The sequence below is a fragment of the Thalassotalea litorea genome, assembly GCF_043642205.1.
Taxonomy (GTDB): Bacteria; Pseudomonadota; Gammaproteobacteria; order Enterobacterales; family Alteromonadaceae; genus Thalassotalea_A; species Thalassotalea_A litorea.
This window is the reverse complement of sequence record NZ_JBHZSG010000011.1, coordinates 1-57,671: the sequence shown is the minus strand read 5'-3', so window position 1 is coordinate 57,671 and position 57,671 is coordinate 1. Positions and strand designations below refer to the sequence as shown.

General features: G+C 42.6%; 55 protein-coding genes and 3 tRNA genes (1 of these 58 running past the window's edge). 25 read left to right on the top strand and 33 right to left on the bottom strand.

Annotated elements, in window-relative coordinates; genetic code table 11:
• Together asnS and bioA are read right to left on the bottom strand one after the other, a co-directional pair.
• On the bottom strand, positions 1 to 1,189 hold the 5' portion of the coding sequence (gene asnS / locus ACHUFQ_RS07700; RefSeq protein WP_394174476.1) for an asparagine--tRNA ligase. 212 nt of this gene lie to the left of the window's left edge; only the first 1,189 of its 1,401 coding nucleotides appear in the window; it begins with the start codon at positions 1,187 to 1,189; its stop codon lies off the left edge, out of view.
• Positions 1,190 to 1,449: 260 nt separating this feature from the next.
• A complete protein-coding gene (gene bioA, locus ACHUFQ_RS07695) occupies positions 1,450 to 2,745 on the bottom strand; it encodes an adenosylmethionine--8-amino-7-oxononanoate transaminase (RefSeq protein ID WP_394174474.1) in 1,296 nt (431 codons plus the stop codon).
• A 126-nt stretch (positions 2,746 to 2,871) separates the two neighbouring features.
• Here bioA and bioB point away from each other — a divergent pair, with 126 nt between their 5' ends.
• The 6 genes from bioB to ACHUFQ_RS07665 all read left to right on the top strand — a co-directional run bounded on the left by bioB (position 2,872) and on the right by ACHUFQ_RS07665 (position 8,374).
• On the top strand, positions 2,872 to 3,978 hold the full coding sequence (gene bioB, locus ACHUFQ_RS07690; protein WP_394174473.1) for a biotin synthase BioB: 1,107 nt from the start codon (positions 2,872 to 2,874) through the stop codon (positions 3,976 to 3,978).
• Positions 3,979 to 4,001: 23 nt separating this feature from the next.
• On the top strand, positions 4,002 to 5,189 hold the full coding sequence (locus ACHUFQ_RS07685; RefSeq protein WP_394174471.1) for an aminotransferase class I/II-fold pyridoxal phosphate-dependent enzyme: 1,188 nt from the start codon (positions 4,002 to 4,004) through the stop codon (positions 5,187 to 5,189).
• On the top strand, positions 5,183 to 6,016 hold the full coding sequence (bioC, locus tag ACHUFQ_RS07680) for a malonyl-ACP O-methyltransferase BioC (protein ID WP_394174470.1): 834 nt from the start codon (positions 5,183 to 5,185) through the stop codon (positions 6,014 to 6,016). The genes ACHUFQ_RS07685 and bioC overlap by 7 nt, the downstream gene beginning before the upstream one ends.
• A 6-nt stretch (positions 6,017 to 6,022) precedes the next feature.
• Positions 6,023 to 6,730 carry a dethiobiotin synthase gene (bioD, locus tag ACHUFQ_RS07675; protein WP_394174469.1) on the top strand — a complete coding sequence of 236 codons (708 nt, stop codon included), beginning with the start codon at positions 6,023 to 6,025 and terminating at the stop codon, positions 6,728 to 6,730.
• A gap of 105 nt (positions 6,731 to 6,835) precedes the next feature.
• The gene (locus tag ACHUFQ_RS07670; RefSeq protein WP_394174467.1) at positions 6,836 to 7,312 is read left to right on the top strand and encodes a hypothetical protein; all 477 of its coding nucleotides are present in this window, start codon (positions 6,836 to 6,838) and stop codon (positions 7,310 to 7,312) included.
• A 306-nt stretch (positions 7,313 to 7,618) separates the two neighbouring features.
• Positions 7,619 to 8,374, top strand: a complete 756-nt coding sequence (locus ACHUFQ_RS07665; RefSeq protein ID WP_394174466.1) for a pectate lyase — start codon at positions 7,619 to 7,621, stop codon at positions 8,372 to 8,374.
• Between the two features lie 164 nt (positions 8,375 to 8,538).
• Here ACHUFQ_RS07665 and pepE read toward each other — a convergent pair whose 3' ends face one another.
• Positions 8,539 to 9,240: a dipeptidase PepE gene (gene pepE / locus ACHUFQ_RS07660; protein WP_394174464.1), complete on the bottom strand. Its 702-nt coding sequence runs from the start codon at positions 9,238 to 9,240 to the stop codon at positions 8,539 to 8,541.
• An 8-nt stretch (positions 9,241 to 9,248) separates the two neighbouring features.
• Positions 9,249 to 9,656, bottom strand: coding sequence for a type II toxin-antitoxin system HicB family antitoxin (locus tag ACHUFQ_RS07655; protein WP_394174462.1), 408 nt, complete (start codon positions 9,654 to 9,656; stop codon positions 9,249 to 9,251).
• A gap of 335 nt (positions 9,657 to 9,991) precedes the next feature.
• Here ACHUFQ_RS07655 and ACHUFQ_RS07650 point away from each other — a divergent pair, with 335 nt between their 5' ends.
• Together ACHUFQ_RS07650 and ACHUFQ_RS07645 are read left to right on the top strand one after the other, a co-directional pair.
• Positions 9,992 to 10,942 (top strand): alpha/beta fold hydrolase, encoded by a 951-nt coding sequence (locus ACHUFQ_RS07650; RefSeq protein ID WP_394174460.1) that lies wholly within the window; start codon positions 9,992 to 9,994, stop codon positions 10,940 to 10,942.
• On the top strand, positions 10,939 to 11,886 hold the full coding sequence (locus ACHUFQ_RS07645; protein ID WP_394174458.1) for an alpha/beta hydrolase: 948 nt from the start codon (positions 10,939 to 10,941) through the stop codon (positions 11,884 to 11,886). The genes ACHUFQ_RS07650 and ACHUFQ_RS07645 overlap by 4 nt, the downstream gene beginning before the upstream one ends.
• Before the next feature lie 68 nt (positions 11,887 to 11,954).
• On the opposite strand, the gene ACHUFQ_RS07640 is transcribed toward ACHUFQ_RS07645, so the two are convergent.
• The 3 genes from ACHUFQ_RS07640 to ACHUFQ_RS07630 form a co-directional block, all read right to left on the bottom strand.
• A tRNA-Pro gene (locus tag ACHUFQ_RS07640) sits at positions 11,955 to 12,031 on the bottom strand.
• Between the two features lie 114 nt (positions 12,032 to 12,145).
• Positions 12,146 to 13,825, bottom strand: a complete 1,680-nt coding sequence (locus tag ACHUFQ_RS07635) for a DUF3413 domain-containing protein (RefSeq protein WP_394174456.1) — start codon at positions 13,823 to 13,825, stop codon at positions 12,146 to 12,148.
• A 21-nt stretch (positions 13,826 to 13,846) separates the two neighbouring features.
• Entirely contained in the window at positions 13,847 to 14,068 is a 222-nt protein-coding gene (locus ACHUFQ_RS07630; protein ID WP_394174454.1) for a YejL family protein, read from the bottom strand.
• 76 nt (positions 14,069 to 14,144) lie between these two features.
• Between ACHUFQ_RS07630 and yejK the strand changes: the two genes are divergently transcribed.
• From yejK to ACHUFQ_RS07610, 4 genes are all read left to right on the top strand, one after another.
• Entirely contained in the window at positions 14,145 to 15,182 is a 1,038-nt protein-coding gene (yejK, locus tag ACHUFQ_RS07625; RefSeq protein WP_394174453.1) for a nucleoid-associated protein YejK, read from the top strand.
• Between the two features lie 146 nt (positions 15,183 to 15,328).
• Positions 15,329 to 16,360, top strand: coding sequence for a dihydroorotase (pyrC, locus tag ACHUFQ_RS07620; protein WP_394174452.1), 1,032 nt, complete (start codon positions 15,329 to 15,331; stop codon positions 16,358 to 16,360).
• 51 nt (positions 16,361 to 16,411) lie between these two features.
• On the top strand, positions 16,412 to 17,290 hold the full coding sequence (locus tag ACHUFQ_RS07615; protein WP_394174549.1) for a 6-pyruvoyl trahydropterin synthase family protein: 879 nt from the start codon (positions 16,412 to 16,414) through the stop codon (positions 17,288 to 17,290).
• Complete coding sequence (locus tag ACHUFQ_RS07610) at positions 17,283 to 18,203, top strand: M23 family metallopeptidase (protein WP_394174450.1); 921 nt, start codon at positions 17,283 to 17,285, stop codon at positions 18,201 to 18,203. The genes ACHUFQ_RS07615 and ACHUFQ_RS07610 overlap by 8 nt, the downstream gene beginning before the upstream one ends.
• A 190-nt stretch (positions 18,204 to 18,393) precedes the next feature.
• Here the strand turns inward: ACHUFQ_RS07610 and ACHUFQ_RS07605 are convergent, their stop codons facing one another.
• From ACHUFQ_RS07605 to ACHUFQ_RS07555, 11 genes are all read right to left on the bottom strand, one after another.
• The gene (locus tag ACHUFQ_RS07605; RefSeq protein ID WP_394174448.1) at positions 18,394 to 19,674 is read right to left on the bottom strand and encodes a tyrosine-type recombinase/integrase; all 1,281 of its coding nucleotides are present in this window, start codon (positions 19,672 to 19,674) and stop codon (positions 18,394 to 18,396) included.
• Positions 19,675 to 19,982: 308 nt separating this feature from the next.
• Positions 19,983 to 21,806, bottom strand: coding sequence for a putative 2OG-Fe(II) oxygenase (locus ACHUFQ_RS07600; protein WP_394174447.1), 1,824 nt, complete (start codon positions 21,804 to 21,806; stop codon positions 19,983 to 19,985).
• Positions 21,807 to 21,913: 107 nt separating this feature from the next.
• Positions 21,914 to 24,865 (bottom strand): PqiB family protein, encoded by a 2,952-nt coding sequence (locus ACHUFQ_RS07595; RefSeq protein ID WP_394174446.1) that lies wholly within the window; start codon positions 24,863 to 24,865, stop codon positions 21,914 to 21,916.
• Complete coding sequence (locus ACHUFQ_RS07590; RefSeq protein ID WP_394174444.1) at positions 24,855 to 25,499, bottom strand: paraquat-inducible protein A; 645 nt, start codon at positions 25,497 to 25,499, stop codon at positions 24,855 to 24,857. Before ACHUFQ_RS07590 ends, ACHUFQ_RS07595 begins: the two co-directional genes overlap by 11 nt.
• The gene (locus tag ACHUFQ_RS07585; protein ID WP_394174548.1) at positions 25,492 to 26,058 is read right to left on the bottom strand and encodes a paraquat-inducible protein A; all 567 of its coding nucleotides are present in this window, start codon (positions 26,056 to 26,058) and stop codon (positions 25,492 to 25,494) included. The genes ACHUFQ_RS07590 and ACHUFQ_RS07585 overlap by 8 nt, the downstream gene beginning before the upstream one ends.
• Positions 26,059 to 26,312: 254 nt before the next feature.
• Positions 26,313 to 26,963, bottom strand: coding sequence for a class I SAM-dependent methyltransferase (locus tag ACHUFQ_RS07580; protein WP_394174442.1), 651 nt, complete (start codon positions 26,961 to 26,963; stop codon positions 26,313 to 26,315).
• Positions 26,956 to 27,429, bottom strand: a complete 474-nt coding sequence (locus ACHUFQ_RS07575) for a hypothetical protein (RefSeq protein WP_394174440.1) — start codon at positions 27,427 to 27,429, stop codon at positions 26,956 to 26,958. The genes ACHUFQ_RS07580 and ACHUFQ_RS07575 overlap by 8 nt, the downstream gene beginning before the upstream one ends.
• Positions 27,430 to 27,478: 49 nt before the next feature.
• Positions 27,479 to 28,045, bottom strand: a complete 567-nt coding sequence (locus ACHUFQ_RS07570; protein WP_394174438.1) for a phosphoribosyltransferase — start codon at positions 28,043 to 28,045, stop codon at positions 27,479 to 27,481.
• Between the two features lie 262 nt (positions 28,046 to 28,307).
• The gene (locus ACHUFQ_RS07565; RefSeq protein ID WP_394174437.1) at positions 28,308 to 29,219 is read right to left on the bottom strand and encodes a M28 family peptidase; all 912 of its coding nucleotides are present in this window, start codon (positions 29,217 to 29,219) and stop codon (positions 28,308 to 28,310) included.
• Positions 29,220 to 29,223: 4 nt separating this feature from the next.
• Complete coding sequence (locus tag ACHUFQ_RS07560) at positions 29,224 to 30,408, bottom strand: tetratricopeptide repeat protein (protein ID WP_394174436.1); 1,185 nt, start codon at positions 30,406 to 30,408, stop codon at positions 29,224 to 29,226.
• Positions 30,409 to 30,897: 489 nt separating this feature from the next.
• Positions 30,898 to 31,335 (bottom strand): hypothetical protein, encoded by a 438-nt coding sequence (locus tag ACHUFQ_RS07555; RefSeq protein WP_394174435.1) that lies wholly within the window; start codon positions 31,333 to 31,335, stop codon positions 30,898 to 30,900.
• Between the two features lie 410 nt (positions 31,336 to 31,745).
• Here ACHUFQ_RS07555 and ACHUFQ_RS07550 point away from each other — a divergent pair, with 410 nt between their 5' ends.
• Complete coding sequence (locus tag ACHUFQ_RS07550) at positions 31,746 to 32,873, top strand: zinc-binding dehydrogenase (RefSeq protein WP_394174433.1); 1,128 nt, start codon at positions 31,746 to 31,748, stop codon at positions 32,871 to 32,873.
• Between the two features lie 405 nt (positions 32,874 to 33,278).
• Here ACHUFQ_RS07550 and ACHUFQ_RS07545 read toward each other — a convergent pair.
• Positions 33,279 to 33,369, bottom strand: a tRNA-Ser gene (locus tag ACHUFQ_RS07545).
• Between the two features lie 171 nt (positions 33,370 to 33,540).
• Between ACHUFQ_RS07545 and ACHUFQ_RS07540 the strand changes: the two genes are divergently transcribed.
• On the top strand, positions 33,541 to 34,278 hold the full coding sequence (locus tag ACHUFQ_RS07540) for a class I SAM-dependent methyltransferase (RefSeq protein ID WP_394174431.1): 738 nt from the start codon (positions 33,541 to 33,543) through the stop codon (positions 34,276 to 34,278).
• A 266-nt stretch (positions 34,279 to 34,544) separates the two neighbouring features.
• Here the strand turns inward: ACHUFQ_RS07540 and ACHUFQ_RS07535 are convergent.
• Positions 34,545 to 34,635 (bottom strand) — tRNA-Ser (locus ACHUFQ_RS07535).
• Positions 34,636 to 34,790: 155 nt separating this feature from the next.
• Here ACHUFQ_RS07535 and ACHUFQ_RS07530 point away from each other — a divergent pair.
• The 8 genes from ACHUFQ_RS07530 (at position 34,791) to ACHUFQ_RS07495 (ending at position 40,343) form a co-directional block, all read left to right on the top strand.
• Entirely contained in the window at positions 34,791 to 35,375 is a 585-nt protein-coding gene (locus tag ACHUFQ_RS07530) for a DNA-3-methyladenine glycosylase I (protein WP_394174429.1), read from the top strand.
• A gap of 149 nt (positions 35,376 to 35,524) precedes the next feature.
• The gene (locus ACHUFQ_RS07525) at positions 35,525 to 36,193 is read left to right on the top strand and encodes a Bax inhibitor-1/YccA family protein (protein ID WP_394174427.1); all 669 of its coding nucleotides are present in this window, start codon (positions 35,525 to 35,527) and stop codon (positions 36,191 to 36,193) included.
• A 66-nt stretch (positions 36,194 to 36,259) separates the two neighbouring features.
• Positions 36,260 to 36,634: a sulfurtransferase complex subunit TusD gene (gene tusD, locus ACHUFQ_RS07520; RefSeq protein WP_394174425.1), complete on the top strand. Its 375-nt coding sequence runs from the start codon at positions 36,260 to 36,262 to the stop codon at positions 36,632 to 36,634.
• On the top strand, positions 36,631 to 36,996 hold the full coding sequence (tusC, locus tag ACHUFQ_RS07515; protein WP_394174423.1) for a sulfurtransferase complex subunit TusC: 366 nt from the start codon (positions 36,631 to 36,633) through the stop codon (positions 36,994 to 36,996). Before tusD ends, tusC begins: the two co-directional genes overlap by 4 nt.
• A gap of 3 nt (positions 36,997 to 36,999) precedes the next feature.
• A complete protein-coding gene (gene tusB, locus ACHUFQ_RS07510) occupies positions 37,000 to 37,287 on the top strand; it encodes a sulfurtransferase complex subunit TusB (RefSeq protein WP_394174422.1) in 288 nt (95 codons plus the stop codon).
• Positions 37,278 to 37,610, top strand: a complete 333-nt coding sequence (locus tag ACHUFQ_RS07505; RefSeq protein WP_394174420.1) for a TusE/DsrC/DsvC family sulfur relay protein — start codon at positions 37,278 to 37,280, stop codon at positions 37,608 to 37,610. Before tusB ends, ACHUFQ_RS07505 begins: the two co-directional genes overlap by 10 nt.
• A gap of 89 nt (positions 37,611 to 37,699) precedes the next feature.
• Complete coding sequence (locus ACHUFQ_RS07500; protein ID WP_394174418.1) at positions 37,700 to 38,167, top strand: (2Fe-2S)-binding protein; 468 nt, start codon at positions 37,700 to 37,702, stop codon at positions 38,165 to 38,167.
• Position 38,168: 1 nt separating this feature from the next.
• Positions 38,169 to 40,343: a xanthine dehydrogenase family protein molybdopterin-binding subunit gene (locus ACHUFQ_RS07495; protein ID WP_394174417.1), complete on the top strand. Its 2,175-nt coding sequence runs from the start codon at positions 38,169 to 38,171 to the stop codon at positions 40,341 to 40,343.
• 66 nt (positions 40,344 to 40,409) lie between these two features.
• Here the strand turns inward: ACHUFQ_RS07495 and ACHUFQ_RS07490 are convergent, their stop codons facing one another.
• The 8 genes from ACHUFQ_RS07490 to zwf all read right to left on the bottom strand — a co-directional run bounded on the left by ACHUFQ_RS07490 (position 40,410) and on the right by zwf (position 50,066).
• Entirely contained in the window at positions 40,410 to 42,329 is a 1,920-nt protein-coding gene (locus ACHUFQ_RS07490; RefSeq protein WP_394174416.1) for a M48 family metallopeptidase, read from the bottom strand.
• Between the two features lie 15 nt (positions 42,330 to 42,344).
• Positions 42,345 to 42,941: a LemA family protein gene (locus ACHUFQ_RS07485; protein WP_394174414.1), complete on the bottom strand. Its 597-nt coding sequence runs from the start codon at positions 42,939 to 42,941 to the stop codon at positions 42,345 to 42,347.
• A 394-nt stretch (positions 42,942 to 43,335) separates the two neighbouring features.
• On the bottom strand, positions 43,336 to 43,995 hold the full coding sequence (locus ACHUFQ_RS07480; protein ID WP_394174412.1) for a hypothetical protein: 660 nt from the start codon (positions 43,993 to 43,995) through the stop codon (positions 43,336 to 43,338).
• A gap of 455 nt (positions 43,996 to 44,450) precedes the next feature.
• Positions 44,451 to 45,101 carry a bifunctional 4-hydroxy-2-oxoglutarate aldolase/2-dehydro-3-deoxy-phosphogluconate aldolase gene (locus ACHUFQ_RS07475; protein ID WP_455342387.1) on the bottom strand — a complete coding sequence of 217 codons (651 nt, stop codon included), beginning with the start codon at positions 45,099 to 45,101 and terminating at the stop codon, positions 44,451 to 44,453.
• On the bottom strand, positions 45,092 to 46,075 hold the full coding sequence (locus ACHUFQ_RS07470) for a glucokinase (protein WP_394174411.1): 984 nt from the start codon (positions 46,073 to 46,075) through the stop codon (positions 45,092 to 45,094). The genes ACHUFQ_RS07475 and ACHUFQ_RS07470 overlap by 10 nt, the downstream gene beginning before the upstream one ends.
• Before the next feature lie 3 nt (positions 46,076 to 46,078).
• Entirely contained in the window at positions 46,079 to 47,902 is a 1,824-nt protein-coding gene (edd, locus tag ACHUFQ_RS07465) for a phosphogluconate dehydratase (RefSeq protein ID WP_394174410.1), read from the bottom strand.
• A 2-nt stretch (positions 47,903 to 47,904) separates the two neighbouring features.
• On the bottom strand, positions 47,905 to 48,600 hold the full coding sequence (gene pgl / locus ACHUFQ_RS07460; protein WP_394174408.1) for a 6-phosphogluconolactonase: 696 nt from the start codon (positions 48,598 to 48,600) through the stop codon (positions 47,905 to 47,907).
• Complete coding sequence (zwf, locus tag ACHUFQ_RS07455) at positions 48,600 to 50,066, bottom strand: glucose-6-phosphate dehydrogenase (protein WP_394174406.1); 1,467 nt, start codon at positions 50,064 to 50,066, stop codon at positions 48,600 to 48,602. Before zwf ends, pgl begins: the two co-directional genes overlap by 1 nt.
• A 291-nt stretch (positions 50,067 to 50,357) precedes the next feature.
• On the opposite strand from zwf, the gene ACHUFQ_RS07450 reads away from it, so the two are divergent.
• From ACHUFQ_RS07450 to ACHUFQ_RS07440, 3 genes are all read left to right on the top strand, one after another.
• Positions 50,358 to 51,206 (top strand): MurR/RpiR family transcriptional regulator, encoded by an 849-nt coding sequence (locus ACHUFQ_RS07450; RefSeq protein ID WP_394174404.1) that lies wholly within the window; start codon positions 50,358 to 50,360, stop codon positions 51,204 to 51,206.
• 25 nt (positions 51,207 to 51,231) lie between these two features.
• The gene (pyk, locus tag ACHUFQ_RS07445) at positions 51,232 to 52,668 is read left to right on the top strand and encodes a pyruvate kinase (RefSeq protein WP_394174403.1); all 1,437 of its coding nucleotides are present in this window, start codon (positions 51,232 to 51,234) and stop codon (positions 52,666 to 52,668) included.
• Positions 52,669 to 52,922: 254 nt separating this feature from the next.
• Positions 52,923 to 53,897 (top strand): ATP-dependent 6-phosphofructokinase, encoded by a 975-nt coding sequence (locus ACHUFQ_RS07440; protein WP_394174401.1) that lies wholly within the window; start codon positions 52,923 to 52,925, stop codon positions 53,895 to 53,897.
• Positions 53,898 to 53,902: 5 nt separating this feature from the next.
• Here the strand turns inward: ACHUFQ_RS07440 and ACHUFQ_RS07435 are convergent, their stop codons facing one another.
• From ACHUFQ_RS07435 to ACHUFQ_RS07415, 5 genes are all read right to left on the bottom strand, one after another.
• Positions 53,903 to 54,724 carry a LytR/AlgR family response regulator transcription factor gene (locus ACHUFQ_RS07435; RefSeq protein WP_394174400.1) on the bottom strand — a complete coding sequence of 274 codons (822 nt, stop codon included), beginning with the start codon at positions 54,722 to 54,724 and terminating at the stop codon, positions 53,903 to 53,905.
• Positions 54,721 to 55,788 carry a sensor histidine kinase gene (locus tag ACHUFQ_RS07430; RefSeq protein ID WP_394174398.1) on the bottom strand — a complete coding sequence of 356 codons (1,068 nt, stop codon included), beginning with the start codon at positions 55,786 to 55,788 and terminating at the stop codon, positions 54,721 to 54,723. Before ACHUFQ_RS07430 ends, ACHUFQ_RS07435 begins: the two co-directional genes overlap by 4 nt.
• A 168-nt stretch (positions 55,789 to 55,956) precedes the next feature.
• On the bottom strand, positions 55,957 to 56,328 hold the full coding sequence (locus ACHUFQ_RS07425) for an acyl-CoA thioesterase (RefSeq protein WP_394174545.1): 372 nt from the start codon (positions 56,326 to 56,328) through the stop codon (positions 55,957 to 55,959).
• Between the two features lie 61 nt (positions 56,329 to 56,389).
• A complete protein-coding gene (gene hinT / locus ACHUFQ_RS07420; protein ID WP_394174397.1) occupies positions 56,390 to 56,740 on the bottom strand; it encodes a purine nucleoside phosphoramidase in 351 nt (116 codons plus the stop codon).
• A 115-nt stretch (positions 56,741 to 56,855) separates the two neighbouring features.
• Positions 56,856 to 57,443, bottom strand: a complete 588-nt coding sequence (locus tag ACHUFQ_RS07415) for a DUF4136 domain-containing protein (protein WP_394174395.1) — start codon at positions 57,441 to 57,443, stop codon at positions 56,856 to 56,858.
• Positions 57,444 to 57,671 lie beyond the last annotated feature (228 nt).

Here is a 57,671-nt window from a genome sequence, read left to right as displayed (position 1 = left end):
CACGTTGACTACCACCGACGATCTCACCGATACCAGGCGCTAAAATATCCATTGCGGCAACGGTTTTACCATCGTCATTCAGGCGCATATAAAAAGACTTAATATCTTTTGGATAGTTTTGTAACACTACCGGTCCGCCTACGTGTTCTTCAGCAAGATAACGTTCATGCTCAGAGTTTAAGTCAACCCCCCAGGACACCGGATTTTCAAATACCTTACCAGAGTTTTGTAGGATTTCGATGGCGTCGGTGTAATCCATACGAACGAATTCACTTTTAACCACTGACTCTAGACGTTCAATCACGGTTTTATCAACGCGTTGTTGGAAAAATGCCATATCATCGGCACGCTCTTCTAAAACGGCTTTGAAGACATAACGCAACATTTGTTCGGCTAACGTCGCGGCATCACTTAGATCCGCAAATGCGATTTCTGGCTCAACCATCCAAAATTCCGCCAGATGACGAGAGGTATTTGAGTTTTCTGCGCGGAACGTTGGACCAAAGGTATATACCTTAGATAGGGCACAGCAATAGGTTTCAACGTTAAGCTGGCCAGATACGGTCAGGAATGTCTCTTTGCCGAAAAAATCCTGGCTGTAATCGACGCTACCTTTATCATCACGAGGTAGATTTTCCATATCCAGTGTACTGACACGGAACATTTCGCCGGCACCTTCACAATCGCTGCCAGTAATAAGCGGCGTACTGATCCAATAATAACCCTTTTCATGCATAAAACGATGAATGGCTTGTGCCAGGGTATTACGAACACGAGTAACCGCACCACCAATATTGGTGCGCGGACGAAGGTGAGCTTGCTCGCGAAGAAATTCGATGCTGTGACGTTTCGCCGCCATCGGGTAGGTGTCTGGATCTTCAACCAGACCAAGAACTTCAACCTGTGTCGCCTGAATTTCAAAAGACTGACCTTTACCCTGGGACTCAACTAAGGTTCCGGTTACTTTAACAGAGCTGCCCGTTGTAAGTTTCAAAACGTCATTCTGGTAATTTTCTAGGTCATTAGGCACAACGGCCTGAATGGGATCGAAACAGGATCCATCATGAATAGCAAGAAATGAGATCCCGGCTTTGGAATCTCGACGAGTTCTGATCCAACCCTGAACAGTGATTGGTTCACCAACTGGGTGCTTACCCGTTAGTACATCAGTAATCGCAGGAACTGACATTATTAACCTCTTAATTAACACAAAATACGTTTTTATCTTTAGGACGCATAAGGGTTTTCAACCCTAGTATAACTGCGGACCTGATTATTTACCGATAAGGTCACAAATTGCCTAATCGTCCTTGGATTGGCTATGTTACCTGTGAGAAATCTAGACTCAAGTAAAACTTTGCTAAATTCTGGTAATTTTTAGCAAAATTCGCAAATTCCTGTGTATCAACCATCAACAGCAAGGTTTATCGATAAAGCTCAAATTCAATGTTAGCGCCAGATATCATCGCGTTGCAGTACCTGTTTAATGGCGTCGATTAACAACTGCAAATCTGCGTGGCTGATAATATAAGGCGGCATGATGTATACGAGCTTACCAAAAGGGCGGATCCAAACACCGAGTTTAACAAATTGAGCTTGAATTTTAGCGGTATCTACGGCCCGTTTGGTTTCAACCACACCAATAGCGCCCAAAACACGAACATCGGCAATGTTTTCATGGTTGGCGATAGATTTTAAATCCTGTAATGAATCTTCAATAGCGGCAATTTGAGTTTGCCAATGGTTATCCGCTAATAAAGACAGACTGGCATTTGCAGCGCTGCAAGCCAGAGGATTGCCCATAAACGTAGGTCCATGCATAAATACACCGGCTTCACCGTTACTAATGGTATCAGCGACATCTTTTGTACAAAGTGTCGCCGCCAAAGTGAGATAACCGCCGGTTAAAGCTTTACCCAAACATAGGATGTCGGGAGTGATGTGCGCATGCTCGCACGCAAACAGTTTACCGGTACGACCAAATCCTGTGGCGATTTCATCTGCGATCAACAACACATTGTATTTGTCACAAAGTAAGCGGCACTGTTTTAAATACTTAGGGTGATAGAAGTGCATGCCGCCTGCACCTTGAACAATGGGCTCAATTATAAATGCCGCTATATGCTGATGATTCTCGGCAAACACTTGCTCTAATGCGTCCGTTTGCGTTGCATCCCAGAGTTGGTCAAAACCGAGCGTCGGTTTAGGTGCAAATATGGCCTGTGCCATAAACCCTTGAAATAGCTGGTGCATGCCGTTTACCGGATCACACACCGACATCGCAGCAAACGTATCACCGTGGTAGCCGCCCTGTACCGTCATTAGTTTATTTTTCTTGGCGTTGCCTTTGCTGTGCCAGTATTGGATTGCCATTTTGATCGCGACTTCCACGGCAACCGAGCCACTATCGGCAAGAAACACTTTATCTAACCCAGCCGGCGTCATATCAATTAGACGACGACATAAATCAATCGCTGGTTGGTGGGTAAGGCCGCCGAACATAACATGGGATACCTGATCAATTTGTTGATGCATGGCATGATTAATCACCTCATGGTTGTAGCCATGAACAACAGACCACCATGATGCCATGCCATCGATCAGTTTCTCTCCAGATTCCAGCTCTATTCTGACACCTTCTGCGCTTACAACTTTGTATGCGGGTAAGGGCTGAGTCATCGATGTGTACGGATGCCAAATATGTAGCTGATCAAATCGAATATCATCTGTATGTTTTTTGTTCATTTGCAAACCAAAGGGATTTTGAAATGTTGACAGGAAAAGGCCGCTGGCTAGACTACCGATATTTATTGGACATTGCAATCTGCGCAATGTGTGCAATCCAGACATAATAAGGTGATCGAGAATTTCATGGAAGTACATACAACCCAAGACCATAGTGTCACTGAAGCCACTCAATCAGTAACAGGTGGCATTCGCAATAACTGGACCTTAGATGAGGTCAATCATCTGTTCAGTCTGCCATTTAATGATCTGTTGTTTCAGGCACAAACCGTGCACCGTCAGCACTTCGATCCCAATGAAGTTCAGGTTAGTACCTTATTATCTATTAAAACCGGGGCTTGTCCGGAAGATTGTAAATACTGTTCCCAGAGTGCTCGCTATTCAACCGACATTGAAAAAGAAAAATTGATGGAAGTAGACAAGGTTTTGGAGGCGGCACAAATTGCAAAATCTCAGGGGTCTACAAGATTTTGTATGGGGGCCGGCTGGCGAAACCCAAAAGACCGCGATATGCCTCATATTGTAAAGATGGTCAAAGGTGTTCGGGAAATGGGACTTGAAACCTGCATGACCTTGGGGATGCTAAATACCGAGCAGGCACAAACCTTAAAAGAAGCAGGGTTGGATTACTATAACCACAACCTTGATACGTCTAAAGAGCATTACAACCAAATTATTACCACCCGCACTTTTCAGGATCGATTAGATACTCTGACTAACGTTCGTGACGCGGGGATGAAAGTCTGCAGTGGCGGAATTGTCGGTTTGGGTGAACAGGCCAGTGATAGAGCCGGGCTGTTAATGCAACTGGCAAATTTACCGAAACAGCCGGATAGTGTGCCAATTAATATGTTGGTAAAAATTGAAGGTACGCCGCTTGGTGACGTTGATGATCTGGATCCTTTTGAATTTATTCGCTGTATCGCGGTTGCTCGTATCATGATGCCAAAATCCCATGTCCGTTTGTCGGCAGGAAGAGAAGCAATGAACGAGCAAATGCAGGCGCTTTGTTTTATGGCTGGCGCTAATTCCATTTTTTACGGTTGCAAACTCCTGACTACCTCTAACCCTGAAGCCGACGCCGATATGCAATTGTTTGCAAAACTTGGCATTAATACAGAACGAGGCCGGGCCGAAACAGAAGAAGAGCAGTATCAACAGCAGCAATCTCTGCAAACGGCGATCGTTAATCAAGAACATGCCGATTTGTTTTACGATGCATCTGACGCTTAAGTCACTATCAAAGCTGATCTGCAATGACGTTTGAATTTTTAGCTCAGGGTGTTCAGAGCAAACGCGAAAAAGGCCAATATCGTCAAGTAAAATTGTATGACGGTATTTCGGTCAGCGCGGTGAATGCAGGTCGACAATCGCTGATAAATTTCGCCAGCAATGACTATCTGGGACTAAATGGTCACCCACAGATCCTGGACGCGTATCAGCAAGGGTTGCAACAATATGGCTCGAGTAGCAGCTCTGCTGCGTTGATCACTGGTTACAGTAAGCCTCATCAGTATTTAGAGCGACAATTAAGTGAGTGGCTTGGAGCCGAGCGCAGCCTGTTGTACTCAAGCGGTTACAGTGCAAATTCTGGTTTGTTTCAGGCGTTACTGAAGAGTGGACAATTGAACGTTGTGTTTGATCGTCTTTGTCATGCTTCGATGTTAAACAATATGTTTCATTATCCGAAGTCTTGCCAACGCTTTGCCCATAATGAGCAAAGCGATCTCGACAGGCGCTTAAACCAATGTAAGGCAGACAATAAACTCGTTGCTATCGAAGGCGTTTACAGCATGGATGGCGACAAAGGCGATATAGCAACCGTCTTTGCTCAATGTCAGCGCCATAAAGCCGCGTTATATATTGATGATGCCCATGGCATTGGCGTGCTTGGCGAGCAAGGTCAAGGCAGCGCAAGGGTTGCGCTTGCCAACGTTTCTTGCCAGGTTCCCAGCAACGTTACGCAAATGGTGACATTTGGCAAAGCACTGGCTACCAGTGGTGCAGCCATCGCTGGTTCTCAAGAATTAATCGAGTACTTAACGAATTTCTGTGGCGAGTATATTTTTAGTACAAGCATGTCTGCGGCAAACGCTTTGGCGACATCCAAAAGTATCGATGTTTGCCAACGAGACAACTGGCGACGGCAAAAACTGGAAGAATTGCGCCAAACGTTGGTCGAGCAATTGTCATCGGATATTCACACCACGAATTCTGAGTCACCGATCATCGGAATATTAACCGGTAGTGAAGAAAATACCGTGCGCATCGCTGAAGCGATAACATCAAAAGGCTATCTGGTATCCGCGATACGGCCACCGACGGTAGAACCGGGCAAGTCAAGGTTACGCGTTACCTTGAGCGCAAAGCATAATGTAAATGATATCAATGGCTTGGCAAGTGCAATCAATCAAGCGATGGAAGAGGAATCGTTACCATGTTAACCCTGAACAACCGCGAAAAAATCGCTGATACCTTTGGTCAATCCTGCTTAAGCTACGATAAAAATGCTCGTTTGCAACGATATTCGGGAAACTTGCTATGTCAGTTTCTGAACCAGTTGCCGTCTTTACAATCACCAACCCAAAAAAGCCTTCTCGACCTTGGATGCGGCACGGGTTACTTTACGCAAAAGCTGGCGGCAAAAAATTTTAAAGACATTACCGCTTTGGATTTATCGTCACAAATGATCGCGTTCGCTAAGCAGCGAGATTATGCCGGTGATGTCCCTACCTGGGTCCGTGGCGATGCCCACGCGTTGCCATTGGCATCGAACACAAAAGACATCATTTTCTCAAATTTGGTTTTGCAATGGACTCAACCTTTAAGTGTTGCCTTGAGTGAAGCTTATCGAGTACTAAAGCCCGGCGGTTATCTGGTATTCTCAACACTGATCGATGGCACACTCGATGAACTCAAGCAGGCCTGGGCCAGAGTTGATAATGATAAGCATGTCATTGATTATTTAACCCACAACCAGGTAGAGCATGCATGGCAGAGCTCAGGTTTTACTGAGGTTTTTAGCCACTGTGAACGCGTAGAGTTGCCTTATCCGAACGTTAACCACTTAGCTCGAGAACTTAAACACCTGGGGGCGAGTCTAGTCAAAGACAAACGTCATAAGGGGTTAACCGGCAAGGATAAATGGCAAAAAATGTCCCACTATTATCGAGAAATTGACCGAGCTCAGGCGACAACGCCTTTATCAAATGGTCATATTCAAGCTTCTTACATGCTGTATACCGCCTGTTTAATGAAAAAAGAAAACTAGTCAGTTATGTCAAATCCTCAGTCCAAACCACAGTCAATATTTATAACCGCGACCGATACTGACGCAGGAAAAACCTATGTGAGCGACAAGCTCATCCGCTTGCTGGTTAAAAATAATAGAACCGTAGCGGCTTTTAAGCCGATCTCCGCGGGTTGTTGTTGGCGTGATGGCGAATGGCAAAATGAAGACGCACTGTGTTTAAAAGCGGCCGCAAATGCAGGACAGACATTATCGCAAATTAATCCTATCGCCTTTGAACCGCCGATAGCGCCGCACATTGCTGCGGCACAGCAGGGCGTTTGTTTAAGTGTCGCGACGGTCGCGAAAAATTTTCATGATTTAACCCCACACAATGCCGATATCTGCATCGTCGAAGGTGCTGGCGGCTGGAGACTTCCATTAAACGATTCTGAATTTTTATCAGAATTTGTCGTGCAAGAACGGATGCCCGTCATTCTTGTTGTCGGGATGAAACTCGGTTGTTTAAATCACGCCATCTTAACCTATCAAACGTTAATGAATGACGGCGTTAAAGTGATTGGCTGGGTCGCCAATCAGGCGCAACCCGAAAAAATGAGCAACCATGCAGAGAACGTGGCTTTCTTGAAAGCCGCGATTAACGCTCCTTGCCTCGGGGAATTGGCGTACTCAGACGATGAAAACGCGTTGCACCAGGCGTTAGTTTTTAACACGCTAAAAGCAAAAGATAATTGACATCAATATTGATTTTATTAGGATGGGTTTAAACAGGCGAGAAAAAGTCGCAATGAAGCGAGTTTTGCATCATTGTTATGGCCCGATAAAGGAATAAATCAGATATTGATTTTTAGTAGCCAACATAAAGCGAAAGGGATATTCATTTTATCCCTATGGATTACGACTTACATATTTTCGTTTGCCACTCGGGCAGATACGATCTCCCTTGCAACACTTGAAGCATTTAGTAGCCATCTGCACGAGTTATCTTATCAATCCCCTAATTATCTACAGGCATTTTTATCCGAAGATCTCATTGTCGAAGTAAACCTTGGCTCCAGTGCCCAAGGCGTTTCCATGGTTTACAATAAAAACGAGTATTTGCAGCTTCAGGAAAAAATAACGCCCAACCACAAGTACAAAGAATATCTGAAATATCTGGATGTTCAGATCTATAACCACATCGTGACATCGCCTACATCAGGTCAGTTTAATGTTGTTAGCTATTCAAGAGCAACTCGTAAAAAAGTCTGGGCCACGTACGAGGTGGAGCAGCTGGACAATAAACTCAAGATCGTAAAAATCATCGAAGAAATGTAGTCACATTTCACGTAAATTCACTCACCTAAGTCCTGTGTGATGTTTTAAGGTAACCAATTGTCTTATAATGGTTATTGCAATCTTAACCACTGTTGTATATTGACCTTGTGTGACCCTTTTGACAGTATTGGTTAGTGTTGTCACGTTAAGCATTTTGTGTAAATACGGATTCGCGCAAGGTATCTTCAAGTAATTGAAATCAAGCAATTAACATCAAGCGCAGAAACTTTGTTATCAAAGTGGTAATGGTACTACCTGTGTTATCACCTTTAATGGATAGAGCGCCAATTCATAAGGATTTTCTACATGGTTTTCAAGGCCCTTCAAATCTTATCGGTATCGATGTTACTGCCGTCATGGTTCGCATTGGCTGCTGGGCCGATCGATTATGCTAACTTTCCTGATTTCAAAGGTAACACCATCGAGGTTAGTGAAACCATCACCGTTAAGCCTGGTGAGGTTTTTGACGGTAATGGCAATTTATACAAATGGATTGGTGCAGGTGATTGTTCGCAGAAAGAGGGCATGCCTGCGATGTTTGAGGTTTTTGCCAGTGCAACACTCAAAAATGTATGGATGGAAAATGCGCCAGACGGTATCCACATTAAAGGGTCTGATGTCACCATCGATGGCATTGTGAACGTTGATGTCTGTGAGGATGCCATTTCAATCTCAAAAAGTAAAACGTCCCCACAGCGAGAAAATATTACAATTATTAATTCTAAGTTTTATGCGTGTGAAGACAAAGCCATTCAACTTACCCGAGGCAATGGCATTGTGATTAAAAATAATGAATTTTACTTCTGTGCCAAGGCTGTCAGGATAAAGGAAGATGCTAAAAACATCCTATTTGAAAACAACAAAGTGTTTAATTCCAAACATGCGATTAAAGTAACTGGCGGCAAAGGACTCGCTAAAGATAACTACTTTGAATTTTCGAAAACGGGTTTTTGGGTTGAAAAAGGTGGTGAATTGATTGATGGCGGTGGCAATGTATTTGTAGATGTAGAGGCGAAATACAAAGAAACGGAAAACGGAAAAATTAACCGTCAGTCAAACTAATTACCTAGCGACTTTTATTGAACATCGCCTGGTTTATAAAGCCAACAACTAATTCAACTAATTCCCAGCAAAACAAATCAAACAGGCATGGCGTTGTTGGCTCTTGTATACGCGAAACTCGTTAACGTGCTCTTAGCGCGTACGTCGCAAAATCTAAGCACGGTTCAATCGATATTGATTTCGTTACCCGCAAATAACGGTGTTTTGTTACCACTTTTAAAATGCCAACCGTTTTGGCTTCCGAGTAATGACAGCTTCGCCTTATCAAGATGCAATGCCGTTCCCTCAACAATCGCTAAGACGGAGGTGTCAGGTTCGACCACCATAAATTCCTGTAATCTTTGTTCTCGTGTTTCGCCATTATGTCCCGGTGCGATGTAATCAGTGTAATGCGGATTGATTTGCACCGGCAATAATTGCAATGCTTGAAAAGCAGGCGGTTCAATAATAGGCATATCGTTTGTGGTACGAATGCTAATTCCTGCCACATTCGAGCCCGCACTCCAACCAATATACGGAATCCCCTGGTTAACACGCTCGGAAATAATCGCCATTAAATCATGTTGGTATAACTGGTGTAATAGATGAAAGGTGTTACCACCACCGATAGCAATGGCTTTAGCATCTGCAACGGCCTGTCTGGCATCTTCAATTTGATGAATACCTGTCACTTTTACCCCTATCTCAGATAATGCAGTTTGCACCATGTCAGTATATTCATCATAACTGATCGCAACACCAGCGTACGGTACAAACAGTAACTCTCTGGTACCACTTAAATGCTCATCGATCCAAGCTAGAGCGTGTTCCAGGTATTTTGTCGAGCCAACTCTCGAACTACTGAGCAGTAAAAGACTTTTATTCATCGCGAACCTCACGCTTTTTGTAATTCATTGATGGCTGCCTTAGCGAGAAAGCCTGAGCGGGTTTTATATTCAGGATTCGATGCAACCAGATTATCGATTTTTTTAATCAATAACTCAGGCAGAGTCACATTGATTTTATGACTTTTACCTAAAAACGGGGTGATATCAATATCAACGATAGCCCAGATACCACCACGATAGTCATGTTTTCCTACATGAGTTTCAAATGATTGAGGGGTAGGGATCGACTGACCGTATTCAGCCATCAGGGTTAAATGATCTTCAATGGCAAAAAGTATCTCGTCGAGGCCTTTATCCATCGAAGAAGCATAGCATTGACACCCTGGAATATCCGGTACTTGTATTAAGTATTTTTGTTCTTGATTCAGATAAAGCAAAACAATGGGGTAGCGCATATTAAAGCCATTTTCAGTGAATTTGTGATAACCCTAACAACTCCAGCAAGCTTTCGCAAGATAACCCTTATAACTCCACAAGCTCGAGCAATATAACCCCGGCAACTCCATGTAAGTACCTACTATGTGTATAAGCTAGATTTGGTGGTTAATAAATAGACTGGAGGATCACATGGGATCATTTTAGCCAGTTGATAACCCCAGTGTGTTGAACGTGCGTTATATATCGCGAAAAGCCATATGCACCAACATCTTTGGAGAATAATTTGTTGTCCGATTTGCTATTTATTGCTGATTTGATAGATTAAATTTAATACAGGGAAAGAGAAAAGATCATGAAAAGAATTTTGTGGATAACTCTGGTAGTAGTTTTAATCGGTTTACTAGGTCTGCCTATTTGGTTAAATCAAGAACGTCATGCTCTTAAACCTTTTGAGATCACCTCCGGCGGTAAGATTGCCAAAACCGCGCTTGGTTTTACCCATTACCAAGTCTACGGCCGGGAAGAAGATCCTTTAGTCGTACTGGTCCACGGTTACAGTGTGCCATCTTATACCTGGGATAAGACCGTTCCCTATTTAATTGCACGAGGGTTTAGAGTCCTAACTTTTGATCTTTTCGGTCGTGGCTATTCATCCAGAGAACATAACCGCTACGATAGAGCATTGTTTGTCGGCCAACTTAATGACTTGCTTTTTGAATTGAATATTAACGAAAAAGTAAATCTTGTGGGGTTATCTATGGGTGGTGCCATTGTTAGCGCGTTTTCATCTGAATACCCCCATAAAGTTAATAAACTCGTGTTACTTGCACCGTTCCATCAGCCTATTGACATAGGCCCATTAAAATATCCGATATTAGGTGACTACCTGGCGTACAGTTTTGTGATCCCGTCAATGGCCGAGTCTCAGTCCGATGACTTTATAGAGCCGGACAGCTATCCTTTATGGAATGAAAAATACCAAAATCAAATGCAGTATACAGGGTTTCGCGCGGCTCTATTGGCAACCGCCAGAGACTATTTACAAACCGATCCTATGGCGGATTTTAGAGCCGTAGATCAGTTTCGTCTCGACAGCATGTTGATCTGGGGCAGCGAAGATAATGTGTTTCCGGTGAAAAACCAAGAAGTCGTTGCTAAGGCCTTAGGCAAATCCAATAAAAGTATTACCATTAATAATGCGGGACATGCATTACACTACGAAAGCGCAAATAAAGTGAACCCCCTCATTGCTGAATTTTTCCTGACCCCGGGTACAACAAATGGAGCAATAACCGATTTATGAGTAGATTACGTTGTTATTTGAGTACCCTTAGCTTTTTATGGATGCTATTGACGCTTTGCCTGGTTCATGGTGCAAACGCCCAGGATAATGTCTCGAGTGGTACGTTAGATACCATTGACATGTTTAAATCAGACTACGTCAATGCCAGACGGGTACAGATATGGAAACCCAATGGTTATAACAATGACACTGAGTATGCCGTTTTGTATATGCACGATGGCCAAATGTTATTTGATAGCAACAATAGTTGGAACAATCAGGAGTGGGGGGTCGATGAAACTGCCGCAAGATTAATGAAAGAAGGTAAGACCAGGCCTTTTATTGTGGTTGGTATCGATAATGGCGGTAAATGGCGCCATAGTGAATATTTTCCGCAAAAACCCTTCGCTAGTCTCACCGCGCAAGATAAAAAACGGATTTATCAAGCGGCTCGGGAAAACGGAAATCCAGTGTTTTCAGAACCAGTAATTTCCGATCAATACCTTAAGTTTTTAGTGTATGAGTTAAAGCCATATATTGACGCAAACTATAGCGTTGCCACTGATAAGGCTTCTACGTTTGTCATGGGGTCGAGTATGGGCGGGCTAATATCTGCCTATGCGATGCTGGAATATCCTTCAGTATTTTCGGGAGCAGCGTGTTTGTCTACCCATTGGCCCGGTATTTTCACCATGAACAACAATCCGATACCATTAGCATTTTACCAGTACCTGGATGGTTACCTGCCATCAGCAAAGACACATAAAATCTATTTTGATCACGGCGATCAAACTCTCGATACCATGTATCCAGAATTACAAAAAGAAGTTGATAAAATCATGGTCAAAAATGGCTATAGCGATCAGAATTGGCAGACCCATGTTTACCCGGGTGACGCACACAGCGAAGATGCCTGGCGCAAACGCTTAGAAGTGCCACTGGTTTTTTTACTCGGAATCGAGTAACTGCTATTGATATTTTTTAAAAGTGATAAACAACAAAGGCCCGCAATTGCGGGCCTTTGTCTAGAATATGGTCGGGATGGCAGGACTTGAACCTGCGACCTCACGTCCCCCAGACGCACGCGCTACCAGACTGCGCTACACCCCGATTCTATGGTGTTGTATGTTAATGATATTCCTGTTTAATGCAATCAATAAATGCATCATTTTGTGCAAATGGCTAATAATTATCCGCTTATACAAAAAAGCGACAGGGCAAACACTATTCCGGCTTATCGAGTTTGTTGGTCTCGCTAAATTGATTAATGAATTTTACCCCCTCAATCAAACGTGGAAAATCATCAGCCTCTGATAACACAGTATCTAGTTGGTTTGAAAAAGATTCAAAGTTGCCCTTGTCATCGACAAATACGGTTTTGTCTTTCTGGAAAATCACAATGCCATCTTCTAAGGTATTTGCTAACACCCGATCTGCGGGTAAATCAAATAAGTCTCGACCACTAGCATAAGACTTGCGATCGATATCGCACTGTATCCAGTGTTTCATTAAGGTTGGTTGGATATCCATGTGTGACGCAAGTTCGGTAATGGCGTTAGTGGAACTGTGCGGCCAGATGACGACACCAGGTTTTGATGTAAAACGAGACTCCTTAGATTTATTTCCTAAAGAACTGATGAGAACGATGTCTTGTTCCTGTTTTTGTTCCTGAGCAAGTAACAGTGCGTCACTGAACAGAGAAAACTGGTAATCCCCTGGCTCTGCAAAATAGAACACATACAGGCCGGGCGAAAGACTATTTAATTTCTTGGCGGTAACAAATGATGAAATGTCTGCAAAATAGCGAGTCTGGGTAAACAAGTCGGTTAGCCAGCTCGGCATGGTTTGGACGTCATTGCCAATAATCGCCAGCGACAGGCTTAACTCGTTTTGCTCTAACCACTGTAATAACAACGGGGATTGGTTTTGCGCAATAATACCGTCTTTGTATACGCTCGGAAGACTGTACAGCAGATTAAACCAGGCATCGTTTGTCGTCGATGCATCAACCTGGTTGGTAACCAGTTGTCCGCCTTCTGAAGACCGTCTTAACAGACGTTTGGATTGTTTGTCGGTTAATGGCGAATCATTCAGTAAAATGAATACCGAACGGTCTATGTCCTGTTGGTGAGTACATTGGTTAGCCAAAGCAGGGTATTGGGGGACTTTCACACTAAATGCCATTGGCTTAGTGCGTTGGTTAATATAACCCTCTTGATTGACCAAACCATATTTGGTTAACAAGGTCTTTGCTGTTGTCGGATACGACAACGGCAGCATATTGTCCTGGCGTAACACACTGTATTCTAAACGGGCGTCTGCCCAGATATGGGTTAAGTGACTAACAAAAAAGGATGTCACCCAGATCAGCGTAAAATAGCGGCCAAAACTTTTTAACTGTAATTGCTTGAGGTGTTTCCACGAATAATTACTGATCAACAGCTCAAACGCCAAAATGGCTAGCAGTGAAACACCGACTATCCAATAAAAAGGCACCTGATAATCTCTAAACTGCTCTTTTAACAGGCTTAAAATTTTACCGCTGGAGTCCAAATTAAGGTGATAGCCTAATTGACTGTAGCTAATACTGTCGATGACCAATACCGTCAGTACCAGAGTAAAAATCACTGACGCGGCGCCACGTATAAAACGAATTCGCGGGAAGAGCAGAGTCAGCGGAAAAACCAACAAGACAAACCCCAAAAATGTCAGGAATGCCATATGACTGATCCAGGTGGTCAACATATAAATCGTTGCCACGATGCCATCGGGTGATCCTTCCACCACCAGATAAGTAATGGATATTGCGATCGCCGCAATAATATTGAAAAACGTGAACCAGTGGCCCCAGCTAATCAGCTGCAACAGACGTTTACTGTAGGTGGTATTTTCGGTGCTAACCATATTGTTAGATTCTATTTATTATTATTTTTGTTGAGTTACAGACTGGGTTAAAGCCTGACAGAAATTTTCGACGATAGCTTGACGCTTATCCTCGGGTACTTGATTGTTGATGATCGTAGATAAGGTGTTTCCAAGACACATAAGCGCCAAATCGGTAGAAACTTCCTGATCAACGAGGTTATCCAATAAATTTTGGACAATTTTTTCTACACGTTCGTTCGAATACTTAGATACAATAGGCATTATTTTAAAATACTGATGAATTTGAAATTAATTTTAGTTTATCAAATGCTTCTTCAAGATAAAACTGGCCCGGACAATGAGTTTAATTATTAATAAAATTGATTTGCGCTTTGTCGCAAAGCCTGAGAACGACCCTCAGGTGACAATAACCGCAGGTGATGCTCCTGTTGCTATTACCCCAAAAATCAACGCCTTCATCGAAGATCTGCACACCATTTACAATGCCAAGGGCTCAAAAGCCTATGGTGGTTTTAAGCAAAATCAAGAACCTTCTGAGGCAATGCCATTTCATCACAGCCTGGATGATTATCTAAATGAACAGTTAGATTTTAACGAATTTAGCGATCGTGTGAGCAAAGGGCTGGCGGCTGAACTTGAAAAATACGACATGGCGGAAACCGGTTATTTACTAACTTGTCATTACGAAATGCTCTCCGGCCGTTATTTGTTGGTCGCCATGTTACCGGTAACTGAACACTTTTATGTCGATGGTGAGTTAAATATTTCGTCCGATCAACATATTGATAGCTCACGCTTACAATTAGCGGTACGCATCGATTTGTTTGAGTATGTCGATAATGCCGAAAAATCTCGCTATATATCCTTCATCAAAGGCCGTGCGGGTCGTAAAGTCTCAGATTTTTTCCTGGACTTTTTAGGTTGTGAAGAGGGCATTGACCCTAAACGACAAAGTCAGGTACTGATCAGTGCCGTAGAAGAGTTTGTGAATGTTCAGCAATTGAATGCTGAAGAAAAGCAGCAAACACGTAAAGAAATGCTGAGTTATTGTAAAGAACAACAAACCTTAGGTCAGGACGTAAAGTTGCAGGAATTATCTGAAGCTTTGCCAAATGAAGACAATGGCGACGCCTTCTACCAGTTTTGCCAGCAAAATGATTACCCATTGGAGGAATCGTTTCCTCATGATCAGGCGACCATCAATAAAGCCACAAAATATTCAGGTTATGGTGCCGGAATCAGCATTAGCTTCGAACGTAGTCACTTTGGCCAGGATGTAGTGTATAATCCTGCCAATGAAACGTTGACGATTCACCGGGTTCCACCAAACTTAAAAGAGCAATTGTTAAAGCTGTTATCCAGCGAAGAACAATAAAACGATTAAGTTGGCAGCGACGCTGCGGTATTTTTTTCAACGATAGTTAACCAAGGTTTGAAACCCAATCGTTTACCGCTAGATTGAACGATTTTGTTCGTTAAATGACACAAACTTTGGCCATTTACAGCAATACGGAATGATTAATGACGACTCTTACGATTACTCGCCCAGATGATTGGCATGTACACCTTCGCGATGGCAATGTGTTGCCTGACACCGTTAGAGATATTGGACGTTACTTTGGACGTGCAATCGTGATGCCAAACTTGGTACCACCGGTAATGACCACCGAACAGGCCATTGGCTATTATGAGCGCATTCAAAAGGTAAACGAATCGAAAATTTTTGAGCCTTTGATGGTCTTGTATCTTACGGATAACACTACCAGTGAAGATATTCGCGAAGCAAAAGCATCGGGTAAAGTCTTTGCCGCGAAGCTTTATCCTGCTGGTGCAACCACAAACTCAGCATCAGGTGTGACAGACATTAAGAATATTTATTCTGTACTTGAAACCATGCAGGAAGAAGATCTGCCACTGTTGTTGCACGGTGAAGTGACTGATAGTCATATTGATATTTTCGACCGCGAAAAAGAGTATATAGAGCGAATTTTAACACCTGTTGTTGCCAAATTCCCAACCCTACGCATCGTCCTGGAACATATTACCACCAAAGATGCGGTTGACTTTGTCAACCAGGCAGGTGCAAATGTCGCGGCAACGATCACCGCACATCACTTACTGTTTAACCGTAACCACATGTTAGTTGGTGGTATTCGTCCGCATTATTTTTGTTTGCCAGTGCTCAAACGTAATATCCATCAACAGGCGTTAATAGAGGCAGCGACGAGCGGCAGTTCTAAATTCTTTTTGGGTACAGATTCAGCTCCTCATACCAAAGAAGCGAAAGAAAGTGCCTGTGGTTGCGCCGGTTCTTACACAGCGCATGCTGCGATTGAGTTATATGCCGAAGTGTTTGAACAGGAAAATGCGCTGGATAAACTGGAAGGCTTTGCCAGCTTCCATGGTCCGGATTTTTATAAGTTACCGCGTCATACCGATACCATTACCTTAGTTAAAGCCTCCTGGTCTGTGCCTGAAACTATGCCGTTTGGCGACGACACGGTTGTGCCAATTCGAGCAGGTGAAGAAATTCAGTGGCAGGTAAAAGCTTAAACGTAGCGCTTACCAAGGCAAAGCGAAGGATTAATCATGAGTTTAAAAACCATGCAGTTATTCGTCAATGACTTAACCGTTATTGACTTCTCTTATCTATGTAAAGACAGGGGGGTTGTGGGCGAAAGTTGGATCGTTGACGTCGTGCTCTCCGGTGATTTGAATGCCGAAAGCATGGTATTGGATTTTGGTATTGTGAAAAAGCAAATCAAAGCCATCATTGATGATGCGGTAGACCATAAATTATTGCTACCCACAAACGATGAAAACCTGTTTATTGAGAACTCTGGTCGCGATAAACATGTATACGTAGACTTTTATCCGGTACAGCTGAGCAGCATCCATTTACAGTCTCCACAATGCGCCTTTGCACAAATCCCGGACGACAAAATCACTGAAGAAGCGGTTACGCGTTACTTGACAGGTGTAATAAAAGCGCAATTGCCCGAAAACGTAAAAGCCATTGAATTAACGCTTCGTCCAGAGGCCATTGATGGTTTTTACTATCACTACACCCATGGATTGAAAAAGCATGATGGAAACTGTCAGCGTATTGCACACGGCCACCGTTCGAAAATAAATCTATATGAAAATAGTATTCGCTCGTTAAGTCTGGAAAAGAAATGGTGCTCACGTTGGCAAGACATTTACCTTGCCACTGACTCCGATGCTATTAATCAGCAACAAGTTGAGTTATCAGAACGAGGTCGACAGGATTTGTCCTCAGATCACCAATGTTTTTCCTATTATGCGCCGCAAGGGCGATTTGATATCGCCATTAAGGATAATCTTGAAGTTGTCGATTGTGATTCGACCGTAGAACTTCTCGCCGATTATATTGCCAGGCAATTAAAGGCGGAACATCCCGATAACAGCTACAAAGTGGTCGCATTTGAAGGTGTCGGCAAGGGAGCCATCAGCCATGTTTAGTGTCAGAGCTCCATCATTTGCATACGGCTTGTTGATATGGGGGCAAAATAAGCTGGCAGTAAGAGTAGGCATTGCGTTTAGAACGTTAACCCTGCCATTATTGGCAGTGTTGTCTTTCACAGTTCAGCACGCTAATGCCAACGATGAGCTCCTGATAGATTTGCAAGGTGATGTGGTCCAGGGCAGCCTGATGGTCGGTAAAACCCAGCCTGGCAATCAGGTGTATTTAGATGATCGGGCATTAAAAGTATCACGGCATGGGCTTTTCACGTTTGGCTTTAGTCGGGATGACGAACATAGCTATCAGCTAAAAGTCGTCAACGGTGACAAGCAACAGATAAAAACATTGGCGCCTGGTAAGCGCGAATATAACATTCAGCGGGTCAATGGCATTGCCAAGAAAATTATGAATCCGGATCCAAAGGATGTTAAAAGAGCTCGCCAAGACAGTAAACAAATCGGTGAAGTACGCAGTATATCCGCCGACAACATCGATTTTGCACACGGTTTTATTGCGCCTAGTAAAGGCAAAATTACGGGTGTCTACGGCAGTCAGCGTGTCTACAATGGCAAGCCGGGCAATCCTCACTATGGTTTGGATTACGCCGGTAAAACTGGCACCTTGATCCAAGCACCAGCTGCCGGTGTTGTCACCTTATGGGTACCTGACATGTTTTATTCTGGTGGTACCTTAGTGATCGATCATGGCCATGGCGTCACGTCAACGTTTTTACATTTATCCGGTTCTTTAGTAAAACAAGGCGACAAGGTTTTACAAGGTCAAAACATTGCCAAAATTGGTTCGACAGGGCGCTCAACTGGCCCTCATCTGGACTGGCGAATCAACTGGTTTAATGTAAAACTGGACCCCGCGTTAGCGCTAAAGTTACCCAATATGCATACCTTCAATTAGCTTCTGCCTTTGGATAATAATTAAAACCATTGGTTTAGCGTATTGTCAGTGACGTATTGTTATAGTCGCGTAAAAAGGGTGCTTGTTACTCTTTGTGCGCGACAATAAGCCAGTATCAGCTGTTGGTATAACACCGACATACGCCACACTGCAAAGGACTTCCCGTGACACACGCGTGATTTAGCCAAACTCAATTACTTTCAATACTACGTTTTTTACCAGATTTCGCGCGTTCTAAATGATCCGATTGTACATAAACCCGATCCGTTGTGCCCATACTGGCATGTCCGAGTTCATCAGCCATATGCTTAAGCGGTCTGGATGAAATATCCATCGACGCACCTGTGTGTCTTAACCAATGGGTGGTAGCTTCTTTCAGGGTTTGAGCTTCGTGATCAAAACCTTCCTGAGTCATTTTTTCAAAAGCGTTATCAAAAGCCTGTTGAACAATACGACGCAGCTGGCGCGACGTCATCCCACCAAAACCTTTGAGTTTATTGATTAACGGATCGGTTTCTGAAGAAAGCGGATATCCACTTAACCCTCGGTACTGTCGATAACGATTCAGATAAGGCAAAAAGCTGTCAGGAACCGAAACATCGCGTTGTTTATTACCTTTACCAAAGACTTTAAACCAGTGGTTTTTATCTTTATCGGTCCAGAAGTTGCCCATAACAGGAGACCAGACAGGGCGCTCGGATAACTCAGATATGCGCAGATATAAGGTTTTTAAACAAGCAATGATAAACAATGTTCGTTCATGGTTTTCATCAGCATCCGCCAGGTTTTGCGTGGATTCGAGAATATAATCCCACTGTAATGAAGATAACCGCTTAACTTCAATAACCGATGCATCTTTGATCAGATATGGACTGTCTTTTTTCACCGATGCAATCGCATTGCCAAAGGCATAATCTTCGGTGACCAAATAGTCATAAAAGACGTTAAGGACAGAAAAAGTCGCTTTCATGGCGTCCTGTGAGCATTGGTAGTTACGTTTTTTACTATTAAAATCAATATCATCAAGCCGCTGAGATTTAGGGATTTTAATCGTAAATGGACGCCAGTCCGGATTAACTTGCCGATATCCATTAATGTCCTCAAATCGACGGTAAACATAGCTTGATATCCAGTTTAGAGGCGGCTTATGAACAAAATCGATGTAAGTTTCCAGATCACGGCGCTTTAACGTTACGATGGATTTTTCAGCGTATAGCCATGACCACAACAAAAACTTTTCTGTTTCCGAGCGAAATAAATTGTAGGTTGCTTCGTTACGGCGTCCTTTGGACTGCAGGAATTCTTTGGTGTAACGATAGTCTTCGAGTGCGCCGTTTACCGTTTGGTTGATGTTATCCACGAAGGTTTTCACGGACTGATTTTCATCACTAAATAATTGATTACGGTGCATTTGTTGAAAATGACGATGAGAATCAAACAAAGGTTCTGCGTTAAAAGCATCTGTAGTCATAGGCGTTTATTATATTAATTTTGAATATACCTGATAGACATTGAGCAACCAGTTAAGAACTGGATGTATCATGCATATAAGGTTAATTGGACGTAAAGCCTATGTTAAAGCCTCTTATACGATATGTCCACTAATTAACATTATCGGACATTTGGTAGGGGTTAAATATGGCACAGTGGCTCTTCTGCTTTCATTGTTTCTTATCTATGCGCTCCAATTTCGCGTGCGCTGTGTGAATTCTGTGAGCCAAGTTAGGCAAAACGGTTTTATTTTTCACGTAGCGCACGAATTGCTCTTTTGTTTTTAACTCAATTACAATAATTTAAATCGAATGCGACAACAATGCGATCGCCTTCTTCTGCAAAAGGCAAAGTTCCATGCCAAAAGAATGAAGGGAAAATGACCATTTCGCCTGCCGTAGGACGGATCTTAAAATCGTAGTTTTGATTAACCGGTAAATCGGGTTTACCAAAACCGATGCATCCTGAATCAGGCTGAACAACATTATTGTCACCTTGTGCTGGAACATCGACGTAATAAACACCGCTGAAAAGACCTTTACTATGTATGTGTGGCAAATGAAATCCGCCTGCTCTATTGGTTATCGACCAAGCTGTTTTCCATTCGAGTTCGCCCTTTAAGCCTTGATGTAAAGGATTGTCATTTGCGAGTTTTGAAAAATCTATATCCTTGATAAGTCTGGCCCATGTGGTTTCCAGTGTGCGTTTAAGTATGGCTAAAATATCAGAGTCATTGTTGAATAAGAAACCTGGTGTTTGAGTACCTCCGCCAGTCACTGACTGACTTAACGGACTCGCTTTCATAATATGTATCGACTGCAGACTCTGTTTAACTTTTTCATTAAATTCGCTAATGTTGGCAAAACCATTTGGAACTTCAATCGAAGACTTAGTAACCAGATTTTTATAGTCATAGAAGTCGTTATACAAAGGATGTTCATTGGCTCTTAAACACGTAGCATATAATGCCCTTAGGTACTGATCTTCCGGAAATTTGTTTAATATTTTAGTGCAAACATTTAATGCCTGTGAATTTTCATTCAAACCTAAATAAGATTTAATTATCAGTTCTTGAAAATTTTGGTTGCCTTGTATAGATGGTTTGTTTTGTGCAAGTTCTATCACCTTTTCATAGTTACCCAGAGTTGTATTTAGTTCAGCCCATAAATACCAAAATTCAGGCTCTGCAGAAAATTGACTAAGGTGTGATTCAAGTTTAGATAACGCCTGTTGGGGTTCACCAAGAAGTTTTAACTGTCTCGAAAAGCTTAAAACCAGCGGTAATGTCCACTGTCCACTGGTTAATTTATTCCAGTATTTTAGTGGGTCACTACTCTGAAGTTCATAGCTCAATGACGTATACAAATTCAATAGTTCTAGCGCGGTTGGATACAAGTTTAAACCCTTTTCTAACGATGAGAGTCCAAACATTCCCTGACAATTACACACAAAGTGCAAACAAATATCTTCGAAATCTTGAGCGCTGGCATTGCTGGCTGTTAGCGAAGCGATTTGCCTTTGGGCATGTTCGTAGTCTTGTTGCTCTATCTTTACTAAAATTAAATACTTTATGTACTGCGCGTTACCACATAAGTCAGGCGCTCGCTGTTTGATAAATTCTAAATGTTCGACAGCCTCATCGATACTTTTTAATTCAAACAGTACTTTGAGATACAGGAGAATACTTGCTTGATGGTCAGAATGACTGCCTATGTTTTCAAGTAGCAATGGTCTTGCCAGTGAAAACTTATGCTGTTGAAAGTAAAGCAACGCAAGGTTGTATTTAAACGCAGGAATATTTTTAGCTAGGGAAATTGCCAGTAAAAAGTGTTTTTCTGAGGTTTTAAAGTCATCAGTTCTTTTGGCTAAATCTGCATAAATATTATGAAGATCTGCGTCTTTTGGATTGAACTTAAGGTGGCCCGGCAAAAGATTTCTTGCTCCATCTTCATTGCCACTTTTTAAATAGGCAATGATCGCAGGCTTATACAACTGGGGATTATTCGTAAGGATAGGGTGCAACTTGTCAAAATGACTCGCGGCAAGCCTAAATTGATTTTGTTTTAATGCTGTCAAAGCATGGTGCAAGAGCGTCTGATAAGTGACTTGCATACAACTAGATTCTCATCAATGAATACTTTTCTGAATTCATCATAAGCATTTTGAAAGCTTAAGCAAGAGCTAAACAGTCACTTCGTTAAATACTAAAAAATATTGTTCTATCTCTCGTCTATCAGTGTAAAACTGTCACCGTTTTGTATCGATGTTGACTCCCTTTCAGTGACTTTCGGCGTATAAAATGCAATGCCTCCCGAAAGAACAGCTGATAAGGATTCTGTAGTAATGGAAACACCAGAAAATAGTCCGGCATCAATATCAATACCACTAACATTGTAAAACTCTGAGGAGGAATTTACCAAATACGCATATGGCACTTCGATATTTATATAGATCAGAACACCTGTACCTTGTTCATTTAGTTGGCTCCCCAATACTTTGCCAACGGGTATTTGCCGGTAATACACGTTCTGACCCGGTGCCACTGAACCTAATGTTTTCGCGGTGAGTTGTAAATTTAGACCACTGTTTAGCTGTTTGATAACCGGCGCTCTTACAGAACCGGTAAAACTCTTGATTTGTACACCATTGCCAGGGATAACGCCGAGTTGATTACCCGTAAATAATGAAGACGCGTTCTTGATTTGTGTTAAGCCAATGCTGGGCTGCATTAAATAATACTGGGCACCTTGTTGCGTTAAATTGGCATAGGCTTCACTGACTTTTACCTTCAACGTCGTGCTCGTTAAATCAGTATCTAACGTAACCTGAATGACCACGCCAACTTCATGTCCTTGATAGATTAGGCTAGCACCTACATCAATATCGACTACCTCGGTAAACTGAACGTCAACCACGGGGCCTTGATACTGGCTATGATCTATCGACTCTAATAATGGATAGGTGCTAAGTTCTTTCGTTTGTACGCCTTCAACAATAGCCGGGTTAACCAGGGAAATACCGCCGCTTAATACCCTTTGAAGATTAGGAGAAGAAACGGACACTCCAGATAAACTCGCTTCGATTTGAATGCCACTTGCAAGATAGAACTCACTATTGGTATAGACCAGAGAATGGTACTGAGGGTCGATGCTGATCAAAAATTCAAAGTGCTTGCCTTGGTTTTTTAAATTAACCGCTTCTACCTTGCCGATGTTTAAATCCTTGAAAAATACCGGTGAGCCGGCGGTGAGTCCATGGGAGTGGCTATTGGTTAATAGCAATTGTAGTCCTGAAAGACTGGGACTAAAGTGCCCTCCTTTGGCCAAAATATCATAGCTTGTTCTTGGTTCTCCTTCACCCGGGATCACTTCAAGATAGCTACCCGATACCATTGCAGAAAGTTGTTTTGAGCTTAAACCGCCGGTTACAAACCTGATTTGGCTTTGCTCGCGAAATAAGGTTTTAAAACGACCATCATAATTCAACCTGATCTGCATCTCGTTAACCGACTCATTTAATGAAACTTTTTCTACTTTTCCTATCTCAAGGTTGCCATACTTTAACACCGTAAAACCGGGATTTATGTCTAGAATGCCAGCAAAATTTAGTTCTAGAATTTGATCGAATCTAGATTCGGCTTCCGTACTGGCAAGTTTAAATTCAAAACCATCCATCAGCGGTTTTTCATTCAAAAACGTATCCGTTTCAAAGGCGATGCCACCGACAAACATATTGGTCAGGGTACTGGCTTGAACGTTAACCTGCGGGAATTTCGCCTGAATATCCAGTCCACCCAGTTTAAAGAAACGACTACCTTGATTAACCAGATGCTCATAGGCCGGTTGAATAAATATATGCACAGAAAAGCTTTGTTTATCGGCATTCAATTCATGATCCTGTACCGTGCCAACGCGCATATTGCGATAGAACACAGGCGTATCAAATGCAAGGGAATCGATATTTTCCGTTTGCAATTGTAAATGTAGTCCGGGCTCTTCATAACTTAATGGCGGTGGTTGAGACAACACATTAAATTCTCGAGTTGGCTCGCCATTACCAAGACGAAAAGACACATAAGGGCCACTTAACAATCTGTCCATATTGGAAATACCGGAAAAACTGATATTGGGTTTTACCAGCCAAAATTGCATTCCTGATAACAGGTAAGGTTCCAATCTTGGGTCAAAATTAACACTGGCAATTAAACCTCCCTGGGCCTGGTTGTAGGTAAAATCTTCTACCACCCCGAGTTCGACACCTTCAAAGATCACTTTGGTTTCACCGGCTTTAACGCCGCTATTTTGAGGGAAATTCATGGTAACTTTGATACCGGCCTGGGCAGCATCAAAATCATTATAAAGATTAAATTTGGTATAATTTTCGACATCAGGAAATTCTTTATCGGTTGTCGGCGTATGGAATGCAACACCGCCACTGATTATCGATGATAAGGACTCGGTCCGAACCTTGAAACCGGAAAGATCGCCACTGACCTCAAGCCCGCTGGCATTATAAAAACGGCTGTTAAACTTCACCAGATCCTGATAATTTTCTTCTATCAGAAGCTTAATTGCGACGTAGCCGTTTTGTTGATTTAATTGATAATCGTAAACTTCTCCTACCCGAATTTGTTTGTAATAAACGCCACTACCACGATTTAACGACCCTAAACTTTGCGCATGCAAAGTAAGATGTAAGCCTGGGGTATCCGCTGGAATAGCAGGTGGTCGTTTCAGGGCATGAAATTCTCTTAATCTATTGCCTTGGGACGCAGGTAGCATTTCAAAATAGTTGCCTGTGATCACCGTTTCCAGGCCCGAAACACCGGACAAGCTAATTTCCGGTTTCACTAACCAGAATTGTGAATTTTGATTCAGGTAGGGTTTTGTAGAACGGTCCATTTCAATATGAACGGTTATCACATCCAATCCGTCCTTAATCGATAATTCACGAACCAACCCCACCGGCAGTCCTTTAAATCTCACCTCGGTTTTCTGTTCGACAATACCATCTGCGTCTTTAACATAAATTTTAATATCTATCCCCGACTGATAATAGGCCTGGATGATTAGGTAGGCAGCGATGATTGCGGCCAGTATCGGTAATATCCAGATAAACGATATCTTGGGTCGGGGCTCAATAATGGCATGGTTAGTCGGTTTATCGCTCATCAGTGCCCTGCCCATCCCATAACATCTTAGAATCAAAACTGGCCGCTGCAAATATACTCAGGATCACCATGATCCCAAACGCTGTTGCACCGGGACCGGCAACCACTTCCAGGACATTACCAATCTCAACCAAGGACACAAGAACAGCCACCACAAATACATCTAACATTGACCATGGTCCAAACATTTCAATGTACCGATACATATGGGTGCGATGTTTGCGGGAAGTTCCAGAACGAAACTTTACCGAATACAGCAGGTAAACCAGGCCAATAATTTTTGCTAAGGGAAAAATGAAGCTTGCGATAAATACAATGGCAGCGATTGGTATCATGCCATTTTGAAACATATATAAAGTACCGGAAAGTATCGTATCCCCCTGGCCTTTACCAAATTGCAAAATAGTCATTATCGGGTATAGGTTGGCTGGAAAAAAAGCAATGATTGAACAAAGGGTTAGCGCCAGAGTTTTTTGAAAAGCAAAGGGCTTACGCTGTTGGAGCGCAGCGTTACACCGTTGACAGACATTCTCCTGTGCCTGCTTATATGGGTTGACCCAATGACAGGTGTCGCAGGTGGCAAGGTGATTTGATTTGCCACTTTGGGAAAAATCAATGGCATCAATATTAATCATCGACAACCACCTTGTTCCACAGTAATTCTTTATCAAAACTGAGTTTTAATGCAACGATACAAAGCATGAAAAGGATGTAACTAACCAGGCCTAAATCGAAAAACAAATCTGCATCGGCTCTGAGTTTAAAAATGGAAACGAGTATGCCAATCATAAACACTTCTAGCATTTCCCAACTGTCGATTCTTTGGTAAAACCTGATGAGCGGCATATAGCTTGGACGCTTGAACTGATTCGTTTTAACCTGAATACCCAGAGTCAACGCGATGATCAGCTTACCAATTGGTGCGAGTATGCAAAAAAAACAGGTAACCAGAGCGACAAAATATAATTCATTTAGCCAGAGCGAATATACCGCTGAAGATAAACTAACCGTACTACTTATGCTGAACATCTTCATCGACATTATTGGCAAATAAATTGCTGGGATCGCTAATATAAGGCCGGCAATTGAGATGGCGATGCTACGGTTTATTGGGTTGGGTTTTCGGTATAACAAAATATGATGGCATTGCTTGCAACGAGCCTGCTGCCCCTCAACCAAAGCAGGATAAGGCATCAGGTTGTCGCATTCTCGACAAGCAAGTATTTTAGGTGTTGTAGTGCTGGTTACCGTCATTATTATTGTAATTTGCTTTAAGGAATACAAAAATTACGGACAAGAATAATGTTTTAAGCCGTTCAAATTATTCTTACCCTATTACCTAACCATATAAGGAAACAGGATATTTTCAAATTTTATGAGCAGTTAATTGGTGATAAACAAGATATCAACTGAAATCTTTATAAGTAACCCGCAAACCAGTAAAACTATCAAAGCCGTTGGATAATCCACCAGTTAAAACTCTGAGGCGCTCCCCATGGTGTGGTGTGTTCTTGTTGCCAGTGGTCCAGGCATTTAAAAGCGCCAAATTCGGAAGTTTCCAAAAACTGTAACAGTTGTTCATGGCTGTAACGTTGCACCGGTAGATTCGAGCATTTTTCCGGCCCGTTCTCGGAAAATGTCGCCAGAACAACGGTGCCTTGTTTTTTTAAACATGACGAAAGCTTGTTGATGTAGTTCAGCTTTTCTGCGCGACTTGTCATAAAGTGAAATACCGCCCGGTCTATCCAGCAATCAACCGAATTCTGAAGGTCTGAAAGCTTATGTGAATCTGCCACGCTTAAATCCAGTTCAAGATACCGACAGGCTTGATTCTCAAGCTGTCGATTCTTATGCTCTTTCATCAGGTGCTCTAATGCTCGTTTGGAGATATCAATGAGGGTAAGATGCTGATACCCGTCATCTAACGCCTTAGCAGACCACTCAGAAATACCACAACCGGCTTCTACGATATGGGCCGACATAGGCAAACCAAGGCGCTTAAAGGCCAGGAATGTGGCATCGTCAGCCGACTGAGACCAGCTCATTTGTTGTGCTGATTTATTGGCAAACACCTGTTGCCAGTGTTCGTGATTATTCATCGATGACGTTTATGTATTGTTTGGGAAAGCTGACCTTTATGGTATCACGATAACAAACGTCAGGGATAAACTCACTAATCACCTCGACAATTGCAGGGTTATGGTGGTGACCTAATTTCGTTTCTGGTAGGGGGTAGTAAACAAACCCTTGATAATAATTGTCGCAAACGTCTAGTTTGCAAGGGCAAAACGCAAAAGATTCAGCTGCAAATTGTGGATGCCACTTTAATTGGTGAACACAATACCAATAGTCTATCCATTGGATTCGAAATGGGCTTATGTCCAAATTTAATGTACCTGGATAGATTCGCTTAAATGGCAGGCCTGCTTGGCAAAACAGCGGAAGCTGCAGGCATAGGCTGCCATCGCCAAAAGGATTATCTTTAGCGAGCCCCGATGCTATTTGGTAACCCGGAACAACAGTCGCTTGAAACCAGGTCAACGGTTTAAATTGATGATCGAGCATAAAAAAAGGAAACCTGAGTTTCCTTTTAGTTTAACTTAGTATGGTAACGTTATTTTTTTTCAACTAGCAGATCCATAATATTAACCAAATCTGACTTGCCGTTAATAATCTCGTCCGGGGTTAGTCCAGATAACTCATGAGGGAAAACAAGCCACTCATCAGAATCATGTACATAATAATTCGGTTTTATATCTACTTTCGAGTTTTGAGGCTTATACCATGGACAAGCAATACGAATATCCTTTGGCGTATTTAATCTCATAAGTTCTTGAATTTGTTTGATTAGTGCGTCGATGCTTCGACCTGAATCAAATACATCATCTACAATCAGTAAACCATCATCAGCATTGGCATTTTCGATCAAATAATGCAAACCATGCACTTTGATCTCTTTAGATTGTTTATTTATGCCGTAGTAGGACGATGTACGCACGGCAATATGGTCCGTTTCTACCTGTTTGAAATCAAAATACTCTTGAACGGCGATCCCAATTGGGGCGCCGCCGCGCCAAATCCCGACAATAAACTGTGGACGGAAACCGTCTTCAAAAACTTGTGCGGCAACGCGGAAAGAATCTTCGAGAAGTTCTTGAGCACTTATAAATTTTTTATCCATTCTACGCCTCTTGGATAACAACCGACATACAATCGGTATAAAGATTGAAAAAACTCAAAACCAGAAAGACTAGGTTTTACTTATGTACAACACAACAGCAAAAAATAGCCCCTAACGAGTTGACTAACTATTATAACGGATTTTAGTTTCAAAGGTAGTTGCGCCATAAGTGTTTATTAATAAAAGTAGTATAAAGTCGAAGGCTTATATTCTTTATACACACTTACTTAGTGTTGATTGTTTTTCGGATGTCATATCAGAGTTATAAATCGGTATCTAAATAATTAATAAGTGTGGCAATTGATTTGACGCCGGAGCGATAAAAATTTTGGTCAATCGTTGATATTGTATCTGCAGGCGTATGATAATGCATATGGTTATCACCGGTAATGAAAAGGTATGGCACCCCGGCCTTATAAAACTCATAATGGTCGCTGGCTTTATGCAGGTCTATTCTGGTGTTTAACATCGAATCTGACCTTAAGGATAGATGTCGACGAGGCTTGAATGGGATGTCCACATCTCTATTAGTATTTTCAACAACTTCTTGAAATTGCTGCCACCTTTTAGTCCCGGTTAACCAATAGTGAGAATTCCGTGCCCCATGGGCTATCATGTCCAAGTTAACCATAATGCGCGTATTTTTAATAATATGCGGATAATTTCTTACAAAAGCACTAGCGCCTTTTAATCCTTGTTCTTCTCGATCAAAAGCAATGTAAACTAAGTTGTGATAAAACTCGTGTTCAGAAAAACATTCCGACAGAGCTAATAAAGCGGCGGTGCCTGATGCATTATCATCCGCACCAAAATATACGTTAGTTCCCTTTTTGCCCAAATGATCGTAATGTGCTGCGATAATCATGTAACTATTGGTAGTCACCTGCGCGGGGACAAATAACAGCCAATTAGTTCCAGTCTTGCTCACCAAGCCGCTAGTATAGTGAAAATCATGCCGAACTAGTTGCGAGTTTCCCAGCCTCTCCCAGGTTTGAGATATATACGCTTGCGCCAAAATATGTCCCGCCTGTCCTGGACCTCGTCCAGCCATGTCACTACTGCCTAATATCTGCAGATGCTGCCAGGCGACTTCACCAGAATCGTTGCAGGAATAACTACTTCTGCTAGCCAGTAAAACGACAACCATAAACCATTGAATTCGAGAAAACACCATGAATTTACAATGTACTAAGTAGCTTCAGCTTCTGTGCATACTTACGCTCTATATCAGGGAAATTAGCCTGCCCTTTCGCCATACTCATATATTTTTCACTTCGATCATAATCTCCTAATTTGAAGTAGCTTTTAGCTAAACCAAAATAGAACTCGTGTTCCCTTGGTTGCATGTCACTTGCTTTTTCAAAATGTTTGATTGCTTGTTGATAGTGACCATTGTGATAGGCCTCATCCCCTAAAACAGCATGATAATAGGGGTTTTTAACTCTTACCCTTTCTATAAATTGCGCAATCTGTTCAGCCTCTTTTGTTTGCCCTTGTTCTTTAAGAAGAATCCCTAAATTTGTCCAAGCGTTATAGTTATCAGAATCTTGTTCAATGGCTTTCAAATAACTCCCTTTTGCTAAACTAATTAATCCATGGGCTTTGTACAGATAGCCCAGATTGCCCCAAACAGCGCTAAATCCTTTATCAACTTCGATAGATTTTTTGAAATTTGCATAGGCCTCATCATAATTGCCTGATGTTAGCGCATTCGCCCCGATATTATTGTAAAACATCGCCGTTACTCTTCGCTTTGAAATCACCTCTTTGTCAAAATGTTTTTTCACTACAAGTGGATCAAAATCTATTGTCGTAAGTTGTCCACCCCAAAGACGCTGATATTGGGTTTTCCTATCACCAGTAACCACTAAATTTACATGCCGGCTTAACAAGTTATAATCACCATCCCTGACCCAATATTCGGGGATTTTAACTTCTTGAAAATTCACCGAAAGATTAACTTCGTGGGCAAGTGCATAGGCAAGTATTGTCAGTGATAAGCAATTTGCTGATTGCTCAGAGAAAGTTTGCTGGGCGGTTAAATTTGCCCCTTGAGCGTATACCAGCCCGGAGGGCGTTCGATTAAAAAGCTTTCGCAGTAAGGCTTCGGCTCTTATTTTAGGCTCTTCTATCCATAACAGGTGCCCATGGGCGAACGCTTTCATATCGTCACTAAGGGCAAATATTTCGCTTTCATCGATAAGTTTAACGTGTTTGTGCCCAGGAAAAGTATCGCTGTGCAGCAAGATTGATAATGGCGTTGGTTGTGAATCAATGTTGGGAGCAGAACTGCAACCTCCCAGGATGAGAAAAAACACCGCTAAGGTCATAAGGTTGAATTGGTATCTAATGATTTTCGGCACTCGAATCCCTCCCTTGCATTACTTAAAGCATATGCAACTTTTAGACGATTTACCTCCAGTTAGGGTAAGTATTAATAATTTTTTACACTTAGATTACCGCTATTTACTAGCGTTTTAGCAAAATTAAATAAACGAATTTCACGGCCTTAGGTGTCACTGATACGGTTCAGCCTTAACAAATACAACGATTAATTAACCGCAGACAGAATTTTAACTGTTTAGCTGGCATATCAGAAGATTTATCCTGTTTACGCGATATCATCTAAATCAACTCGCTCAACATAGCAACGCGTTACGGCTGAGGTCAGGGGAGCCCCTTTAAATCCCTGCTATTAGTGGCATTCGTGGTTCCAGAAAACTCCTTAAAGAGTTCTGACGCAAGCAATAATGAGAGTCAGAAATTCAAGCCAAGAGCGCATCAAGCCCTAAGTATAATATCCTCAAAATACTTCAGTAAAATGCAAAGATGCTAAATCTTGTTAAATCAGATCAGTGAGCGTCACTTTCACATAGGTCATTTGTATAGTAAGCCCCGTATGCAATAAATGACAGGGAAAAATATAATGCCAGCACCACGGACACTACTTTAAAAACAAGGTGAGCATCACCGGTTACTGTTTGGTACGCAAGGGTTGCAAATACCAGTGTAAGAAGACAATGAATCAGACATTTTGCAAGGTTTTGATTATTAAAAAAGGGTTTAGCGTCACCCTGATATCGCTCATTGGTATAATAAGACGCATATGCAAGCGAACTGAGAGTGAAATAGATAGCCAATAACACAAATATAATCTGGAAAATGATCATACCTGATGTCATTACTGAATTGGCCGCAAGTAAAACAAACCAAACAGCAACAGGTGCACAGACGAGAGATCGGAATAGGTTTTCGTTTTCTATCAGGAGTTCATTATTACTATTCGCCATCGGACTTCCCCTTTTCAATTGAGTATTTTCTTATTATTAATAGACGGTTAAAAACATCCTGCTCATTATTTAAACACTTGTTGGCGATTTTTAAAACTAAAAAAAAGAATTTTTACCTTAGTATCGATTGTTCCCTGAACAAAGAGCGAAAAGCTTCACAAGTTTTTAAGGTTAGGTTCAGATGTTTGAATATATCCATTGAACGTTCTATACCTTGAGCAACCCTGCTCCAAAAACCATTAGCCAGTTTAAGCTCGCCTAAACATTGTGACGTTTTTACAGAGCGATAATAAACGGTTTGTTGATGGATGCTTGCGAATAAAAACTACCGCCATTTATAGTTTGCAACTATAGGTTGCTGTGTTTCAAAACACCTAATTTGGTCAATATATTTTATGGAGCAAAACCCTATGCCAGATACGAATTTACAACTGACTTCCACCATTAGTGAAGACAATACACTGCAACTCGCACTTAAAAATATCGAGATCCCGCAACCCGGTGCCGATGAAGTGGTAATTCGGATTGAAGCGGCGCCAATTAATCCCTCGGATCTAGCCGTTATGTTTGCAGCAGCTGACATGACAACGGCTCGCCAGACAGGTAACGAACATAACCCGGTGATCAGCGCCAAAGTACCTGCTCAAAATATGTTGTCTGTAAAAGCTCGTGTTGGTAAATCTATACCTGTTGGTAACGAGGGCGCAGGGACTGTTGTTGCTGCTGGTTCCTCAGTTGATGCTCAAGCTTTGATGGGGAAAACGGTTGCGGTAATCGGTGGTGGTACATTTCGTCAGTACCTGTGCGCTAACGTAGAAAATTGTTTAGAACTTCAGTCAGGTACCAGCGCAATAGAAGGTGCTTCATCTTTTGTGAATCCGCTTACCGCTTTAGCAATGGTGGAAACCATGCGTACTGAAGGCCATTCGGCGATTGTTCATGCTGCTGCCGCTTCAAACCTTGGCCAAATGCTAAACCGCATTTGTATCGCTGATGGCATTGACTTAGTCAACATTGTACGTAAGCCAGAACAAGAAACATTACTACGCAATATGGGGGCTAAATACGTGGTTAATTCGAGTAGCGACAGCTTTTATGCTGAATTAACCGCTGCACTAATCGAAACTGGAGCCACTATCGCCTTTGATCCAATCGGTGGTGGTAAGTTAGCAAGCGACATCCTGACGTGTATGGAAGCGGCAGCATCTCGCAATTTGACCGAGCACAGCGTCTATGGCTCTGATACCTATAAACAAGTGTATATTTATGGTGCTCTAGACCGAGGCCCGATTACCCTTAATCGTAACTTCGGTTTTGCCTGGGGGGTTAACGGTTTCTTGTTATTTAACGTATTAGGCAAACTAGGAACGGAAACCACGATAGCCATGCGTAAACGGGTTGCCGCTGAAATTACAACGACATTTGCTAGTCACTACACACACCAGGTGTCACTAGCGCAAGTATTACAACTGGAATCGTTAGGCGCCTATGCCAAACAAGCTACGAGTGAGAAGTATTTAGTTCTACCACAAGCCTAAACTCAGGATGTTATAAACATGGATGTTTTGTATGTCATCATTCCAAGGATGGTTTAAATGATGACGATAAAAGCAGGATGTTTTGTATGCCGCCACGCCATGGACGACGTTAAAGCAAGAAAGCCCGCTATATTAGCGGGCTTTCAAATGTGGCGGTGAGATAGGGATTTGATAAAATACCTCCATGTATTTTACCCTTCGGGCATACAAAGTATGAGCAAAAATGATCCTGTCATTTTTGTGAACCCCTTTACGGGTTCAACATCTATCTCACCAAACGAAAAAGGGCCCCTTACGGAGCCCTTCATCTTATATGGCGGTTATAAACATGGATGTTTTTTATGCCGCTACGCCAAGGATGGCGTATAAAGCAAAAAACCCGCTATTAAGCGGGTTTTTTTAATGTGGCGGTGAGATAGGGATTTGAACCCTAGATACGCTACAAACGTATGCCGGTTTTCAAGACCGGTGCTTTCGACCACTCAGCCATCTCACCTGAAGTGGTGCGAATATTAATGGCTGAGTTGGGCAATGTAAAGGGATTCGGTTAAAAATATTTAAAAAAAAACGAATTTTCAGCGCGTTTGTTCATTCGTTATACAAAGTTTACTGAAAGCTAAGTAAAATCATCAGTAAAGCACATCCGAAAATGCGGTTGAGGTAACAAATGAATCAAGACGAATCTTATATGAAAGACTTCATGACAGTATTTCAGGAGCTCGAACGCTGGGGCCCAGGGAATAAGCAAGAATCTTTGCATGCATTTTCATTGGTACCGATTACTCCACAGCATATTCTTGAAATAGGCTGTGGTAAAGGCCTGACAACACTGGCGTTAGCAAAAGCGAGTCATTCTCAAATAACCGCCGTAGATAATGAGCCTGATGCGTTACAGTCGCTTAACGCGGCGCTCATCAGTAAAGGACTGACCAAGCAAGTTAATACGGTATGTGCGAGTATGACCGACTTACCGTTTCCTCAAGAGAGTTTCGATGTAATCTGGGCTGAAGGATGTGCTTATATCATGGGAGTCCAAAATGCCATTAAAGAATGGCGTGCTCTATTACAACCCGGTGGAGTAATGGTGCTGAGCGATTTGGTATGGCTAAGCTCTACCCCTGACCAGCAAAGCAAAGATTTTTTCTCTAGCGAATACCCAGATATGCAATCAGTCGCCACCAGAATTGACCAGTTTAACCGAGAAAATTTTGACGTACTCCATCACTTTTCATTAAGTGAGCAGGCATGGGAAAACTATTATCAGCCTTTGAAGCAACGCGCTGTTGCACTGACCGCGGTTATGCCCTGCTCTCAAGCCTTGAAGGATATCCTTAGCGAAGTTGAACTTTATGAGCAACACTTAGGCGAATTTGGTTACCAAATGTTTATCGTACAAAAACGCTAAACCACTTCCTAACACAGCGGTTATAAACATGGATGTTTTGTATGTCATCATTCCATGGATGGATTAATGATGACGATAAACATGGATGTTTTGTATGTCTTCATTCCATGGATGGATTAATGATGACGATAAACATGGATGTTTTGTATGTCATCATTCCAAGGATGGTTTAAATGAAGACGATATAATCAGGATGTTTTGTATGCCGCCACGCCATGGACGACGTAAAAGCAAGAAAGCCCGCTAATATAGCGGGCTTTCAAATGTGGCGGTGAGATAGGGATTTGAACCCTAGATACGCTACAAACGTATGCCGGTTTTCAAGACCGGTGCTTTCGACCACTCAGCCATCTCACCTGAAGTGGTGCGAATATTATAGCCTCAATTTGGCCTTGTAAAGCCTTAATTCAAATAAACATTCTGACCGCTGAAAAAACCAACAAAATGGTATTTTTTTGCTCGCAAGTGTTGTTAGAGTTAGACTAACTAGTATGCATTCAATGAGAATCGTTATGGCAAAAGAACAATTAACTCGATGTCCCTGGCTTGATTTAAGTAAACAAGATTACGTCAACTACCACGACAAAGAATGGGGAGTCCCGGTACATGATGATCAAAAAATGTTTGAGTATTTGACTTTAGAATCTGCGCAAGCTGGTCTGAGTTGGTACACCGTTTTGAAAAAGCGCGACAATTATCGAAAACTATTTGATAATTTTGATGTGAATAAAGTCGCACGGTATAACGAAGATAAAATCCAGGCATTACTTAGCAACCCTGGCATTATTCGTAATCAATTGAAGATACGGGCAGCAGTAAATAATGCACAGCGTTTTATTGAAGTGCAGCGAGAATTTGGCAGTTTCTGTCAATACATGTGGGCATTTGTCGACCACAAACCTATCGTCAATCATTTAAAAACTCTGGAAGACTACCCGGCGACAACCGATATTTCAGATCAGATAAGCAAAGATTTGAAGAAACGCGGATTTAAATTTGTGGGTTCCACTATTATTTACGCGCATATGCAGGCATGTGGTATGGTAAATGATCACAGCGCGGATTGTTTTCGTAAGAATGAGCTCAATAGCAATTAAGCATGTTGTTTAAACGAATAAATTAGTTTGTTTCGCAAATTTTCTATAATAATATTCCGTTTAGCGTTAAAATTTGATAAAAAACGACTTGGAACTATTGGGGGTTGCCCCCATCTAATAGTTAACTTTGGTTTAAAAAGGAAATACAGATGCAATCACCTGTAGGGTTTAATACCGCTTCACAATTATCAACTGTAGAGATTAACAAGGTTTTACGTAACACGTATAGCTTGTTGGCAATGACTCTAATTTTCAGTGCTATTGTTGCAACCGCAGCTATCGCATTGAACTTACCTTACCCAGGAATTTGGGTTAGCTTAATCGGTATTTACGGATTAATGTTCTTGGTTTACAAAACCGCTAATTCAGCGATGGGTCTGGTTTCCGTATTCGCATTTACAGGATTTTTAGGATATACCATCGCGCCCATGGTTGGTTACGCTCTGGGTTCAGGTGCTGCCGATTTAGTGGTACTTTCATTAGGTGGTACCGGTCTGATTTTCTTTGGTTTGTCTGCGTATGCGTTAACAACCAAAAGAGACATGTCTTTCTTAAACGGTATGTTAGTAGCCGGTTTCTGGGTTCTAATTATTGCAATGATCGGTAACCTATTCTTGCAGATCCCTGCATTATCATTAGCGATCAGTGCGTTGTTTATCTTGTTTTCTTCAGCAATCATCCTGAAGCAAACCAGTGACATCGTTCACGGTGGCGAAACCAACTACATCTTGGCAACCGTTACCTTGTTTGTTTCCCTATACAACATCTTTTCCAGCCTGTTACATCTTTTGATGGCATTCACAGGTAGTGACGATTAAACTATCGTTTAGGTAAATGAACAACAAAGCCTCGGAAACGGGGCTTTTTTATTTCAGGAAATTAACGTGACTACCTTTGCGATCATAGTCAGCACCGCACCGACCGATAACAGAACCCTGACAGCTTTAAAGTTTGCAGAAGCTCTTCTCGATCAAGGACATGCTATTGAAGGTGTGTTCTTCTATCAGCATGGCGTAATAAACGCCAATGTCTATTTGCAAACCCCTTCTGATGAGATCAATCATTTAAGTGCCTGGCGTGCGTTTCATCAACAAACCAATACCCCGATGTATTTATGTATTACCGCTGCAGAGCGACGCGGACTCTCCGACTCAAACGCACCAGGGTTTTCCCATAATATTGCTGAACACTTTACGATTTCTGGTCTTGGCGAACTTGTTGTGTTAACCAATAATGCCGAAAAGGTCATTCAATTATGATCAGTAATAATCGAATAGCCATCGTCAATACCGCAACAACATTTGATGATTTTAAAGCCAAAGAAGCTCTGGACTTGGCCCTTATCTTTGCCAGTTACGAAATGCCAGTGGCATTGTTTTTTATGGCCGACGGTGTGTTTCAGACCAAGGCGAATCAAAATCCAGAACTGATTGGCAACAAAGATTTTATCGCAACCTTCAAAGCATTAGGTTTTTACGATATCGACGACATATATATTTGCCAGGACGATATGGTTGAGAGAATGGTCGAAGGAGAACTGTCTATCGATGGTGCTGAAATTCTACCGCGCACACAGTTCAAACAAACGTTGAACACTTATGATTTGGTTCTAACTTTTTAAAATATGGCTAATTTACACATAGTAAGAAGCTCTGGCTTCACTCACAACAAGTTGCGTCAATGCGTGCAAACCTTAATGGCTGACGACTCGATAATTCTCATTGATGATGGCGTTTATAACATACACCACCCTGACATGATGCCATTCCTCCAAAAGCAAAAGGTCTATGCTTTGCAAGAGCATATCCAAGCGCGCGGATTAACGCCTGTGTCAGATAGCATCAAACTGTGTCAATATGACGATTTTGTTGCACTTACTATCGACTCAGACAAGGTAATAACATGGCAATAGAGTTTAACGGTCAGTCAATCACCACCGATAAAGAAGGTTACTTAACCCGTGTTGACGACTGGCAACCGGAACTGGCAAAGATCATTGCAGAAAACGAAAATATCCATTTAACCGATGACCATTGGGAAGTGGTTAACTTTGTCCGAAATTTTTATTTGCAATATAAGACATCGCCCGCCATCCGCGCGCTTATCAAGGCTCTTAAAACTGAATTTCCCGAAGAGAAAGCTAACAGCCGATATCTTTACCGTTTATTTCCCAAAGGCCCGGCCAAACAAGCCACAAAAATCGCCGGACTTCCTAAACCAGCTCGTTGCATTTAAAAGTCAGGAAATCGATTTTTTAAGATTTGTTAATCGTTTGTGAAGTGGTTAGAATCAGAACAATAGCATAAACCTATCAGGTAACACTTATGAATAAAACCTTAAAAATAAATGGTGATGTCATTGAAATTGATGTCGATGAAAGCATGCCTTTACTCTGGTTTTTGCGTGACCGGCTAGAAATCACAGGTACGAAATTTGGCTGTGGCAGTGGCTTATGCGGCGCTTGTACCGTGCACCTCAATGGTCAGGCAATCCGTTCTTGCGTAACACCCGTAGGCTCTTTAGCCAATCAGTCTATCACCACCATTGAAGGTTTATCTGATAATGGCGACCACCCATTACAAAAGGCCTGGTTAGAAAATAGCGTACCACAATGTGGTTATTGCCAAGCTGGACAAATCATGAATGCTGCCGGTCTGTTAAATCAGAATGTAACGCCAAGTGATCAAGACATTGATATGGCCATGCAAGGTAATATTTGTCGTTGCGGCACCTATCAGAGAATCAAAAAAGCCATTCGTGATGCTGCCGATGAACTGGCAAGGGAGGCTTAACATGAACAATCTTACCAGAAGAAGCTTTTTAAAGACTGCAACGGCCGGTACTTCCGGTTTAATGTTAGGTATCACCATTCCTGCCAGTGCGCTCGCAAAAGACAAGCCATTTAAGCAGGACGAGTTTAACCCCAATGCGTTTATCCATTTAACCGAAGATGGCAAAACAACGATTTATTGTGGTCGTTGTGAAATGGGACAAGGGATCAGTACTGCCCTACCCGCAGCGGTAGCCGATGAAATGGAAGCGGATTGGGAACACGTTACCGTATTACAGGCAGAGGGTAACGAAGATAAGTACGGCCCACAAGCAACAGGTGGCAGTGCCAGTATCCGGGTGATGTATATTCCAATGCGAGAAGCTGGAGCCAAGGCGAAATTCATGCTCGAAGCAGCAGCCGCAAAGACCTGGAATACCGATATCAGCAACTGCTACGCTAAAAAGCATTTCGTCTATCAGAAAAACAGTGACAAAAAACTTAGCTTTGGTGAACTTGCCTCGCTCGCTTCAACCATGCCTGCACCGGAGAAACCTCAGTTAAAAGACAAATCGGAATATGCCTATATCGGCACAGATTTAAAACGCCATGATCAAGATGACGTTGTTGTCGGTAAACGCACCTATGGCGTAGATACGAAATTACCCGGATTAAAATATGCGGCCATTGTCCACTGCCCGGTTCTTGACGGCAAACTAAAATCCGTAGATAAATCTGCGGCGCTTGCTATTCAAGGTGTCTCAGATGTTGTCGAGATCGAAAGGCTCGATATCCCTTATGGATCTTTAGGCGGTGTTGCCGTCGTTGCCGATAATAGTTGGACTGCGCAACAAGGGGTAAAAGCGCTGAAAGTAGAATGGGACGCCGGAAAAAACGGTATCTATGATACCAAAACATACAAGCAACAACTGATTGCAAATGTTGAAAAACCTGCAGAAGTCATGGACGCTAGAGGTGATGCAACAGTCGGCCTTAAAAACGCCAAAAACACCCATAGTGCAACCTATACCGGTGGCCATTTGAGCCACTCGCCTATGGAGCCAAACGCCAGTGTTGTATGGGTTCAGGATGACAGCTGTGAGGTTTGGGCATCAACGCAAAGCCCTGCAGATATCCAAAAGGTTTTAGGACAGTTTCTAAACAGAGAACCCAAAGACATCAAAGTTAATGTGATGATGTCTGGCGGCGCTTTCGGTCGTAAATTTATGTGTGATTATGTCCATGAAGCGGCGGCGATATCACAACAGGTCAAAGCACCGATACAATTAATTTGGTCACGTGAAGAAGACATGCGAACCGGATATTACCATTCTACCAGTGCCCAGCATTTACAAGCGGGCTTTGACGATGAAGGTAATGTCGATAGCTGGTTACAACGCGTCGCGTTTCCGTCCATCAATTCTCTGTTTGACAAATCCGTTCAACGAGCACCAAAGGGAGCGACTAAAGATGTCTTTAACCACCCTTTCGGCATTAAAAATATGCAGGTAGAAAGTGGCGAAGCGCCGGCTCATACCCGAATTGGTTGGTATCGCGCCGTATATGCCATCTTCTATGGTTTTGCTTTTGCAAGCTTTGCCGATGAACTCGCACATAAAGCCGACATGGATCCGTTTGACTTTCTCAACAAGCTGTATGACAACAATAAAAATCCCAAGCAAGCAGAGCAAATAGAGCGCTCCAAGGCCGTACTAGCTTTAGCGGCGGAAAAAAGTGGCTATCATCAACGGGACAAACTACCTAAAGGACAAGGTATTGGTCTGGCGGTACACTACAGCTTTAATAGTTATGTGGCTATGGCCGTACACGTTGATGTAGACGGTGATAACATCAAAGTCCTTAACGTAGATTGTGCGGTTGATTGCGGTCAGGTATTAAATACCGATGGTGCAACGGCACAAATGGAAGGTGCCGTGGTCATGGGCATGTCATTATCGCTTTACACGGAAATTGTGTTTCGCGATGGGCAGGTAGTTAATGGCAACTTCCACAACTATCCGGTTCTTCGCATTAATGAAATGCCTAATGTCCGCGTACATTTAGTGGATTCGGATAAAGATTCGACAGGTTTAGGTGAGCCCGGTGTCTCACCGTTCCCTCCGGCGTTAACCAATGCGATTTTCGCCGCTTCGGGTAAACGATATCGGGATCTGCCGATCAAGCCAATGTCGATTTGACCGTTTAATTCAAGCAAAACAAAGGCGCCAAGTGGCGCCTTTTTTAATGACATACAGCTTGTCATACTAATCAACGGGGCCAATGTTAAGGTCTGGCGGTAGCGGTACGCTTAATACATCAGCTATGGCTCTTACCAGTTCATACTCACGGATATTAACAATACCATCAATACCAATAATCAGCAGGCAACCTCGGATCACCTTTTCCTTGTCGCCAAAACCGAGACGATTCAACTGTTCAAGGTATTTACTAGCCGCTTCAAAATCGGTCTGATTGGGCTGCAGTTCAGCAAGATCGGGTAAATCGATATGCTGGGTTAATCTATCATGATTCGCAGCGGTCAATTGGTGTTCGCTTGCCGATAATACCAAAGACAATATCCCGTTAACCGCAGTGGATACCTTGGAAATGGCCAAATATTTTTTTACACCAGTCGTTTCTGTGTTGTTTTTCAGGTGACTAAAGACAACTTGCTTCAAAATCCACTCAAATCGGTCCAGCTGTTTGTCCGCGTATATTAGTCCATCTACCAGAGATTCAAAATCTCTCACCTCGGTGGCACTCAACTGCTTTAAAGCTGGGTTTAAAAGATCGACGAGCGGCAGACGATATGCTGAAGGTAAATCGGTAATACTTTGTCGTAATTCAAATACCGAATCAATCAGTTGCGTATCGTCAGATTGTTGAATAAGAGCAAATTGTTCATTTAAAACGTCTGGATCATTGGCAAGAACCAAACAGCAAACAATTGCCCTGGCCCCTATCGGATTATGACATTTAGCATAGAGATTATCCTCAATGCTATTAATCAACGTATGTGCATAGTTCAATTGCTGTTGGTCAATATTGCCGGCTTGGGACAATACCGACAAAATCGCGACTTGCTCTGGACCTACCCCCTTGGTGCCGCCTCTGCTGGAGTCAGGAGTGGATTCGCTGTTTTTTGCTTTGTTTACCTTACGCATTGGCTTGCTATCAGCATTCGCCGCGTTCAACAAAAAATGAGGGGATATTTTGGTAATTCGGTCTTCAATCGGTGGATGTGTCGCAAAAAGATTTGATGCAAACGATTTAACGCCCTTTGAAAAAAATCCATGGGTGTATTCAATAGCATCAGGTTGATCAATATAGGAGCCAAATGAAGATTGCTTTATTTTATATAAAGCCTGAGTGATCCCTTGATTGTTACGGGTAAATTGCACGGCCGATGCGTCTGCAAGGTATTCCCGCTGGCGACTTATTGACGCTTTAATGATATTGCCAAAGAAATGGCCACCATATCCTATAAGCAGCAAGCCAAATCCCAGGCCAAACACCGCCGCGCCATTTTTACTAGAGCCTCTTCCCGCGTGTAACAGGTAGTAGCCAATGAATCCGATAACCAAAATGCCATGCAGTAATGCCACCAATTGCAAATTTAAGCGCATATCGCCATTAAGGATATGGCTAAACTCATGGGCGATTACGCCTTGCAATTCATCCCGGTCTAGTTTTTCCAATGCGCCTTGCGTAATTCCGATGACGGCATCGGACGTAGAAAACCCCGCAGCAAAAGCATTAATCGCCGACTCATCCTTTAATACATAGACTCTGGGAACAGGTGTTCCTGCCGCTATTGCCATCTCTTCAACAACATTGAGCAGTCGTTTTTCCAGACGATTCGCCAACAGAGGATTAATCACCACGCCTCCTAAGGCTTCAGCAATCACCTTACCACCATGGCGCAACGACATTTGTTTATAGGCACTGCCGCTAAAGATCACAAATCCAACTAAGGCGGTAATGAACGCAAACATCCGCCAATCGAACTGTTCACTCAGGTATTGAAGATTTACTTCGGTGTCTGGTTCAAAATTAATATACCCGAGTGCGGCCATGGCGATGATATTTGTAAACATCACAAGCGTTATCACTGCGCCAGTAAATAAAAGCACCAGCAAACCTGTAGAACGCTTAGCTTGTTCCTGAGCTTGAAAAAAATCCATAAACGTAATTACCGGTTAGAAACTAACCTTGGGTGCTGCCTGAATATCAGCACTATCTGCAAACTTGAGTAAAGATGCATCTTTACCGTGACCGAAGGGACCAGCAAAGAAATTTTGTGGGAATTGTTGTTTATAAGTGTTGTAACTCATGACCTGATCATTGAATGCCTGACGGGCAAAACTTATACGGTTTTCAGTACTTACCAGCTCTTCATTAACCTGCATCATGTTTTCGTTGGCTTTGAGATCCGGATAGGCTTCCATAACGACGTTTAATTTATCAAGTGCTGACGTTAGCATACCTTCTGCACCAGCCAGAGACTGCATTGCCGAGGCATCACCTGGTGCCTTCATCGCCGCTTCCAAACCTTTGGCTGCCACATTTCTTGCGGATATTACCGCTTCGAGCGTTTCCCTCTCATGCTTCATATAACTTTTAGCGGTTTCAACCAAATTAGGGATTAGATCGTAACGACGTTTTAATTGCACTTCGATTTGCGCAAACGCATTCTGATAGCGGTTCTTTAACGCCACCAATTGATTAAAAATGGAAATGACAAAAAACACAAGGGCAGCGAGCACTACCCAAAAGATGATGCTAGATAATTCCATTAGAGTTCCTCTATAACGTGATGTTCGGATGCATAATAAATGCGTTATCGATAGAAGTTACTCTAACCCATTGAAAAACAATCAGCAATAAAGGCATTGAAGCACCGATAGCATAGCTAAATTATGCCTTATACCAATCACATTAAATTATTGCTCACTCAGTGAGAATTTAAAGGCTTTTAGACAAGGCTTTGATTGCAGAGAATGGTTATTCCATTGTCAAAATCAGTAACGCAGGATAAATGCCTTTAAAACTCACCCGTAGGGAGTTTACCAGAGGCCCATTTACTGCCCTATATTTCATTAATATAGAATGACTATATCGATGAAACCTATGTTGTAACTGAACCTCTGCCCTAACTCTGAGTTGTGCACAAACTTAATGTGATTGGTATTACTCGGTCAATGCCTGTTTAATTTGTGTGAACTCATCAGCCTGATGACTATTGGGAAATGCATCAACAAACAAATCAATTTGATCTTTGGCTTTTTGTGCATCTTGTTTAAATAAATACAGAAACACATAACCGCTCTCCACTTCATGATTTAGTGCTGGTAGGTAATGTTCTCGCAATCGTTGCAGACTCTTTTCTGCATCACCTAAGTAATAACGGCCAGCGGTGAGGTAGAAATAGGTTGCTGAAAAATTGCAGGCCACCGAGGTTGGGTAGATTTCAAGGCACTCTGTTAAATGTTGAAGCGCATTATCACCGCTTCCTGGAACCTGCATGTTATAGCCCATGCGATACAGTTCCGTTAACATATAAAAGGTTTTTTCTTCCTGACGTTGGCCATGAAAACGTTGCGCATCATCAACCAATTCCATCCAGGCAACAAACACTTGTTCACGGTGCTTTTCACTATTGAATCTTGGCGGATACATGCCAATTACCGGGTTCAATAAATTCACTTCTTCGTCCAGCTCCTCAAACGTCAGAGGTTTCTGGTAGTATTCAGGTACATCGCTGGGTACGTCTGTAACGGACGAGTACCCGGGTACAACAGAGCAGGATGTGATAAAAAATATCAGGCTCAACAAACCAACAATCTTCATTCGACGCTCCTATCGACGACATTTACTTTTTGCCGCCAACGAAAAATTTCACAAGAGTATGCAATTTCCTGAAATTATTGAGCTAAAAGTCGCTACCTACGACCTTTGATATTTAAAACGAAAAAATCTGACTGCAGTTTCGTCAACATTGAAATTATCTCATGAAATCTCGAACTATCACCGCTATAGATAATTTAAGAACTACTATCACGTAATGAAAATTCAAAGCATCAAAGATAAAAAACTGAACACGACCGTTATCTTTATAAAGTTCCATCAAAACATTAAGCAAGGTGCTTAATTACACTATAGACAAGGATTTATATGGTTGAAAATTTTTCATATTAAATATCGAATCTTTTTGTTAAACCCAGAAAACGGAACGATTAAGTTGAGCAAAAAAGGGAGCCTTAGCCCCCTTTTATTATCTCTTAACCTGAAACGCGCTTACGATATTATCGTTTAACCGCCGCTACGGCATTTTTGGTAATATCCGTAATGCGATCCCAGTCTTTGTTCGCCACCGCGTCTTCTGGTACTAACCAGGAACCACCGATACAACTGACATTTTTCAATGCGTGGTAGCTCCCCATATTGTCCTGATTGATTCCACCCGTTGGACAAAAGCGAATGTCAGGAAACGGTCCAGCGATAGATTTAATCGCTTTCGCACCACCAATCGCTTCTGCAGGGAAAAATTTAAAATGATCTAAGCCTGCATCAATACCGGTCATTAACTCTGAAATAGATGCAATACCCGGGATCAGTGGGATACTTGAATCACCGGAAGCCTGCAATAATTCGCGGGTCATGCCCGGGCTAATCGCAAATTTAGCGCCCGCTTCTTCGGCTTGACGTAACGTTTCAGGGTTCGTCACAGTTCCAGCTCCGACCATGGCTTCCGGTAATTCGTCAGCAATTTTGCGAATAACCTGAAGAGCATTTTCCGTTCTCAGGGTAACTTCTAACACGTTAATACCACCCGCCATCAGGGCTTTTGCGATAGGCACCGCATCTTCCACATTTTCGATGACCAAAACTGGCACTATGGGGCCCATGGCAAAAATTTGTTGTGGCTTAATTTGCCAGTTTGTTGTTATAGACATACGACCTCATTATTGATTTGTTGTGTTAAAAAAGCACTGGCGCCTGAAATTCCGGGCTGGGGCTCTGTAATTACATAAGTTGGTATTGCTTGGTTAAACCCTTCAAAACGCCCTTTCGCCTCAAATCGTGTACGAAAATCGCTGTTTGCAAAGAATTCCAAAAATCTTGGAACGATACCGCCGGCGATATAGACCCCACCAAAAGCGCCCGTTGTCAGAGCGAGGTTTCCGGCAAAACTACCAAGGGTTTTACAAAACTGTTGCATTGCCTGATGACAAATATCACAGTCTTTCGTAATCCCTTTCGCGGAAATATCTTTCGCTTTATAAGGTTGTGGTTCTACGTTGTGTAATTCACATAACGCCTGATAAATCTGCTCGATCCCTAAGCCTGATAACAATTGCTCTGCCGATACTCGCGAATATTTTTTCTTAAGAAAATTCAGGATAGCGACTTCGGTATCGTCCGTCGGTGCAAAATCAACATGACCGCCTTCTCCACCAACACTTATCCATTGCCCCTGATATTCAAACAGGTTGGCAACCCCAAGTCCGGTACCGGGACCACAGATCGCAATCGGTTTATGAGCAACAGGCTCTCCCTTCCCTATTTTAACTTTCTGACTATCATCCAGACTGTTAATAGACATCGCAATCGCCGTGTAATCATTAATCATGTATAGACTACGCAATTTAAGGGATGCTTTAAGCTCGGATTGTTTAAATTCCCATGGCAAATTGGTCATACTTATCAGATCTTTATCTACAGGACATGCGATTGCTAAACAGGCATTTACCTGACTTGAGTCAATCTGATGTTGGACAAAATAATCTTCTAAAACGGTCTGCAAACCGGAAAATTCCGCACATTGATACAAATGTAGGTTTTTTATCGAGCCAGTTTGATCGAGCATGCCAATGCGTAGGTTGGTCCCGCCAATATCGGCTACGATATTTACAGCATCTGACGCCATATCCTAATCATCCTCTTTAAACAATGAACAAGCACCCAACTCCGCGCCACTTAGACTGCTGCGCATAAATCCAAAGAGCTCACGCCCCATGCCCTGATGCTGCATGTGCCCAGAAAACTGTGCGGTTTCACGCTTCGCTAATTCGTCATCGCTAACCAAAACGTTAATTCGACCACTGTAACCATCAACCTGGATCATATCGCCAGTTTGAACTTTGGCGATCAACCCACCATCGAGTGCTTCTGGGACCAGATGAATTGCCGCAGGTACCTTTCCGGAAGCACCAGACATGCGGCCGTCAGTAACTAAGGCAACTTTAAAGCCTTTATCCTGCAAAACTCCAAGTGGTGGTGTGAGTTTATGAAGCTCTGGCATGCCACGACTTTTCGGCCCCTGGAATCGAACCACAGCGATGAAGTCTTTTTCTAACTCGCCATTTTGAAATGCTTTTTCCAGATCGTTTTGATCTTCAAACACAACTGCTGGTGCTTTTATCACTTCTGCGCCAGGTCTTAACGCCGAGGTTTTCAATACCGCGCGGCCTAGGTTGCCATCAAGTACCTTTAAACCACCATCACTTTTAAACGGCTTATCGACATTGGCGATAACTTCAAGATCGCCAGATTCCGTTGGCCCATCAATCCATTTCAACTCACCATTTTCGAGAATTGGTTGCTGTGTATATTTTTGCAGACCTTCACCACAAATGGTGTGAACGTCTTCATGCAATAAACCTTGTTCCAATAGACGACGGAACAACAGAGCCATACCACCCGCCTCTTGGAACTGGTTTATATCAGCAAAACCATTTGGATAGATGCGTGTCATAAGAGGAGTTGCATCACTTAAATCTGAGAAATCATCCCAGTTAATGATCACACCACCGGCTCGCGCTGCCGCGATTAAATGCATGGTTAAATTGGTTGAACCACCTGTGGCTAACAACGCGACAATGGCATTGACCCAACTTTTTTCGTCAATCATTTTGCCGATTGGCTGAAAGTTACCAGACTGTTGCGTCAAACGTGTCACTTGGCGAGCCGCGGCTTTCGTTAATTCTTCACGCAATTCGGTATTTGGCGCGATAAACGATGCACCTGGCAGGTGCAATCCCATCACCTCGACAACCAGTTGATTCGAATTTGCGGTACCAAAGAAGGTACAGGTTCCCGGTGAATGGTACGAATTCGATTCTGCTTCCAGTAATTCATCCTTACCCACTTCGCCTTTCGCAAATTGTTGGCGTACACGAGCTTTTTCTTTGTTGGGAATACCAGATGGCATAGGCCCTGCTGGCACAAATACCGTGGGTAAATGGCCAAACGTCATCGCCGCAATCAATAAGCCGGGAACGATTTTATCGCAGATCCCTAACATCAGCGTGCCGTCAAACATGTTGTGCGATAGCGCAACGGCAGAGGACATAGCGATCACATCACGACTCATTAAGCTCAGATCCATCCCAGGTTGGCCCTGAGTTACACCATCACACATGGCTGGAACACCACCGGCAAACTGAGCGACACCGCCCGTTTCTCGTATGGTTTTCTTAATGATCGCGGGATAGGTTTCATAAGGTTGATGCGCACTCAGCATATCGTTATACGCGGATACGATAGCAATATCACTATGATTAAGCTGCTTTAACACATCTTTTTCGCTCTTACCGCAAGCGGCAAATCCATGAGCCAGGTTACCGCAGGATAGCGCCCCGCGGTGAACCGTCTGCGAAGATTCACGATCAATTTTTTCCAGATATGCTTTTCTGGAAGCTCGGCTTCGTTCAATAATACGGTCGGTAACCGCTGCAATTTTAGGGTTAATCATAACTACTCCGCCCAAAAAACATCGATGGTTTTAGACTTGTGGTGTAAGAACGCACGGATTGGCATTTCCATGCTGTTGTCATCAGAAATAGCCTGATCCAAAACCTGCATCTTGCTTTCACCGACGATGTGTAAATATAAGTGTGAGGCCTGTATTAGCGCGTTAAAATTAAAGCTGATGCGGTCAAAAGGTGCACTTCCAGGTACGACTTTTAGTAAACCAGGCGCGGCCTTTTCATCTAACCCCTGGCTTATTTCTTTACTGCAAGGAAATAAAGAAGCCGTATGACCATCTTCACCCATACCAAGGATAACAATATCTAAGGGTAATAAATGCTCGTTCGCTGAGTCGTTAAGCGCTTGGATTGCGCTTGGAGTTAACTCACCGTCTTGCTTTAATTTAAACAAGCTGGCAGATGAAGCTTTGTTAGTGAGTAAGTTTTCTGCAAGCAATCGGGTATTAGAATTGCTATCGGCATAATCTACCCAGCGCTCATCTGCCAATGTAACCGTTACGTTTTCCCAGGCAATGTCTTGATTGGATAATGCCGCAAAAAAACCTTTCGGTGTGCTGCCACCGGAAAAGGCTATTGAGGCTTTACCTTTAGCGTCAATCACGCTCTGAAGCTGCGAAGCGATTTGTGTAGCAAATGCCTGATCAAGATCAGCTCTGCTTTTGAATATTTGTTTATCGTACATTATTCATCCCAATTACGATCGTCACGAGCGATCAATGCGATTGACGCTACCGGTCCCCAAGAACCCGCAGCATATGATTTTGGAAGTTCGTTGGTGGCATTCCACGCATCCATAATCCCGTCAACCCAATTCCAAGCCTGTTCCACTTCATCTCGTCGAATGAACAACGATTGATTGCCATCAATCGCCGTTAACAACAAACGCTCATAGGCATCGATCACCCGAGTATTTTCACTGATTTGTGAGAAACTCAAATCCAGTTTTGTTTCCTTAACTTCAATTTCGTTAGAAATACCAGGAATTTTATTCATTACCGTTAGCTCTACACCTTCATCAGGTTGCAATCGAATCGTCAGTTTATTGGCGGGCAATTGCGCGTAGCTATGGGAAAAAATATTATGAGGCTGATGCTTGAAATAAATCACAACTTCCGAGTGCTTGCGCGGCATACGTTTACCGGTGCGCAAATAGAATGGCACCCCAGCCCAACGCCAGTTGTCAATTTCAGCCTTGATTGCAACGAAGGTTTCCGTCGTGCTTTCCTTATTTGCGCCTTCTTCTTCCAGATATCCAGGCACTTCTTTGCCATTAAGATAGCCTTTACCATATTGACCACGAATGGCCTTCTCATGGATATTGGCTTTCGTGATAGGTCGCAATGCTTTTAACACTTTCAATTTTTCATCACGGATACTTTCAGCACTTAAGTCTGTCGGTGGTTCCATCGCCAGTAATGATAAAATTTGCAATAAGTGGTTTTGTACCATATCGCGCATCTGACCGGTTTCATCGTAGAAACCCCAGCGCCCTTCAATACCAACGCTTTCTGCAACCGTAATTTGCACGTGATCAATGCAATTATGATCCCAGTTGGTCGAAAATAAGGAATTGGCAAAACGAAGTGAAAGCAGGTTTAAAACCGTTTCTTTCCCCAGATAATGATCGATACGGTAAATCTGATTTTCATTGAAGAAGCGGTTAACCTGATCATTAATGACTTGTGATGAGGCTAAATCGTGTCCAATGGGTTTTTCCATGACAACACGCGCGTAATCGTTCGCCAGACCATGCGCATTCAGACCTTCACAAATCATGCCGTAAATTGCTGGCGGCGTTGCCAGATAATATAACGTGTTGGCATTGTCTTTCAGGGCGTCTTTAAGTTTGCTATAGCCAGACTGATCTGAGAAATCCAACTTAAGGTATTTAAATCGGGCAGTAAAACGCTGTACCACGTCTTCGGTAATTTCGTCACCAATAAAGGTTGCAAGGTTTTCAGCGACGAATTGTGGAAACTCTTTATCTTCGTATTCATTGCGGGCGACTCCGATAATCTTTAAATCGCCGTGGAGAAGTTGTTCAGATTCGAGATGATAAAGCGCTGCAAATAACTTTCGACGGGATAAATCGCCGGCGGCACCAAAGAGTACTATTTGTTCTGCAGATTGCAGATTGTTTTGAGCCATGTGGTACTACTCTCTTTATACAATGAAAAAAAATTACATTTAACCATAATTTAAACCGAACTTGCTATAAGGTAAAGCAAAATTGTAATTAAATTACACGACATAACTTACCTAATTTCTTCAGGAAATCGGTTCAGTACGGGTGATTTAGCGAATGATTAGTGTTTAGCTTTATATACACACCTGTAATACAGTTTGAAAAACGATCAGATTATGAAATAAATTTACATAAATACTGTTATCTTCTGTTAAAATAATTTACAGTAACAGCAATTCAACACGAGGCTTGTTATGAATATATTAGAAAAAATCACTAATGAATTTGATTCTTTCAGTAAATCAGAACGAAAAGTTGCCGAAGTAATTTTAGCATCTCCTGCGACAGTTATTCACGCCAGTATCGCTTCATTGGCCAAACAGGCTAATATTAGCGAGCCTACGGTAAACCGTTTCTGTAGACGACTCGACACAAAAGGCTACCCAGATTTTAAACTGCACTTAGCTCAAAGTCTTGCTAATGGTACGCCATATGTGAATCGCCATGTTGATGAGAATGATTCTGCTGATGAGTATACAACAAAGATCTTCGAATCGACATTAGCCAACCTTGAAATGGCACGCAAAAGTTTAGACACGAGTTTGATCAACCGCGCAGTAGATGTGTTAACTCAGGCTCGAAAAATTTCTTTCTTCGGTCTTGGTGCATCGGCAATTGTCGCCCACGATGCGCAAAACAAATTCTTTCGCTTTAATGTTCCTGTCGTCTATTTCGATGACATATTAATGCAGCGTATGAGCAGCATAAACAGTTCACAAGGGGACGTCGTTGTGGTGATTTCCCATACCGGACGGACCAAACCTTTGGTTGAGGTTGCCAATATTGCCCGTGAAAATGATGCTACAGTTATTGGTATCACCGATGCAGGCTCACCATTAGCTAAAGAATGTACTATCGTGTTATCTCCAACCGTTGCTGAAGATACTGACCTATATATGCCGATGGCATCCAGGATCGCACAACTTGCGCTCATTGATATCCTGGCGACCGGGTTTACCTTACGTCGTGGTTCTAAATTTCGCGATAACCTGAAGAAAGTAAAAGACAGTTTACGTAGTTCCCGTTTTGAACGGAAAGAGTAGTTAGTTAAAATAAGGTTTAGACTTCATGCCCAGAAGAACCAAAATTGTTGCCACCCTTGGACCGGCAACTGACGATATTAATGTTTTACGCGATGTGATTAAAGCCGGTGTTAATGTAGTTCGCCTGAACTTCTCGCACGGTGCTCCAGAAGATCATATTAACCGAGCCAATATGGTTCGAACCATTGCCAAAGAACTTGGCGTATATGTTGCAATTCTTGGCGATCTGCAAGGTCCTAAGATTCGTATTTCCACGTTTAAAGACGGCCCTATTACACTTGCCATTGGTGATAAGTTCATTCTTGACGCCAACATGGCCAAGGGTGAAGGCAACCAGCAAGCCGTTGGTATTGACTACAAGCAATTGCCAGAAGATTCAAAACCTGGCGATGTTCTGTTACTGGATGATGGTCGTGTGCAACTTAAGGTTGAGAAAAGCGAAGGTGGCCGAGTCCACACCGTAACAACCGTTGGTGGCCCTTTGTCCAATAACAAAGGTATAAACCGTCAAGGTGGAGGATTATCCGCCGCAGCTCTGACGGAAAAAGACAAAGAAGATATTAAACTTGCCGCAAAACTCGATGCAGACTTCCTTGCGGTTTCGTTTCCTCGTGACGCAGCAGATATGCGCGAAGCCCGGTTACTCGCCAATGAAGCTAACTGTAATGCCCGCTTAGTGTCTAAGATTGAGCGTGCAGAAGCGGTAAATGATAACGACGTTCTTGATGAAATCATCTTAGCCTCTGACGTGGTGATGGTTGCTCGTGGCGACTTAGGCGTTGAAATTGGTGATGCCGAACTTGTTGGCAAGCAAAAGCACATCATCGCTCGTTCACGTCAGTTAAACCGTATCGTGATCACGGCAACCCAAATGATGGAAACGATGATTTCGCAACCTATGCCTACCCGAGCCGAAGTTATGGACGTAGCAAACGCCGTTCTTGATGGTACCGATGCGGTAATGTTAAGTGCGGAAACCGCTGCAGGTAAATATCCGGTAGAAACGGTTAAGGCCATGGCAGAAGTTTGCATCGGCGCGGAAAAACAGCGTTCCGTTAACATTTCTAAGCACCGTGTAGAAATGATGTTTAATGAAGTGTCTGAAACAATCGCGTTATCAGCAATGTATGCAGCGAATCATTTAAAAGGTGTGAAAGCCATTGTTTCATTAACAGAGTCGGGACAAACGTCTAAAATCATGTCCCGTATTACGTCTGGCTTACCCATCTATTCGTTATCAAGACATGACAAAACCTTGAATAAGTCAGCTATCTTTCGCGGTGTGTATCCGGTTTATTTCGACTCAACTAAGAGTAGCAATGACACCTTGTCAACCGAAGTGTTGGATGTGGTAAAACAACATTCTGAGCTAAAAACTGGCGATGTTGTATTGTTTACCCATGGCGACATGATGGAAACCGTTGGCGCGACCAACACGATGAAAATACTAACGATTAAATAACTAATCGTTAGCTTGATAAAGCCAGCCTTGTGCTGGCTTTTTTGTATCTAAACATTAGCCACACCCCGACTCTAACGTTAGCTTTAATCGTAAAAAATTCAAAGCCAGTCCATAGCAACGCCATGGCAAGAGCATGAAAAGCGAGTGACCAAATCATTGTAATTGAGTTAAGCTAATAAAATCCGATACCAATATCTAATGTGTGATCCCTGACTATGGCAAATGTTCCTTTTACAAAGCCCAAGAAAATAGCCTTGTTGACCAGTGGTGGTGATGCACCAGGAATGAATGCCGCGATTCGCAGCATAACCCTTTACGCGCTGCACTACGGCATCGAAGTGATTGGTTTTCGTCACGGTTACAATGGGTTAATAAACAATGAATTTGTCGGTTTAGATGAGCCTTTAGTGCGAGAGATTATCGGCCGTGGTGGGACAATATTGAAAAGTGCCAGATGCGAAGAATTTAAAACCGTACAAGGAATGCAACAAGCCGCAGACAACCTGCACGCGCATAGTGTCGATGGCCTTATTGTGATTGGTGGCGATGGCTCTTTTTCAGGTTTGACTAAATTTAAACAGTTCTATCAAGGTCAGACTATCGGCGTACCAGGTACCATAGATAACGACATTGATGGCACAGATCATACCATCGGGTTTGCAACGGCTGTCGATACAGCTGTTAATGCGATTGATAAAATTCGCGATACTGCCGATGCCTTTGAGCGCATTTTTGTGGTCGAAGTGATGGGAAGAAAGAGTGGTTTTTTAGCATTAAATGTCGGCGTAGCCTGCGCTGCAGAACATATTATTACCTTTGAAAACTTTTCGAATCCCGGCATTGAGTTACAGCAAGTTACTGAAAAAATTAAGCGCATTAAGAAACAGCGGGGTCAATGTAGCCACTTGATAGTCAGTGCCGAAAACCTGTATCCAGGAGGCGCCAATCAGTTAGCCAGTGATCTTAGCGACTACGCCTCCATCGATTGTATCCCCTGTATCCTGGGTTACATTCAACGCGGAGGCGATCCCGTCGCTAAAGACCGGATCCTGGCCACGCACATGGGGGCCCATGCGATCAAAGAATTACTGGTGGGAAATAGTGACATTATGATCGGTATCGAAGGTCAGTTTTGCAAAACCGTGGCATTGTCTCAAAGCGTAGAGCACCACAAAGGCGTAAACGAATACTTGTTGGATATTCAGGAACGTCTGCAAGATTTACGTTAAAACTCTTAATTTAAAATCGCTTGTTTGACCTTGTCTTTGTAACTTCGGGAAACTTTCAATTCTTTATTGTTGGTCAAAATGAGATAGTATTCGCCGTTGATCTGGTTTCCAAATTTATCGATATAGCGCTTATTCACCATCGCAGAACGATGCGTACGAATAAACGTTTTTGGATCCAGTAACTGTTCCAAATCCTTCATGGTCTTACGCAAAATATGGGTCTTCTCATCGGTGTGTACGCACATGTAATCCCCTGCTGCATCAATCCAGATAATATCTTTGGTAGGAACCAACGACGTTTCACCAATATCTTTGATCGCCAAAACATCAGAGTAGCTACTGATTGAAACCGGGATGTTGTCTTCAAGTTGCTCAATAATGGTTTTACAATCATTGCCCGTAACTTCGCTTACCACATCAATCAATCGGCGTTTATGGGAATCAGCCTTTTGCTGCCCGATAAAAGCTTCGACCCGATCGATAGTTTGCGACAAGCGTTCATGATCGACAGGCTTTAACAAATAATCAAGGGCGTGAACATCAAACGCCTGAACCGCGTAATGATCAAAAGCCGTAACAAACACCACAATCGGCATCTCAACATTATCCGTTAATAATTGTCGGACCACATCAAAACCACTCATTTCTGGCATTTGAATATCCAGAAATACCAGATCTGGGGATAGCGCTTTGATTTGTTGCACCGCATCTTTACCGCCAGAACATTGAGCAACAACCTCAATATTCGCAAATCCCTGTAACCTAACAGCTAAGCCCTTTCGGGCTAACGGTTCATCATCAACAATTACGGTAGCTAGTTTATTCATGCAGTCTCGGTTTGAAATGGAATTCTTATATTTATTTTTACACCACTTGGAATATTTTCACTAACAACGAGTGAATAATCTTCATAAAGTGTGGCTAGCCTTTCCCGGGTATTCGTCAGACCCACACCATTTTCACGATGTAAATTGCCATCGACAATTTCAGCACCTGGTCCATTGTCACTAATCTCAAGTTGCAGGTCATTGGCAAAACGACTGACTTTCACCCCAATAGTACCACCCTCTTCTTTGGCAGCAATAGCATATTTAATGGCATTTTCTGCTAAAGGTTGCAAGATCATCGATGGTACCAATGCGCTTTGGCAATTGTTCTGGATCTCAAACTTTATCTGCAACCTATCTTCGAACCGAACTTTTTCGATATCCAGATACAATTGCAATGCGGTTAGCTCCTGAGATACCGTCACTCGTTTCATTGGATCTTTATCTAACGAATAGCGCAAGAATTCACTGAGCTTAGTGACCATAGCATTCGCCGTTTTATTTTCATTAATAAGAACCAAAGTTGATATTGCATTTAAGGTATTAAATAAAAAGTGTGGGTTTAATTGGTACCTCAGCATCTTTAATTGCGCCTGATTAGCCATATTATTGGCGCTTAGGACTTTTTGTCGCTCCTGCTGCAGCATCTGGTAATATTTGATACCAAAATATAAACCACTCCAGGCAAGCATGATGTAGAAAGACCAGACACTGTATTGCGTATAAAGCAACCAAAAATCCGGGCGATAACCATGCTTATAGATTTCCCAATAGGTAATATTATTGACGACCTGCCATACGACACCCGCAGCGTAGGATGAAATTATCACCACCACGGCGATTTTCAATGGTGAAAGGTTCCAGGCTTTTTGATAGATGTAACGCAGCGGAAGCGATATTAACGCACCAGCCCAGGCCCGAAACAGAATCACCCATACAAATACATCTCGAAGGTCGTGAAGCAGAGAGCCTAAGTAATGGACCAGGGCAAAACCTATCCAGCCACTAAGGTGCAGTAGCCAGAAGAAACGATTTCTGTCTTCGATTAAATGCTGCCAGTTCAAAATAATCCTGTGAATAATTGGTTACGGCATTTGTATGCCGGAGTTTAACCAAAAGTATCTCTTATTCGTTTACAAAAAACCCTGTAATTTACCTTGCGTTAAAGGATATTTATCGCAAAAACAACGGTTTTATCGAAATTGTTGGGGCGAAATTTTAGAAATGAAGGCTCAAATATCTAGCACAGGAGTTGGCTTTCGGTCTGCGTCCAGAGCAACAAAGCTAAACGTACCGCTGATAGCATGGTGCTTGTTGTCCTCGTACATATTCTCAAGATAAATATCGACTTTGACTTTCAAACTGGTATTGCCCACAGTAATAACTTGAGCAATCAACTCACAAAAGCTGCCTGAAGGAATCGCTTCTTTAAAATCAATGCGATCTGTTGATATCGTCACCAAGGGCTTTCGACAAAACCGAGTTGCGGCAACAAAGGCGATATCGTCCATCCAGGCCATTGCCTGACCGCCAAACAAGGTATTGTGGTGATTGGTGTATCCGGGAAATACGGTTTTGGTTTGATAACTTTTAGATTGCGCCATACGTTGCGCTATCAATTGTTCGCGTTCAGTCAATTTAATTCCTTTACTACGATGTTAACGATCATATCGCTAACATTGGCCCGAGAGGCTTACCGCCAAGCAAATGCATATGAATATGAAACACTTCCTGACCTCCGTGTTGATTACAATTAAAAATCAACCGATAGCCCTGCTCGCTTATGCCTTCTTTCGCAGCTAGCTTCTTAGCAACAACCACCATTCTGCCTAACGTTAACTCGTGCTCTGTTTCCACATCATTAATGGTTGGAATCAAAATGTTGGGCACAATCAGGATATGGGTCGGAGCCCGAGGTGAAATATCCCTGAATGCTGTTACAAGATCATCCTGATAGACTAATTCCGTTGGTATTTCCTGACGGATGATTTTTGAAAAAATGGTTTCTTCGCTCATATTTCCCGCTCTATTGATACAACAAAACATCGTTCCCACAAGGTATCAATGGGCAACGATGTTTGCTCATAATTATGTTAAGCCATTATATCTGCTTAACTTTTAGCAAAACATATTAATTTACTGTGTTTGCTTGAAATGAAGCCAGCATGGCATCGACCAATTCTTGGATACGAGCCTGTTTTTCTTCCACGGGAATATTTTCTTTCACCGCTTCTGATACCTGGCTGCGCCAAATCGACTTTTTCAGCTTTGGATCTATCATATCGATGATCAGCGTGCCTTCGACGTATTGCTTCACATCAACATCATTGACCGGGGCACCATAGTTATAACCACGATAATAGGGGCCGCAACTCCAGCAACTATAAAAAGACGTATTATAGGAGCGGATACGAGTTTTATCTTTGGTAACAACCTGATAGCGCACCTGAATATCGGCATTTTCCAGTGTTTGCGAGGCCAGTCCTTTATTTTCCAGGTTAATCTTGAGAGCGCGGATAATACGGTCATTATCGAGATCACTCAGGTGCACATTAAACGCCTGATTTTCTTCACCCTCTAAAGGTTGCATCGCATCAAGAACCACAAAGCTCTTAATGTCAGAGAAATTGTAGTCTGGGTTGTAATCAATATCCGGTTTGTAGCTACTCGCACATGCACTAAGCAAAACAACCAGACTTACTATAAATATTCGTTTCATCACTGCTCCCTTTATTGTTTATCGGCTCGATAAAAGTTACCAAGGTATTGTTTTAATAATATGCGGCAAATGCTTATATTAAAACTATTTATACCAATCACATTAAGTTTGTGCACAACTCAGAGTTAGTGCAGAGGTTCAGTTACAACACAGATTTTATTGATATAGTCATTCTATATTAATGAAATATAGGGCCGTAAATGGACCTTAAGATAAACTCCCTACGGG

Coding starts and splice junctions, on each gene's coding strand:
- bioA (WP_394174474.1), bottom strand. CDS start 2,745: ATGAACAAAAAACATACAGATGATATTCGATTTGATCAGCTACATATT.
- bioB (WP_394174473.1), top strand. CDS start 2,872: ATGGAAGTACATACAACCCAAGACCATAGTGTCACTGAAGCCACTCAA.
- ACHUFQ_RS07685 (WP_394174471.1), top strand. CDS start 4,002: ATGACGTTTGAATTTTTAGCTCAGGGTGTTCAGAGCAAACGCGAAAAA.
- bioC (WP_394174470.1), top strand. CDS start 5,183: ATGTTAACCCTGAACAACCGCGAAAAAATCGCTGATACCTTTGGTCAA.
- bioD (WP_394174469.1), top strand. CDS start 6,023: ATGTCAAATCCTCAGTCCAAACCACAGTCAATATTTATAACCGCGACC.
- ACHUFQ_RS07665 (WP_394174466.1), top strand. CDS start 7,619: ATGGTTTTCAAGGCCCTTCAAATCTTATCGGTATCGATGTTACTGCCG.
- pepE (WP_394174464.1), bottom strand. CDS start 9,240: ATGAATAAAAGTCTTTTACTGCTCAGTAGTTCGAGAGTTGGCTCGACA.
- ACHUFQ_RS07655 (WP_394174462.1), bottom strand. CDS start 9,656: ATGCGCTACCCCATTGTTTTGCTTTATCTGAATCAAGAACAAAAATAC.
- ACHUFQ_RS07650 (WP_394174460.1), top strand. CDS start 9,992: ATGAAAAGAATTTTGTGGATAACTCTGGTAGTAGTTTTAATCGGTTTA.
- ACHUFQ_RS07645 (WP_394174458.1), top strand. CDS start 10,939: ATGAGTAGATTACGTTGTTATTTGAGTACCCTTAGCTTTTTATGGATG.
- ACHUFQ_RS07635 (WP_394174456.1), bottom strand. CDS start 13,825: ATGGTTAGCACCGAAAATACCACCTACAGTAAACGTCTGTTGCAGCTG.
- ACHUFQ_RS07630 (WP_394174454.1), bottom strand. CDS start 14,068: ATGCCTATTGTATCTAAGTATTCGAACGAACGTGTAGAAAAAATTGTC.
- yejK (WP_394174453.1), top strand. CDS start 14,145: ATGAGTTTAATTATTAATAAAATTGATTTGCGCTTTGTCGCAAAGCCT.
- pyrC (WP_394174452.1), top strand. CDS start 15,329: ATGACGACTCTTACGATTACTCGCCCAGATGATTGGCATGTACACCTT.
- ACHUFQ_RS07615 (WP_394174549.1), top strand. CDS start 16,412: ATGCAGTTATTCGTCAATGACTTAACCGTTATTGACTTCTCTTATCTA.
- ACHUFQ_RS07610 (WP_394174450.1), top strand. CDS start 17,283: ATGTTTAGTGTCAGAGCTCCATCATTTGCATACGGCTTGTTGATATGG.
- ACHUFQ_RS07605 (WP_394174448.1), bottom strand. CDS start 19,674: ATGACTACAGATGCTTTTAACGCAGAACCTTTGTTTGATTCTCATCGT.
- ACHUFQ_RS07600 (WP_394174447.1), bottom strand. CDS start 21,806: ATGCAAGTCACTTATCAGACGCTCTTGCACCATGCTTTGACAGCATTA.
- ACHUFQ_RS07595 (WP_394174446.1), bottom strand. CDS start 24,865: ATGAGCGATAAACCGACTAACCATGCCATTATTGAGCCCCGACCCAAG.
- ACHUFQ_RS07590 (WP_394174444.1), bottom strand. CDS start 25,499: ATGATTAATATTGATGCCATTGATTTTTCCCAAAGTGGCAAATCAAAT.
- ACHUFQ_RS07585 (WP_394174548.1), bottom strand. CDS start 26,058: ATGCCTTATCCTGCTTTGGTTGAGGGGCAGCAGGCTCGTTGCAAGCAA.
- ACHUFQ_RS07580 (WP_394174442.1), bottom strand. CDS start 26,963: ATGAATAATCACGAACACTGGCAACAGGTGTTTGCCAATAAATCAGCA.
- ACHUFQ_RS07575 (WP_394174440.1), bottom strand. CDS start 27,429: ATGCTCGATCATCAATTTAAACCGTTGACCTGGTTTCAAGCGACTGTT.
- ACHUFQ_RS07570 (WP_394174438.1), bottom strand. CDS start 28,045: ATGGATAAAAAATTTATAAGTGCTCAAGAACTTCTCGAAGATTCTTTC.
- ACHUFQ_RS07565 (WP_394174437.1), bottom strand. CDS start 29,219: ATGGTGTTTTCTCGAATTCAATGGTTTATGGTTGTCGTTTTACTGGCT.
- ACHUFQ_RS07555 (WP_394174435.1), bottom strand. CDS start 31,335: ATGGCGAATAGTAATAATGAACTCCTGATAGAAAACGAAAACCTATTC.
- ACHUFQ_RS07550 (WP_394174433.1), top strand. CDS start 31,746: ATGCCAGATACGAATTTACAACTGACTTCCACCATTAGTGAAGACAAT.
- ACHUFQ_RS07540 (WP_394174431.1), top strand. CDS start 33,541: ATGAATCAAGACGAATCTTATATGAAAGACTTCATGACAGTATTTCAG.
- ACHUFQ_RS07530 (WP_394174429.1), top strand. CDS start 34,791: ATGGCAAAAGAACAATTAACTCGATGTCCCTGGCTTGATTTAAGTAAA.
- ACHUFQ_RS07525 (WP_394174427.1), top strand. CDS start 35,525: ATGCAATCACCTGTAGGGTTTAATACCGCTTCACAATTATCAACTGTA.
- tusC (WP_394174423.1), top strand. CDS start 36,631: ATGATCAGTAATAATCGAATAGCCATCGTCAATACCGCAACAACATTT.
- tusB (WP_394174422.1), top strand. CDS start 37,000: ATGGCTAATTTACACATAGTAAGAAGCTCTGGCTTCACTCACAACAAG.
- ACHUFQ_RS07505 (WP_394174420.1), top strand. CDS start 37,278: ATGGCAATAGAGTTTAACGGTCAGTCAATCACCACCGATAAAGAAGGT.
- ACHUFQ_RS07500 (WP_394174418.1), top strand. CDS start 37,700: ATGAATAAAACCTTAAAAATAAATGGTGATGTCATTGAAATTGATGTC.
- ACHUFQ_RS07495 (WP_394174417.1), top strand. CDS start 38,169: ATGAACAATCTTACCAGAAGAAGCTTTTTAAAGACTGCAACGGCCGGT.
- ACHUFQ_RS07490 (WP_394174416.1), bottom strand. CDS start 42,329: ATGGATTTTTTTCAAGCTCAGGAACAAGCTAAGCGTTCTACAGGTTTG.
- ACHUFQ_RS07485 (WP_394174414.1), bottom strand. CDS start 42,941: ATGGAATTATCTAGCATCATCTTTTGGGTAGTGCTCGCTGCCCTTGTG.
- ACHUFQ_RS07480 (WP_394174412.1), bottom strand. CDS start 43,995: ATGAAGATTGTTGGTTTGTTGAGCCTGATATTTTTTATCACATCCTGC.
- ACHUFQ_RS07475 (WP_455342387.1), bottom strand. CDS start 45,101: ATGTCTATAACAACAAACTGGCAAATTAAGCCACAACAAATTTTTGCC.
- ACHUFQ_RS07470 (WP_394174411.1), bottom strand. CDS start 46,075: ATGGCGTCAGATGCTGTAAATATCGTAGCCGATATTGGCGGGACCAAC.
- edd (WP_394174410.1), bottom strand. CDS start 47,902: ATGATTAACCCTAAAATTGCAGCGGTTACCGACCGTATTATTGAACGA.
- pgl (WP_394174408.1), bottom strand. CDS start 48,600: ATGTACGATAAACAAATATTCAAAAGCAGAGCTGATCTTGATCAGGCA.
- zwf (WP_394174406.1), bottom strand. CDS start 50,066: ATGGCTCAAAACAATCTGCAATCTGCAGAACAAATAGTACTCTTTGGT.
- ACHUFQ_RS07450 (WP_394174404.1), top strand. CDS start 50,358: ATGAATATATTAGAAAAAATCACTAATGAATTTGATTCTTTCAGTAAA.
- pyk (WP_394174403.1), top strand. CDS start 51,232: ATGCCCAGAAGAACCAAAATTGTTGCCACCCTTGGACCGGCAACTGAC.
- ACHUFQ_RS07435 (WP_394174400.1), bottom strand. CDS start 54,724: ATGAATAAACTAGCTACCGTAATTGTTGATGATGAACCGTTAGCCCGA.
- ACHUFQ_RS07425 (WP_394174545.1), bottom strand. CDS start 56,328: ATGGCGCAATCTAAAAGTTATCAAACCAAAACCGTATTTCCCGGATAC.
- hinT (WP_394174397.1), bottom strand. CDS start 56,740: ATGAGCGAAGAAACCATTTTTTCAAAAATCATCCGTCAGGAAATACCA.
- ACHUFQ_RS07415 (WP_394174395.1), bottom strand. CDS start 57,443: ATGAAACGAATATTTATAGTAAGTCTGGTTGTTTTGCTTAGTGCATGT.